Source organism: Spirillospora sp. CA-128828, assembly GCF_050945415.1.
Lineage (GTDB): Bacteria > Actinomycetota > Actinomycetes > Streptosporangiales > Streptosporangiaceae > Spirillospora.
This window is the reverse complement of sequence record NZ_CP191986.1, coordinates 4,860,644-4,915,141: the sequence shown is the minus strand read 5'-3', so window position 1 is coordinate 4,915,141 and position 54,498 is coordinate 4,860,644. Positions and strand designations below refer to the sequence as shown.

The following is a 54,498-nucleotide window of genomic DNA, read 5'->3' as shown; positions in this document are numbered from 1 at the left end:
TCGCCGGTGGGGGAGGAGTGCAGGCCCATCTTGCGCAGGGGCCTGCTCTGCTCCAGGCCCTCCATGCCGCGGTCGAGGACGAAGGTGAGGATCTCCCGGTCGCGGGGATCACGGCCCGCCGGGCCGCGGTCGTCGTCGAGCTTGCAGTAGAAGACGATGGTGTCGGCGTAGGGGCCGTTGGTGATGAAGGTCTTGCTTCCGTTGAGGACGTACTCGTCGCCGGACCTCCTGGCGGTCGCCTGCATGCCGCCGAAGGCGTCCGATCCGGAGTTCGGTTCGGTGATCGCCCAGGCGCCGACCTTCTCCATGGTGAGCAGCGAGAGGGCCCAGCGCTCCTTCTGCTCCGGGGTGCCGCGCTTCATGATCGTCCCGGCGGCGAGGCCGAGGCTGACGCCCATCGCCGAGACCAGGCCGGGGGCGACCTTGCACAGCTCGATGATCGGCAGCATGGTCATCGCCACGTTGCCGCCGCCGGACCGCCCCTCGTCGAGGGAACCACCCCCGCGCTCCTTGGCGATCCGGGCCTGGAAGGACGAGCGGGCCATCTCGTCCAGCCCGAACGTCTTGTACAGGCCGCGGAGCAGGTCGTACGGCGGGAGGTCGCCCGACTCCAGCGCGTCCAGGCTGGGCCTGACCTCCGCGTCGATCCAGCCGCGCACCGCGTCCCGGATCATCAGGTCTTCCTCGGACCACTCGATCATGCGCTGCCCCGCCCTTCGACTCCCGCCGTTGCAGGACCCATCCAAGCAGAGCATGCAAGCGAACGCTTATTCAGGTCCCCTCGCCGAGGTCGATCACGTCGGCGAGGACGCCGCCGTCCGCCGTGAGCCGCCCGGGGGAGGGGCTGTCGTAGACCACCAGCACGCGGGTGCCGCGGGCACCCGGCTCGTCCAGGACGGCGATGCCCTCGGCGTGGTCGTCCCCGTCGCCGTGGGGGAGGTCGCCCAGGACCTCCAGCTCGCCGGCGGTGACGATCTCGGGCGCGTCGGCCTTGGCCGCGTCCCGCCACCGCACGACCCGCACCGGGCCGTCCAGGTCCATGCTCGGCCCGGTGAGGATCAGCAGGTCGTCGCCGTGCGGGCACAGGTCGCGGACGCCGAGGCCGCGCAGGTCCAGGAAGTGGGTGCGGTAGAGGTCCTTGCCGTCGCCCAGCGGCAGCGCCCGCAGCCGCCGCGGGTCGCCCGGATGCGTGCCCGGGCGGATCTCCACCAGCACCGCCCAGCCGCGCAGCACCGGTCCGCGCAGGCCGATGTAGAGGCGGTCGCCGTGGGCGGCCACACCCTCGATGTCGATGCCGTTGTCCTTGCTCGGGATGGACAGGAACGGCGCGAGGTGCGGGTCGTCCTCCAGGAGGTCGGTGATGGAGTCCTTGTCCAGCCCGAGGACGGCCGCGGTGCGGTCCCCGTCCTCGCGGACGACGCGGGGCAGCCCGTCCTCCCCGGTGACCAGGGGCAGCCGGGCGAGGATGTACCGGTTGTCCTCGCGGACGACGGTGGCCAGCCGCTTGCGCGCCTTCGCGGCGCTCTGCCCGGCCTTGATCTTCTTGCGTTTGAGGCTGTGCGAGCCGATCGCCCACAGCCAGCCGTTGGCGCGGGCGAGGCCCTCGATGTCGGCCTCCTCGCCGGGGCCGCCCGGGAGCGGGACGAGGTCGGCGAGCGCGGCCGTGACCTGGTCGGCGTAGCCGGTGACGCGCCCGTCCTCGTCCACGGTGGCGGTGAGCCGCTCGATGGTGGCCGTCTCGTCGCCCGCGACCCACAGGCAGCGGCCGTCCTGGCGCACGGCGGACAGGTTGGTGTGCGTTCCGGCCTCCCGGCTTTCCAGCCCGAAGCGCAGCTCGACCCGGCGTTCCTCGATCATTGGTGCATGGTCCCACAGCGGCGGGGCCCGAGGGGCCGCCCGGAGCGTGCCGGACCGGCCGTCAGGCGTCCCAGCGGACGTGCAGCTCCGGGGGCCTGCGGAACACCAGGCCGCGCGGGCGGGCGGGACGGGACGGGTCGAGCCGCAGCCCGGGCAGCCGCTCCAGCAGCGCGGCGAGCGCGGTGCGGGCCTCCAGCCGGGCCAGGTGGGCGCCGAAGCAGAAGTGCGGTCCGTGCGCGAACGCCAGGTGCTCGGCCACGTTGGCGCGCCGCGGGTCGAACCGGTCCGGGTCGGGGAAGACCGCCGGGTCGCGGTTGGCGCCGGCGATCGACACGCGCACGAGGTCGCCGGCCGGGACGGGCGTCCCGCCGAGGTCGGTGTCGCCGGTGGCGTACCGGTCGACGACCGACGCGGAGGGCTCCAGCCGCAGCGACTCCTCGATCGCGGCGGGCAGCAGGTCGCGGTCGTCCAGCACGAGCCGGAGCTCGCCGGGGTGCCCGAGCAGGTGGTGCACCGCGTTGGCGATCATGCCCTCGGTGGTGTCGATGCCGCCGAACATGAGGATCGCCGCGTTCGCGACGACCTCGGCGGTGGTCAGGCCGCCGCGCGCCGCCTCGGCGAGCGGCGACCCGGGCCGGGACGCGTCGATCGCCTCCTCGACCGCCGCGCGCAGCAGCCGGTACGCCTCGCCGGCGCGCTCCGGAGCCTCGCCGCCAGCGGTGATGGCCGACACCGCCTCGACGAACGCGCCGTACCAGGACCGGACGGTCGCGGCGTCCACGCCGTACAGCCCGAGGGTCTCGGCGACGACCGCGACGGCGAGCGGCCCGGCCAGCTCGCCGCGCAGCTCGGCGCGCCCCGCCGGCGCGAGCCCGCCGACGAGCCGGTCGACCTCGGCCTCGACGAACGCGGTGAACCGCTCCCGGGTCGGCGCCGGGCGGAACGGCCGGGCGAACGCGTCGCGGTGCCGCGTGTGGACGGGGCCGTCCAGCGACAGCATGCTCGGCCCGACGACCCGGGCGGTGGAGAAGCGCGGATCGTCCACGGTGAACGCCGCCGGGTCGCGCATGACCCGCAGGGCCAGGTCGCGGGAGGTCACCAGCCAGCCGCCCAGCGCGGGCAGCCACGAGACGGGCTCGCGCTCCCGGAGCCGCGCCAGGTGCGGATGCGGGTCGTCCTCGAGGTCGGCGGCGGTCACCGAGGCGCCGACCGGAAACCGGGCGATCAGGTCGGAGGTCACCCCTCCGAGCATATTCCGCCGTGCTCCTGATCTACGCCATGTTTCTGATCTACAATGTAAAGGCGCCGGGTGGGACGGCTCAGGCGGCCCTCGACCGCTCCCGCCACCACTCCCGGCCCTCCTCCGGCAGCGTGTAGATCGGGTCGTGGTACTCGTACCGCCTGGTCAGCGCGTCCGGGTCGGACAGTTCCAGGCCGGTGCGGTAGTTCTTCGTCCAGTAGGAGATGCCGCGCTCGCGGTCGTAGCCGGCGAGCTGGTGCACCCACCGCTTGCCGACGTAGGGGACGTCGCAGACGATCCGCGGCGTGGCGAAGCCGGGCAGGTAGCCCATGATGGCGTGCTGCAGCTCCTGCGCCTCCCAGACGGCGAGCCGCCAGTGCTCGCTGTTGGGGATCATGTCGCACATGTACAGGTAGTACGGCATGATCCCGGCCTCGTCGAGCAGCGCGAACGACAGGTCGAGCAGCGCCTCCGGCGTGTCGTTGACGCCGCGCAGCAGGACGCCCTGGTTGCGCACGTCGCGGATGCCCGTGTCGAGCATCGCGCGGGCGGCCTTGGCGACCAGCGGCGTCAACGACTGGGCGGCGTTGACGTGGGTGTGGATCGCGATCTGCGCGCCGCGCTCCTGCGCCTTCGTGGCGAGGCGCTCCATGCCGGCGCGGACGTCGTCCTGCAGCCAGTGCTGCGGCATCCCCATGAGCGCCTTGGTGGCGAGGCGGATGTCGCGGATGTTGTCGATGTCCAGCAGCGAGTCGACGAACGACTCCAGCCGCGGCCACGGCATGTTGGCGACGTCGCCGCCGGAGACGACCACGTCGCGGACGCCCGGGGTGCGGCGCAGGTAGTCGAGCATGGCGCCGAGCCGGTCCGGCGGCTTGATGGTGAACTTGTGCTTGTCGACGTTCGGCGTGGAGTTGCCGACCAGGTCCATGCGGGTGCAGTGCCCGCAGTACTGCGGGCAGGTCGGCAGGAGCTCGGCCAGCACCTTGGTGGGGTAGCGGTGGGTGAGGCCCTCGACGGCCCACATCTCGGCCTCGTGCAGCGAGTCCCGGGAGGCGTGCGGGTGGGACGGCCAGTCGGTGCGCCGGTCGCTGAGCACCGGGAGCATGTAGCGGCGCACCGGGTCGGCGTAGAAGGCCGCGGTGGACGAGGCGTCCATCGTGTTGAGCATCTGCGGCGGCAGGAGCATCGACATCGTGGCGCGCTCGGCCTGGTCGCGCTCGAGGTCGGCGTAGAACGACTCGTCGAGCAGGTCGCCCATGACCTTGCGGAGCTGCCGCAGGTTCTTCACGCAGTGGGCGCGCTGCCACTGCGCCGACTCCCATTCGGCCTGCGTGACGTCCCGCCACCCGGGCAGCCGCCGCCAGTCGGGCTCCTCCAGGGGCCGGCGCCGGTAGACGTACGGCTGGCGTGCGGTCTCGTCGGACGGTACGGCGTCCGGGTGCAGGGCAGTGGTCATTCTCGACCGCCTCCTCGCCTCACATTGATCGCATAAAAGTCTTGTGTACCGCCGACATTACGGGAAGACTTTCGATGAAACCAGTGGTGTTCTGGATATCTTGCGCCACGTCAGGGGAAAACGGGAGAGAGGCGGGACGGCGATGACCGAAGGCGGGACCGGGACGGCGGTGGGGCTGCACCGGGTGCTGGAACCCGCGGGAGTGCTGCCGCAGGCCGCGCACCGGCTGGACCCCGACCCGCGGATCCGGCCCGACGAAGTGCGGATCTCCGTCGAGCGCCTCAACCTGGACGCCGCCTCCTACCGGCAGCTGCACACCGCGCACGGCGGCGACCCGGACGCGATCCGCGCCGAGGTGCTGCGGATCATCGGCGAGCGCGGCAAGATGCACAACCCGGTCACCGGCTCGGGCGGCATGCTCGTCGGCGTCGTGGACGAGGCCGGCCCGGAGTCGCCGGTCGGCCTGGCGCCCGGCGACCGCGTCGCCACCCTGGTGTCCCTCACCCTCACCCCGCTGGCGATCACCGACGGCCTGGCCGGATGGGACGGTCGGTCGGAGCAGGTGCCCGCGAGGGGGCACGCGATCCTGTTCGCGCGCTCCATCGCCGCCGTGCTGCCCGGCGACCTGCCGGTGCCGCTGGCCCTCGCGGTCATGGACGTTTGCGGCGCGCCCGCCCTGACGCACCGCGTCGTCGCGGCGCAGAAGGGAGCGCCGGCGGTCCTGGTGCTGGGCGCCGCCGGCAAGAGCGGATGCCTGGCGCTCGCCGCCGCCCGCCGCGCGGGCGCCGCACGCGTCATCGGGCTGGTGCCCACCGCCGCGGAGGAGGAGCGGCTGGCCGCCACCGGTCTCGCCGACGTCGTCGTCCGCGCCGACGCCCGCGACCCCGTGGCCGTGGCCGCGGCCGTCGGGGAGCCCGCCGACGTCACCGTGGTGTGCGTGGACGTGCCGGGCTGCGAGCACGGCGCGATCCTGGCCACCGCGCCGGGCGGCACCGTCGTGTTCTTCTCGATGGCGACCTCGTTCCCGGCGGCCGCGCTCGGTGCCGAGGGGCTGGCCGCCGACGTCACGATGCTCATCGGGAACGGCTACGTCCCTGGGCACGCCGAGACGGCGCTGGAACTGGTCCGGTCGGAACCCGCCGTGCGCGCGCTGTTCACCTCCCGGACGGGTGCGGATTCGGCAGAATGACCGGGAACGCCCCACGGTCGCGGCGGGCGGGCGGCGGCGGGGTCACCCGATCATCGAGGGAGAGAGCATGGCGAGCATCACCGAGGAGCTGCGCGGGCGGGACCCGAAGGAGCGCCGGGCGCAGATCGTCGACGTCCTGGTCGACGCGTTCTCGGACCTGGTGGAGCGCAGCCCCGCCGAGTTCCGCCGCCGCTTCCGCAAGATGGCCTCCGACCCGTTCGCGTTCTACCGGGGCAGCGCCTGCCTGTTCTACGCCGACATCGTGCACGACGACGACCCGTGGGCCGACGAGCGCACGTCCCGCGTATGGATCCAGGGGGACCTGCACGCGCAGAACTTCGGCACCTACATGAACGACGACGGCGTGTTCGTCTTCGACGTCAACGATTACGACGAGGCGTACGTCGGCCACTTCACCTGGGACGTCAAGCGGCTCGTCGCGAGCCTGGCGCTGCTGGCCTGGCAGAAGGCGATCTCCGACGCCGACATCCGCCGGCTCATCGAGACCTACGTGCGCGGCTACGTCGACCAGGTCCGGCACTTCGCCGCGCACGAGGGCGACGAGAAGTTCGCGCTGACGCTCGCCACCACCGACGGCTACGTCCGGGACGTGCTGGTGGCCGCGATGGGCGGCACCCGGATCGCGCTACTGCAGGGCATGACGGTCGTGGACGGGCCGGACCGCCGGTTCCGGGACCGGCCCGGCGTCCGCCGCCTGGACGAGGCCGAGCGCGCCAAGGTCGAGGCCGCCTACCAGGAGTACCTGACGACCATCCCGTCGGAGAAGCGGTTCGGCAGCCTCACCTACGAGGTCAAGGACATCGTCGGCGCGTCCGGGTTCGGGATCGGGTCGGCCGGGCTGTCGGCCTACAACATCCTGGTGGAGGGCAACACGCAGGCGCTGGAGAACGACGTCATCCTGTCGATGAAGCAGGGCAACGTCGCCGCGGCCAGCCGTGTCGTCGACGATCCGCGCATCCGCGAGTACTTCCAGCACCACGGGCACCGCACCGCGGTGTCGCGGCGGGCGCTGCAGGCCAACAGCGACCCGTGGCTCGGGCACACCCAGATCGACGGCGTCGGCTACGTCGTCCAGGAGTTGTCGCCCTACGAGGAGGACCTGGACTGGGGCGGCCTCACCGAGCCCGAGGACATGCTGTCGGTGCTGGACGACCTGGGCCGCGCCACCGCCAAGGTGCACTGCGTGTCCGACACCGACTCCGACCACACCCTGGTCGGGTTCCAGGTCGAGGACGCCATCAATGCGGCGATCGGCCCGGACGAGTCCGCGTTCGTCGAGGCGATGGTCGCGTTCGGCACCGAGTACGCCGAGATCGTCCGGGACGACCACGAATACTTCGTGGACGCGTTCCGCAACCACGAGATCCCGGGCCTGTAGCGGCCCCGCCGCCGGTCACGGGCCGGACGGGCGGACCAGGAGCAGGGCTATGTCGTCGTGGCCCTGCTGGTCGGCGAGGAGGGTGAGGACGCCGTCGGCCGTGTCCTCCAGCGTGCCGTCCTGCGAGGCGACCAGGGCCGACGCGAGGCGGGCGATGCCCTCGTCCAGGTTGCGCATGCGGCTCTCCACGAGGCCGTCGGTGTAGAGGGCGAGGGTGGCGCCCGCCGGGATCGCCGCCGGCACCTGGGCGTACTCGGCGGGGTGGGCGGCGTCGGACACCCCGAGCGGCAGCCCCTCGGGGACGGCGAAGTGCCGCGCCGCCCCGCCGGGAAGGGCGAGCAGCGGCGGGGGGTGTCCGGCGCTCGCCACCTCGCAGCGCAGCGTCCGCGGGTCGCAGACCAGGCACAGGCAGGTGGCGAACTGGGCGGCGTCCAGGTCCTGCGCGATGGCGTCGAGCCGCCGCAGCACCTCGCCCGGCGGGAACTCGCAGCTGACCAGGGTGTGCGCGGCGACCCGGAGCTGCCCCATCGCGGCGGCGGCGGTGACGCCGTGCCCGACCGAGTCGCCGATCACCACGGCGATCTTGTCGCCGGGGAGCGGGACCACGTCGTACCAGTCGCCGCCGACGCCGCTGCGGGCCGGCAGGTAGCGGTGCGCGATCTCCAGTCCCGGCGGCGCGGCGACAGCGGCGGGCAGCAGCCCGGCCTTCAGCGCCGTCGCGGTGCGGTGCTCGCGCCGGTACTGGAAGGCGTTGTCGACGCATGTCGCGGCGCGGCCGGCCAGCTCGGAGGCCAGCGCGGCGTCGGCGGCGCCGAACGGCAGCCGGCCGCGCTTGCGGCTGAACACCGCGAACCCGAGCGCCCGGCCGCGCGCGATCAGCGGCACCGCCAGCAGCGAGACGTGCTCCAGGAGGCCGTCGATGAGGCGGCCGGTGCGGTGCGCGAGAGTGTCCTGGACGGCGTCGCCGCCGAACTCGATCATGCGGCCGGTGCCGAGGCAGCGGGCGTAGGGGGTGGACGGCGGGTAGACGATGACCTCGTTGACGGGGAACTCGCGGGCCCAGCGCTTCGGGTCGTCCTCGGCGAACGCGACCGCGAGGCGCCGCACGACCGCCGAGCCGTCGGCCTCGACGGCGGGCTGGTCGTCGTCGGCCAGCAGCCGTTCCAGCACGTAGATCGCGCCCGCGTCGGCGAACCGGGGCACCGTGACGGCGACGATCTCCCGTGCGGTCAGATGCAGGTCGAGGGTGGAACCGATGCGGCGGCCGGCCTCGTTCAGCAGCTGCAGCCCGCCCGTCCAGGGCGGGGAGACGGTCAGCAGCACCTGGACGCGGCCGTCCGGGCCCGTCATCGGCTCGCAGGTGACCGACAGGCCGTCCCCCGACAGCGGCAGTACCCCGCACCAGGCGCGGCCGGACCCGGCCAGCTTCAGCGCCACCAGCAGCGGCTCGGCCGCGGCGGGGCGGCCGAGCAGGTCGGGCAGCACGGCTCCGGCCGCCGCGGCGGCGTCGCGGCCGAACAGCCGCGCCGCGCCCTCGCTCCACCCGGTGATCAGGCCGTCCGGGGTGAGCAGGACGGTCACCGGTCCCGGCCCTGCGGGGGGTTCGGACATCGGTCCTCACTGTCCCGTATGCGCGGGCCGCCCGCGGTGGCGCGCGTTACGCTGAGGTCCGCGCGGACGGCACCCTTCGGTTGAAAAAGGGAGACGATGCATGGACTCCGAGTGGATCCCACCCGAAGTCGACAGTCAGAGGCCTAGCGTCGCACGGGTGTATGACTTTCTGCTCGGCGGAGCCCACAATTTCGCGTCCGACCGCGATCTGGCGACGGGGCTGCTGCGGGTCGAGCCGCAGGCGCGGGAACTGGCGCAGGCGAACCGGGCGTTCCTGCGCCGGGCGGTCCGCACGCTCGCGGAGGCCGGCATCGCCCAGTTCGTCGACATCGGGTCGGGCATCCCGACGCAGGGCAACGTGCACGAGGTCGCGCAGAGCGTGAATCCGGCCGCGCGCGTGGTGTACGTCGACAACGACGACGTCGCGGTCGCGCACAGCCGCAGCATCCTGGCGGGCAACGACCGCGCCACGGTGATCCAGGCCGACATGCGCGACCCCGGGGGCATCCTCGCCGACCCCGGCCTGAAGGGGCTGATCGACCCCGCCGAGCCGGTCGCGTTCCTGCTCGTCGCGGCACTGCACCTGATCAAGGACGAGGAGGACCCGGCCGGCATCGTCGCGGCGCTGCGCGACGCGGCCGCGCCCGGCAGCGCCCTGGTGGTCTCCCATCTCACCCATGAGGCGCAGCCGGGCAAGACCGCGGCGATCGGCAAGCTGTACGACCGCGCCACGTCCCCTGCGGTGTCCCGGTCGCACACCGAGATCCTGCGGTTCTTCGACGGCTGGGACATGCTCGACCCCGGCCTGGTGTACGTGCCGCTGTGGCGTCCGGACGAGGGGGAGACCGTCGACGATCCCGAGCGGTTCCTGGTGTTCGGCGGAGTCGGCCGGCTGCCCTGACGTGCCGCTCAGCGCGCGAAGGCGATGGCGGTGCCCGCGCTGACGACGACCGCGACGACCACCAGCACCAGCGGGGTGCTCAGCGGGTCGCGGCGCCGGGACGGCGCCTTCACCGCGCGCGGCGCCTCGTGCGCCGGCGCGGGGGAGGACTCGGCCGGGGGCGGGCGCTCGGCGGGAGGTGCGGGCTCGGGCCGCGTCCGCGGCGGCGGGCTGGGCGCCCGCCGCGCGATCGCCGCGGGCCGCGGGCTCGGTGCGGCCGGGTCTTCCGCCTCGGGCCGTGGTGGCTCGGCCGGCTTCTCCGGGAGGTCGGGTGTCTCCGGCGGGGGCTCCTCCGTATGCGGCGGCGGCACGGGCGATGGCGGCGGCGGGGTGTCCGGCGGTGGTTCGCAGCCGGGCGGGGCGTCGACGCCGATGTGGATGTCGATGCACACCTGGATCAGGGGTGTCGGGTCCGGGCCGGCGAGAGCGCAGGCCGGGAACGCCAGGGCGGCCGCGGCCGCCGCGGGCAGCACCGCGACGCGGGGGAGGAGGCGGCGCCGTCTCACGTTCCGGGGGCGCATCAGCCGCCTCCCGCGATGCGCCGGAGGTCGGCGTGCAGGCCGGTGAACGCGTCCGGGCCGACGGCGAGGGCGCCGGCGAACACGTGCGAGATGTCGATGCTCAGGTAGATCCCGGCCGCGAGCAGCGCCGCCATCAGCGTCAGCGGCACCAGCGTCGCCCCGCGCGGGCGGGCGCCGGTCAGGAACGGCAGCAGCACGACCACGATCCCGGTGAGGGCGGTGGTGGCGATCAGGCCGGGCGGAGGCGTCACCCGGGCGTCCATGGCGCGCTGCCGCCGCGCCGCGGAGATCTCTCCGATGTGGTCGAGGACGGCGTTGCGGGCGTCCTTGAGTTCGTCGGTGCCGGCCTTGATCGCGATGACGTCGCGGCGCAGCCGGTCCAGGTCGGCCCAGCCGCGGGCGGTGAGCCGCCCGTGCCGCATGGCCCGCCACTCGGGGCCGCGGACGAGGTCGACGTAGGAGATCAGGCCCTGCTGGACGCGCCGGGCGTCGGGGGCGTCCAGGCGCTGGGCGGCCCAGTACGCCTCGGCGACCGCCTGGCTCTCGGCGTAGGTGTTGGAGCGGGCGGCGTCCGCCGACGTCCACGGCACGACGATGGCGATGGCGAACGCCAGCAGGAACAGCGCCGAGAGCATCGCCCCGGTGTGGGCCGCGGTGGGCCCGTCCGGATCGGGGTCCTCCACCCCGGCGCGCGCCTTCCGCACCAGCCGGCTCGCCACCAGCACCACTCCGGCCGCGCAGGCCGCGGCCACGATGTAAACGATCATGCCCCTCCCGGTCAAGAGATCCGTGATGACTTCGGGTGAGCGTATCTTTACGGAACGTGGCTACCGGCAAGTTCGCCGACGGCCGTCACCTGAAGGTGAGATGTCCGCCACGGAAGGGAGGATGGGGGTGCCGCCGGCGGGAAGGTCGCGAAGATCTGGCGGTAGTTCTTGTGAAATACCGTGTTGATACCGGAAGATCTCCCGTAGAGAACTCGGTACGAAGGATGATTGTTCGACCCGGCCTGAGAGGGGCGGCTGCGTGAGGGGAGACGCCGATGGCGCCGCAGGGAAAGCTGGACCTCGATCCGGAGGTGGTGCGCACCGCCCGGCGGCTCGCCGCCCGCGCCGCCGAACCCATCATCGCGATGGCGCGCTCCCACACGACCGTCTCGGTCGAGCGGGCGCTGCTGCGGCTCGCGGGCCTCACCGGCGCCGACGATGAGGGGCGCCCCTGGGCCAACCATCTCGCCGACACCGTCCGCGACCAGGTCGGCCTGGAGCACGGGCTCGCCCTCCCGGTCTGGGACGCTCTGCTGACCGGGCCGCACGGCTCCCTCGGCGACCTCGCCCAGGCCGCCGCCCGGGGCCGGGTGTCGTTCCGGCTGCCGTCCGGGACCGACGCCGAGCACGCCCGCAAGGCCGCCGGCGAGGCCGCCCGCGGCGGGATGGCGCGCGTCGACCGGCGCCGCGCCGAACGGGACCGGCTGCTGGCCGAGCTGCCCACCCCCGACATGGCGGACCAGCCGCGGCCGCTGGTGTACCTGATCGTCGCGACCGGCGACATCTACGAGGACATCCCGCAGGCGCAGGCCGCCGCGCGCGAGGGCGCCGACATCGTCGCGGTGATCCGCTCCACCGGGCAGTCGCTGCTGGACTTCGTCCCCGAGGGCGCCACCCGCGAGGGCTACGCCGGCACCTACGCCACCCGGGAGAACTTCCGGCTGATGCGCTCCGCGCTCGACGACGTATCCCGCGAGCTCGGCCGGTACGTGCGGCTGACGAACTACGCGTCCGGGCTGTGCATGCCGGAGATCGCCACGCTCGCCGGGCTGGAGCGCCTGGACATGATGCTGAACGACTGCATGTACGGGATCATCTTCCGCGACATCAACCCCCGCCGCACGTTCATCGACCAGCGGTTCTCCCGGCAGATCCACGCCCGCGCCGGCATCGTCATCAACACCGGCGAGGACAACTACCTCACCACCGCCGACGCGGTCGACGCCGCGCACACGGTGATCGTCAGCCAGCTGCTGAACGAGCGGTTCGGGCACGAGGCCGGCCTCACCGACGCCCAGCTCGGCCTCGGCCACGCCTTCGAGATCAACCCGGCGATCCCCGAGTCGTTCCGGCTGGAGCTCGCGCACGCCCAGCTCGTCCGGGAGCTGTTCCCCGGCGCGCCGCTGAAGTACATGCCGCCGACCAAGCACATGACCGGCAACATCTTCGCCGGGTACCTGCTGGACGCGTTCTTCAACCTCGCCGGCGTCATGACCGGGCAGTCGATCATCCTGATCGGGATGATGACCGAGGGCATCCACACCCCGTGGCTGTCGGACCGCGACCTCGCGCTGGAGAACGTCCGCTACGTCCGCGACGCCTGCGGGAACCTCGCCGAGGACTTCATGCCGCGCCCGGACGGGATGCTCGTCCAGCGCGCCAAGCAGGTCCTGTCGGAGTCGGTCGACCTGCTCGGACGCGTCGCCGACGACGGGCTCCTCGCCGCCATCGCCGAAGGCACGTTCGGCATCACCCGCCGCCCGCCCGACGCCGGCAAGGGCCTGGACGGGGTCGTCCCCCGCGCCGACGGGTACTTCAACCCCGCGATCGAGATCCTCGACGACGAGGACCCGCACGCGGCCGCCCGCAACGCCGCCGACCAGGAGGTGCCCGCATGACGGTCGAGACCCCCGGGACAGGGACCGGAACCCAGTCCCCGGCCGAGCCCGCCGACACCCGGCAGGTGATCCGGCCCTACGGCGACACCACCGGCGACGGCATGGTGCAGATGTCGTTCACCCTGCCCGTCCCCGCGGGCAAACGGGCCGACGCCGCCGCTCTGCAGCTCGCCGGCAAGATGGGGCTGGACCCCGCCAGCGTCGTCCACGCCAAGCCGATGGGCCCCGACTTCACCTTCTTCATCGTGTACGGCAAGGTCCGGCACCTCATCGACTACGCGTCCATCCCCGTCCCGGAGGAGCGCGCCTACCCGCTGCTGACCTCGCAGGAGGTGAACCAGGCGATCCGCGGCTCCCTGAACCGGCGGCTCGTCGTCGTCGGCGCCTGCATCGGCACCGACGCCCACACCGTCGGCATCGACGCGATCCTCAACGTCAAGGGGTTCGCGGGAGAGAAGGGCCTGGAGTACTACCGCGAGATCCAGGTCGTGAACATGGGCGCCCAGGTCACGGTGGAGGAGCTGGTGGAGCGCGCCAAGGCCGAGAACGCCGACGCGGTCCTGGTCTCGCAGGTCGTCACCCAGCGCAACGCGCACCTGCACAACACCAAGCAGATGGCCGGCGCGTTCCACGCCGAGTACCCGACCGCCGTCGCCGGGGGCATGGGACGGCCCCTGCTGGTCGTCGGCGGCCCCCGGTTCGACACCGTCACCGAGGCCGACCTCGGCGTCGACCGCATCTTCGGCAAGGGCACCACCCCCGCGGAGGTCGCCAGCTACCTCGTCCACGCCCTGCTGCCCGCCCAGAACGACGGAGCGACCGACGGAGCGACCGATGATGAGTGATCCGCGCGAGGGGCTGACCGTCACCCACCGCCGCTACATCCCCTACTCGCACGCCCACTACGCCGGCGACCTGGTCGACGGCGCGTACGTGCTCGGGCTGTTCGGGGACGTGGCGACGGAGCTGTGCATCCGCACCGACGGCGACGAGGGCCTGTTCGCCTCCTACTCCGACGTGCAGTTCCGCGCGCCCGTCCGGGCCGGGGACGTCCTTGAGACCACGGCCGTCCTCACCCGCGCCGGCACCCGCAGCCGCGTGATGGAGTTCGAGGCCCGCGTGGTGTGCCGGGGCCGCCCCGACAAGGGCGAGTCGGCCGCCGAGGTACTGCCCGAGCCGGTCGTGGCGGTCACCGCGTCCGGGACCGTCGTGGTCTCCGCGCCCGGCGGCTGAGCCCCCCGAAACCATGATCGGCGGCGTCCGGCGGGCAATTCGCCGGACGCCCTGATCATGGTGCTGAACTGGGGGAACGTGGAGTCGCCGCAGAACATGCGGCGGTTGACAAGGGGGCGGAAGGCGGTAGTTTTGCTGCAGTCCAGCACGGGACTCACCGATCGGCCGCCCGAGGCGCCGCCGGGCACCGCGCCGCGACGGGGACGGGGATCACGCGAGTGATCGGCATCGTGCCCGCCCGAGCCAGCGCGGTGGGCCGGGGCCGTGCCCGGGCGGAGCCGCCCGATCGCGCGGGGGGTTGGACCACGGAAGGGCCCGGACATCCAGTAGAAAACGGAGCCTCGTTCTCACCGCCTGTGGGACGACTCCGGCCCGACGGATGTCGCGGGCCCTCTTCCGTGTCCGGAGGCCGCCGCGGACCCCCGCCATGGACCCTCCCCCTCCATCCGCGCGGGCCCGCGGTCGCCGTGGTCGTCCCTTCCCGGTAGCGTTCCGGCAAGGGACCGAGTGAACGAGGTGGGACGTGGCCCAGGAGATCCTCCCGGACCGGTCGCCGGCCAAGGGCGACGCCGAAGCGCCGGCCGTCACCGCGGCGCCGCGGGGACGGTGGAGCCGGCTGCGCGGCGGCGGCCGCGCCGGCTGGCCCCGGACGCTGCTGGCCGTCGCCGCCGGCCTGCTCATGTGGCCGGCGTTCCCGCCCATCGGCCTCACCCCGCTCGCCCCGGCCGGCGTCGCGCTGCTCACCCTCGCGCTGCGCGGCCAGGCCGCCCGCACCGCCGCCTGGCTCGCCTTCGCCGCCGGCGCCGCGTTCTTCATCCCCGTCCTGGAGGGCATCTCCAGGATCGGCCCGGACGGATGGATCATCCTCAGCCTCGTCCAGGCCGCCTACTTCCTCCCGCTCGGCGCCGGGATCGCGCTGGTCTCCCGGCTGCCGGGCTGGCCGGTCTGGACTGCCGCGCTGTGGGTCGGTGAGGAACTGCTCCGCGGCCGCGTCCCGTTCGGCGGGTTCCCCTGGGCGCGGCTGGCGTTCAGCCAGACCGCCACGCCCCTGACCCCGTACGCGTCCTACGGCGGCGCGCCCCTGGTCACGTTCCTGACGGCGCTGATCGGCGGGCTGCTCGCCTGCGCCGCCCTTGCCGCCCACCGCGCCTACCGCGCCCGCCAGGCACGCGCCTCCGGCCCGGAGACCGGTGAGGGGGCGGCGCCGCGGACGTGGCGCACGCTCGTGCCCGCCGCGGTCTGCCTCGCCGCCGTCGCCGCCGTGGTGGGCGGCGGGACGCTGATCCCCACCCCCGCGTCCGGCCGCCCGGTCACCGTCGCGGTCATCCAGGGCAACGTGCCGCGCCTCGGCCTGGACTTCCTCGGCCAGCGCAAGGCCGTCCTGAACAACCATGTGAAGGCCACCCACGAGCTCGCCGCGCAGGTCCGCGCCGGCAAGGTCGCCAAGCCCCAGCTGGTGGTGTGGCCGGAGAACGCCAGCGACCTGGACCCCTACGCAGAGCCCGACGCCTACAACGCCATCGACGGCGCCGTGAAGGACGTCGGCGTCCCCGTCCTCGTCGGCGCCCTCACCGACACCCCCGACGGCGAGAAGGTCGAGAACCGCGGAATCGTCTGGGACCCGGAGACCGGCCCCGGCGACTACTACGTCAAGCGGCACCCGGTCCCGTTCGGGGAGTACCTGCCGTTCCGCGACGTCCTCACCAAGCTGATCACCCGGTTCCAGCGGATCCCGCGCGACTTCGCCAAGGGCACCCGCTCCGGCGTGATGCGGCTCGGGCCGGTGAACATCGGCGACGTGATCTGCTTCGAGGTCGCCTACGACAAGGAGGTCCGCGACGTCGCGCGCGGGAACATCCTGGTCGTGCAGACCAACAACGCCACCTACGGCAAGACCAGCCTGCCGCCCCAGCAGATCGCCATGTCGCGGCTGCGCGCGGTCGAACATGGCCGTACGATCTTGGTTGCCGCGACGAGCGGGATCAGCGCGATCGTCGCGCCCGACGGCCGGATGATCGACCGGTCCCGGGAGTTCGTCCCCGACATCCAGGTCGCGAGCGTCCCGGCGCGCACGTCGCGGACGCTTTCGGACCGGCTGGGGGAGGCGCCCGAGTGGACGCTCGCGCTGCTCGGGCTCGGCGCGCTCTGCGCGGCGGCATGGACGGCCCGGAAGACGGCACCGGAGAACGAGGGGAATTGACACCGATGGAGATCCCAGCCGACCTCGGCCGGGTGCTCGTGATCATCCCGACGTACAACGAGCGGGACAACATCGAGCGCGTCGCCGGCCGGGTGCGCGAGGCCGCCCCGTCGGTGGACGTCCTGGTCGTGGACGACGCGAGCCCCGACGGCACCGGCGAGGTCGCCGATGCGATGGCCGCGGAGGACGAGCAGATCAAGGTCCTGCACCGGCAGGGCAAGGACGGCCTCGGCCCCGCCTACATCGCCGGGTTCCGCTGGGCCGCCGAGCACGGCTACGACGTCATGGTCGAGATGGACGCCGACGGCTCCCACCAGCCCGAGGAGCTGCCGCGGCTGCTCTCGGCGCTGGAGGACGCCGACCTGGTCATCGGCGCCCGCTGGGTCCCTGGCGGCGAGGTCCGGAACTGGCCGAAGCGGCGGGAGGCGCTGTCGCGCGGCGCCAACACCTACGCCCGGCTGATGCTCGGCATCCCCCTGCACGACGCCACCGCCGGTTACCGCGCGTTCCGCGCGGCGACCCTGGACAAGATCGGCCTGGACGAGGTCGACTCGCGCGGCTACTGCTTCCAGATCGACCTGGCGCTGCGCGCCCTGCGGCAGGGGCTCCGCGTGGTGGAGGTGCCGATCACGTTCGTCGAACGCGAGCACGGCACCAGCAAGATGAGCCGGGACGTGATGGCCGAGGCGGCGCTGCGCATCACCCAGTGGGGCATGTCCGACCGCGTCGGCAAGCGCCGCCCTCCCCGCTGAGCGCTCCCCGGGGAAACGTTCGGGGCCGTCCCGGCGTTGTACGGGGTGAGTCTTTTCGACGACCCCGAAGATGGAGCCATGCTGCCGCTGCTGATCGTCCTGGCGTTCCTGCTGGTGCCGGTCCTGGAGATATTCGTGCTGATCCAGGTCGGCGAGGTGATCGGCGCCTGGCCCACGGTCGGGCTGCTGATCGCCGAGACCGTCCTCGGCGGGTGGCTCGTCCGCCGGGAGGGCCGCCGCGCCTGGCGGGCCCTGCAGGACACCGTCCAGCGCGGGGTGCTGCCCGACCGGGAGCTCGCGGACGCGGCTCTGGTCATGGCCGGCGGCGTGCTCCTGCTGTTCCCCGGGTTCGTCACCGATGCGCTCGGGCTGCTGGTCGTGCTGCCGTTCACCCGCCCGCTCGTCCGGCGGGCCCTGTCGGCGTTCGCGGCGCGGCGGATCCGGGCGGCCGAGGAGCGCGCCGCGACGGTGTTCCCGCCGGGCCTCGGCGGCACCGGGTTCGACCCGTTCGGCCGCGGGCCGGGCCCCGAACGCGTCGAGACCCCGCCGGGACCGGTGGTCCGCGGCGAGGTCGTCCACGAGGACGACGACACGTCGTCCCGCACCTGAGCGCTCAGGCGTCGCGGCGGGTGAACACGGCACCGCCCGCCAGCAGTGCCGCGCCCGCGTAGCAGGCCAGCACGCCGAGGCCCTGCCACGGGCCGATCGGCAGCCGGTCCAGGTCCCGGGTCGCCTGGACCGCCAGCCCCGCCGGCATCGGCGCGGCCCTCTCCAGCCGCTCCTCCCACTTCGCGTCCGCGGCCAGCCGGGCGATGACCGGGACGATCCACAGCAGTGCCAGCACCACGGTGATCGCGACCGCCTGCTCCCGCACCACCGTCCCGACGCCGAGCGCCAGCAGCGCGACCAGCACCAGGTACAGGACGGTCCCGGCCGCGGCACGGGCCGTCGGCCCGTCCGTGAGCGTCAGCGGGGGATAGCCTTTGGCGGAGGTGTACCCGTTGCCGGGCAGGATGCCGCGCGCCGCCGCCAGCGCCGCCAGCACCCCGGCCGTCCCGGCGGCGGCCACGACGCCCGCGACCACGGCGGCCTTGGCGGCCAGCACCGTGACCCGGCCCGGGACGGCCGCCAGCGTCGCCGCGATCGTTCCGGTGGCGTACTCGCCGCCGACCGCGAGGACCCCGAGGACGATCGCGGCGACCTGTCCCAGCTGGACGCCCGACAGCGCGAGCTTCGGCGTGTCCTCCATGCACCCGGCGGGCGTGGGGCAGTGCGAGGTGTCCACCGACCCGGTCACCGCGGCGCCGACCGCCGCGACCAGCGCGGCCAGCGCCGGCACGAGCCAGGCGGTGCTCGGCACCGTCCGCAGCTTCGTCCACTCGGCGCGCAGCGCCCGCAGCCCCGTCCGCGCCCCCCGGTTCGCTCCGCTCATGCGTCGCGCCGCCTGACCAGCCACATGGCCGAGGCCAGCGCGGCGGCCGCATAGGCGCACAGCACCCCGAAGCCCGCCCACGGGCCGATGGCCTGGTCGAACCGCGTGACGGTCTGCTGGATCGCGAACCCGGCCGCCGGGGTGAGGCGCTCCAGCCACCGCGCCGCCGACAGCGGCAGCCCGGTCGCCACGATCTGCGGGACGAGCAGGAGCAGCAGCACGATCGAGATCGCCGGTGCGCTGCGCCGCACGATCACCGCGACCGCCATCGAGAACACCGCGATCACGGCGAGCAGCGCCGCCGTGCCGATGACGGCGCGCAGCACGGCGCCGTCCGACAGCGACGGCACGTTCATTCCGTGCGAGCGCTGCAACGGCCCGGCCAGCAGCATCGCCCCGAACGCCGCGACCAGCCCCGCCGCCAGCGACGCCAGCCCCACCACGACCGCCTTGGCGGCCAGCACCCGGCCGCGCCGGGGGGAGGCCGCGAACGTCGTGCGCAGCATGCCGCGCCGGTACTCGGCCGTCACGAACAGCACCGCGAGCGTCACGATCGCCGCCTGCCCGATCAGCATGCCGGTGAGGGTCAGCTCGGTGATGTCCTCGGCGAACTCGTTGGGGCCGATGTCCTCCATCCCCTTGAGCGTGAAGGTGCCGCCGGACTCGGTGCGGCCGTCCAGGTCGGAGCCCGGCCCGGCCGGCCCGCCCGGACCGCCGCGGTCGCGCCACGACGCGCCCGGCTGCGCGGGGGACACCGATACGTTGTCGAACGAGGCGGTGGTGCCGATCGGGTGCCCGGAGACGCTCTCGCCGCCGAACTGCCGCCGCACCTGGATCTCGGCGGGGACGGCCACGACCATGCCCGCGAGCGCCGCGTGCGGCAGGCCCTTCAGCCGGACCGATCCGACGCGGGTCCAGCCGCGGCCGTCGGGCGACTGGTAGCCCGTGACGGTCGTGCCGGAGCGGGTCAGCTTGAGCCAGCGCGGTACGGTGCCCGTCCCGCCGCCGGCGCCGCCTGTCTCGTAGCCGGTCTGGAGGCGCACGCCGTGTCCCGGTGTCACCACCAGAGCCGCGTAGGGGGCTCCGTGCTTGGTACTGCTCCGGATCATGAGCCCGGCCTTGGCCCACGCGTCGGGGCGGTCCTGGGCGGTGACACGGGCGACGATCGTTCCGTTCCCTGCCAAGGGCTGGTAGGTGAAGTGGCCCGCGTCGGTGATCTCCAGCAGGGCCGGGTCGGACGGCCGGTCCCCGCCGCCGCCGGTGGACTGGCTTCCCGCCGCGACCAGCAGCGCCACCAGCACCGTCAGGACGACCGACGCGAGCAGGGCCAGCATCCAGCGCGGGACGGTCCGGAGCTTGGTCCACTCGGCCATCAGCAGCGGGCCGAACCCGTCGCTGGCCTCCGCCTCGACGCTGCTGCGGTAGGAGGTCGTGGTGCTCACCGGGCCTCCCGCCCGGTCACGGCCTGGAACTCCACCGCGTCCCTCGTCAGCTCCATGTACGCCTCCTCCAGCGACGCCCGATGCTCGGAGACGCCCGTGAACGTGACCGCCGCGCCGTTGAGCAGGGCGATGATCCGCTCGGACGCCAGTCCCGCCACGGTCACCGCGTCCGGCCCGTTCGCCGTCACCGTGGCCCCCGCCCGCGCCAGGACGGTCATGGCCTCCTGCCTCCGCGCGGTGCGCAGTTCGACCCTGCCGCCGGACGCGGCGTGCAGCAGATCCGCGACGCTGGTGTCGGCGATCAGCCGGCCCCGCCCGATCACGACCAGGTGGTCGGCGCCGCCCTCCAGCTCGCTCATCAGATGGCTGGACACCAGCACGGCCCGCCCCTCGGCGGCCAGCGACCGCAGCAGCGCCCGGATCCAGGCGATGCCCTCGGGGTCCAGCCCGTTGACCGGCTCGTCGAACATCAGCACCGGCGGGTCGCCGAGGAGCGCGGCGGCGATCCCGAGCCGCTGCCGCATGCCGAGCGAGAACCCGCCGGCCCGCCGCCGGGCCGCGCTCGCCAGCCCGGTCAGCTCGATCACCTCGTCCACCCGCCGCGCCGGCAGGCCGCCGGCGTGCGCGAGCCACAGCAGATGATCGCGGGCCCGCCGCGCCGGATGCACCGCCGCCGCGTCCAGCATCGCCCCGAGCCGGCACAGCGGTGTCCGCAGCGACCGGTAGGGCCGGCCGCCGACCAGCGCGGCCCCGCCGTCGGGCCGGTCCAGACCCATGATCATCCGCATGGTGGTGGACTTGCCGGCGCCGTTCGGGCCGACGAACCCGGTGACCTGCCCGGGCCCGACCGTGAACGACAGGTCGTCCACGGCGACGGTCGGCCCGTACCGCTTGCGCAGGCCCCGCACTTCGATGGTTGCCTCCATGCCCAGGGAGGCTACGGACCGCGGCCGTGTCCGGTCATCACGCCGGGGAGGCGTCTTGGCGGGCTTGGGCCGGGGGAGCGGGCGTCCCTCGCGGGAGGGACGCCGCCGGGGCTCCGGCCACGTCACAATGGCGTGCGTGGGGGAGAGCGACGAGAGCGCCCGGCGCCTGTGGCCGGTGGTGGGAGGCTGCCTGGCGGTCGCCGCCGTCGCCGAGGCCGTCTACCGCACGCACGACTCCGAGGTGATCCTCCCCCTGGCGATCGTCGTGGACGTGTGCGCGACGCTTCCGCTCGCCCTCGTCCGCGAACGGGGCACCACCGCGGCCGTGACGATCACCGTCGCGGCCGCCGCGGCGTGCGCCCTGCACCGCGGCGTCGCCGTCGCCGGTGTGGCCGCGTTCCTGACCGCCTGGGCCGTGCTCGTACGGCGGCGGATCCTGCGCAGGCGCGCCGAGGCCGCCGCGCGGGACGCGTCGAGACGCGCCTTCGAGGACACGCTGCTGGAGCACACCGCGCGCGGCGAGCGGGCCCGCATCGCCCGCGAACTCCACGACGTCGTCGCCCACCACATCTCCATGATCTCCGTCCAGGCCGAGACCGCCCGCCTCGCCGTCCCCGGCATGCCGGAGGACGGCGCCAAGAGGCTGCTGGCCATCGGCGACACCGCCCGCACCGCGCTCACCGAGATGCGGCGGCTGCTCGGCGTGCTGCGCGAGGACGCCGGCGCCGAGCCGACCCGCCGCCCCCAGCCGGGCCTGCAGCAGCTCCTCGACCTGACCGACGAGACCCGCGCGTCGGGCGCCGCGGGCGTCCGGCTGATCGTCCGCGGGGACGTCGCCGCCCTCGACCCGGGGCTGGAACTGGCCGCGTACCGGATCGTCCAGGAGGCCCTGACCAACGCGCGCAGGCACGCGCCGGGCGCCGCCGTCGACGTGGAGATCGACTACGCGCCGGGCGCGCTGCGGGTCAGCGTCCGCGACAACGGCCCCGGCCCCGGCGGCGGGCCCGCCGGGCACGGGCTGCTCGGCATGCGCGAGCGCGCCACCGCCGCCGGCGGCGACCTGCGCACCGGTCCCGGGCCCGCCGGCGGGTTCCTGGTGGAGGCGACGCTGCCGCTGGAGGAGGACTCGTGAACGTCCGCGTCGTGGTGGCCGACGACCAGGAGGTCGTCCGCGCCGGGTTCGGCGCCCTGCTCGGCACCCAGCCCGACCTCGCCGTCGTCGCCACGGCCGGCGACGGCGCCGGCGCGGTCCGCGTCTGCCAGGAGACCCGGCCCGACGTCGTGCTGATGGACGTGCGCATGCCCGTCATGGACGGCATCGAGGCCACCCGCCGCATCACCGCCGACCCCGACCCGCCGCGCGTCCTCATGCTGACGACCTTCGACCTTGACGAGCACGTCTACGACGCCCTGGTCGCGGGCGCCAGCGGGTTCCTGCTCAAGGACGTCACCGCCGAGCGGCTGTTCGACGCCGTCCGGATCGTCGCCGCGGGGGAGGCGCTGCTGGCCCCGGCCGTCACCCGCCGCCTCATCCGGGAGTTCGCCCGGCTGCGGCCCCGCCCGCCCGCGCCGCACGTCCTGGACGCGCTGACCCCGCGCGAGACCGACGTGCTGCGGCTGGTCGCGGCCGGCCTGTCCAACGCCGAGATCGCCGGGCACCTGGTCGTCGGTGAGGAGACGGTCAAGACCCACGTCAGCCGGATCCTGCGCAAGCTCGGGCTGCGCGACCGCGTCCAGGCCGTCGTCGCCGCCTACGAGAGCGGGCTGGTCCTGCCCCGGTCGGGCCGCTGACCCGGACACGAACGACCCCGGACACGAGGACGGGCCCGTACCGCCACACCGGTACGGGCCCGTCCCGCGAATCCTGTCAGCCGCTCACGCGGACCTTCTGCGCCCCGCCCGGAGGATCTCCAGGCGTTCGGCCAGAACCTCCTCAAGGTCTTCAACGGTCCTGCGCTCCATGAGCATGTCCCAGTGGGTGCGCGGCGGCTTTCCCTTCTTGGCTTGCGGCAGTTCCCCGTCGACCCGCAGGGCCGCGGCGCCGCAGTTGCGGCAATCCCAGGTCATCGGCACCTCGGCCTCGGCTGCGAGCGTCACGGTGAACCGGTGGCCCTTCGTGCAGGTGTAGTCCACCTCTTGCCGAGGAGCCAGATCGGTGTTGCGATCGTTCTCGTAGCTCGTCGCTCCGAGTCGTGTGCCGCGAAGTGCGCGCTCGGCCATCTTTACGTGCCTCCCGGACGGCTTGCGGTCTTGCCCTGACCAACGCTGAACACCGTGACAAGATTCCCGCGCCCGGCGTGATCCAACCCTGCCGTTTCCGGCCGCCTCGGGGCCGCCGCCGGGAAGCGTCCGGCTGGGGCGCTAGTGACGGGATGTGAGCACCGCGTCGATCAGCCCGTAGTCCTTGGCCTCGTCGGCGGTGAAGTAGCGCTCGCGGTCCAGGTCGCGGCGGACGGTCTCGGGGTCCCGGCCGGTCGCCTCCGCAAGGATCGCCTCGGTCTGCGCGCGCAGCCGCAGCACCTCCGCCGCCTGGATGGCCAGGTCGGTGGTGTGGCCGCGGGACACCTCGATCGCCGGCTCGTGCAGCAGGATCCGCGCGCCGCGCAGCGCCTGCCGCCGTCCCGGCGAGCCCGCCGCCAGCAGGATCGCCGCCGCCGACCCGGCCTGCCCGACGCAGGTCGTCTCGACCTCGGGCCGGACGTAGCGCATCGTGTCGCAGATCGCCAGCATCGACGTCAGCGACCCGCCCGGCGAGTTGATGTAGAGGGCGATGGGCCGGTCGGGGTCCATCCCCTCCAGCGCCAGCATCTGCGCGGTGACGTCGTTGGCGCTGATGTCGTCCACCGGCGCCCCGAGGAAGACGATCCGTTCCTCGAACAGCTTGCTGTAGGGGTCGGTGTCCTTGCGCCCGTAACTCGTCCGCTCCTCGAACTCGGGGACGAGGGAGCGCCTCTCCGCTCGTGTCATGTGCCCACCCGGTCGGTGCTGTCGATGACATGGTCGACGAAACCGTAGTCGCGGGCCTCCTCGGCGGTGAACCAGGCGTCCCGGTCGCCGTCGGCCTCGATCTGCTCCAGCGGCTGCCCGGTGTGGAACGCCGTCCGCTCCGCCAGGGTCCGCTTGAGGTAGAGCGACTGCTCCGCCTGGATCTTGATGTCGGACGCGGTGCCGCCGATCCCGCCGTGCGGCTGGTGCATCATCACCCGCGCGTGCCGCAGCGCGTACCGCTTGCCGCGGGTGCCCGCGCACAGCAGCGTCTGTCCCATGGACGCCGCCATGCCCATCGCGACCGTGGATATGTCGTTCGGGACGAACTGCATCATGTCGTAGATCGCCATCCCGGCGTCCACGACCCCGCCGGGGGAGTTGATGTAGATGGTGATGTCGCGCTGCGCGTCGTGCGCCGCGAGCAGCAGCAGTTGCGCGTTGACCCGGTTGGCCACCTGGTCGTCGATCTCGGTGCCGAGGAACACGATCCGCTGCGCGAGCAGCCGCTCGAACAGCTGCGCGTCGGCCAGGAGCGGCACCTCGGTCACCGAGGCCCGCGACCTGCCCGCATAGGTCTCCGCCCGCCGCCCGCCATCCTGCCGCCTGGGTTCGCCGCTCACGTGCCCTCCTCGATCATCTGTACATTTCGTACACTACGTACGCATGGAGGCTAATGCGCGAGGGCTTGGACGGCCAGGGGAGAGTCCGGCGTTTCGCTATACGATGAATCACGTGGATGTTCCGGTTACCGAAGCACGGGCCCAGTTCGCGGATCTGGTGAACCGGGTCGCCTACACCGGCGAGCCGGTCAAGCTCACGCGCCGGGGCAGGGTGATGGCCGCTCTGGTCTCTCCGGAGGATCTGGAGCTCCTGGAGATGGTCCGCTCCCAGCGCGCCGACCTGCAGGTCGGCGGCGCGGTCCCGCCTGGGCAGCCCGCCCTGCCGGCCGAGCGGCCGCAGCCCTCCCAGCCGATCCGCGTCGCGGCTGAGTACCGCCCGCCCGGCTTCAGGCGCTGACGCCCGACTCGCGGCCGGCCGCCGGGCGGGCGCGGACGCCGGGCCGCGGGCGCACGAGGCCCGCCGCCGACGCGGCCGCGGCGCACAGCGCCACGGGCAGGAAGAACGTGAGACCGAGCGGCATGACCTGGGTCAGTGGGCCGATCACGGCCGGACCGGCGAGCATCCCGAGGTAGCCGAGCCCGGCCACGCGGGAGACGTTGGCGCCCGCGGCGTCCCGGTCGTGGTGGCCCGCGGCGCTGAAGAGCTGCGGGACGCAGCCCGACAGCCCGGCTCCGAAGACGGCCCAGCCGATCAGGGCCGGCGTGGCCCACGGGGACAGCGCCGCACCCGCCAGCCCGAGCGCGGCCAGGGCGGCGCCGTTGCGGAGCACGGCCACCGGGCCGGTGCGCGCGGCGACCCGGTCGGCCAGCAGCCGTCCGGCCGTCATAGCGGCGGAGAAAGCCCCGTAGGCGAGGGCCGCGGTGCCCGGGGACGCGTCCAGCTCGCGCAGATGCAGCACGCTCCAGTCGTTGGCCACCCCCTCGCACAGCATGACCATGAGGGCGAGGACGGCGAGGCCCCAGATGCGCCGGGGCGTCCGGCGGCGCGCCGGGGACGCGGCGCCCGGTGCGCGGCCGGACCGCAGCAGCGCCGGGGCGGCCGCCGCGGCCACGGCCGCGCCGAGGACCGTCGCCGCGCCGAGGGCCGCCGCGGGGCTCCAGCCCCAGCTGAGCGTCCGCGCGCCGGTCAGCGCGGCCAGGACGCCGCCGATGGAGAAGGTGGCGTGGAAGGCGGACATGACGGGCCGCCCGTAGCCGCGTTCGACCTGGACGGCGTGCGCGTTCATGGCGACGTCCAGGGCCCCGTTGCCGAGGCCGAGCACCAGCAGGGCCGCGCCGAGCGTCCACGCGTCGGTGGCCAGGCCCGGCAGGACCAGCGCCGCGGCGCACAGCACCGCGCTGAGCGGCACGATGACGCGTCCGCCGGCGCGGTCGGTGAGAGGGCCGGCGATCCGCATGCCGGCGACGGCGCCCGCGCCGAGGACCAGCAGGAGCCGGCCGAGCGTCGCGTGGTCGATGCCCGCCCGGTGCTCGATGGCGGGGATGTGGACGATCCACATGCCCAGCAGGAAGCCGTTCAGGGCGAAGAAGGCGAAGGTGGCGAGCCGGGCCGCCCGCAGTGATCCGGTCATCGCGTGCACCGCGCCCGTCACACGAGGCGGACGTCGACGCCCGCGTCGCGCAGCCGGGACACGGCCGCCCCGGGCGCGGTCCGGTCGGTGATGACCATGTCGAGGTCGGTGGCCGGGCAGACGAGGCCGAGGCCGCTGCGGCCGAACTTGGCGCCGTCGCACACCGCGACGACCCGGCGGGCCGACGCGACCGCCGCGCGCTTGACCGGGACCTCGTCCAGGTCGTGCGCGGTCAGCCCGTGCTCGGCCGACAGACCGCACACGCCGAGGACGGCGGTGTCGACGCGCAGTGAGGCGAGCGACGCCTCGGTGAGCGGGCCGGTGAACGCCAGCGCCCCGGGCGTGGTCCGCCCGCCCGGGACCAGCAGCCGGATCCGGGCGGCGCCGCTCAAGGCGTTCGCGGCGTGCAGGTCGAGCGGGACGACCGTGAGCCGCCGGCCGGCGATCGTGCGGGCGACGGTCAGCGCGGTGGTCCCGGCGTCCAGGACGACGGCCTCCCCGTCGGTGAGGAGCGCGTCGACCTCGGCGGCGATCCGCTCCTTTGTCTCGGGGGCCTCGTGCTCGCGGACGGCGAACGGCAGCGCCTCCCCGCGCAGCAGCAGGCTCACCGCGCCGCCCCGCACCCGGCGCAGCACGCCCCGCTCGGCGAGCAGGTCGAGGTCGCGCCGGATGGTCATCTCCGAGGCGCCGGTCTCGTCGGCCAGATCGGCCACGCTCACGCGTTCGGTGGTTCGCAACCGCTCGATGAGCGCGTCCACACGTTTCGAACTCTCCATGTGTTGAATCAAACAGAATCTGTGTTAGAAAGTCAATCCGAGACCTTCGGGAGGCATGTCATGACATGGATCGTGTTCGACTACGCGGGTGTGATCAGCGCGTCCCCGCCCCGGGGCGCCGGGGCGCTGCTGCCGGAGACGGTGGCGGTGGCCCCCGGCCGGTTCTGGCCCGTGTACTGGGCGCACCGGCCCGCCTACGACCTGGCCGCCGTGACCGCCGCAGGGTTCTGGCGGGAGGTGTGCGCGCAACTTGACGTGCCGCTGGACGACGACCTGATCGAAGTGCTGGTGACCCTGGACGTCCGCACCTGGGGGCACATCAACGCGGACACCGTCGCGCTGCTGACGGAGCTGGCCGGGCGCGGCACGCCGCTCGCCCTGCTGTCGAACGCGCCCGTCGAGCTCGCCCGCATGGTGGACGGGCGGCCGTGGGCGTCGCTGTTCCGGCACCGTCTCTACAGCGCCGACCTGCGGCTGGCCAAGCCCGCGCCGGAGATCTTCCACGAGCTGACCGGCCGGCTCGGCGCCGCCCCGGGCGACGTGGTGTTCGTGGACGACCGCGAGGAGAACGTGCAGGCGGCCAGGACACTGGGGATCCGGTCCGTGCTGTTCACCGGCGTTCCGGGGCTGCGCGCCGAGCTGGCCCGCCTCGCCCGCTGAGCGCCGCGGTCAGGACACGGCGCCGTCAGGACACGCCGCCGTCAGGACACGGTGGCCGGTTCGCCGTGCGGCCACAGGCCGCGGGCCGACATGACCCGGCGGAGGGCGACCAGCTCGTCGGTCATGATGCCGTCGATGCCGAGGTCGAGGAGGCGTGCCATGGCGGCGGGATCGTTGACCGTCCAGGCGTGGACCTTCAGCCCGAGCCGGTGGGCGTGCTCGATGAACGCCTCGGTGACGAAGGGGACGGGCCCGAGCCCGTAGGGGACCTGGGCGCAGGCGACGCCGGTGGCGGCGAGGCGGACGAGCTTGGCGGCGGGCCCGCCGTAGGACCTGGCGCGCAGCGCCATCAGCCCGCGCGGCCCGAGCGCCATGCACACCTCGCGGTCGGTGAACAGGGGGAGGCGGGCGCGCATCTGCGTCAGCCGGCGCGTGGAGAAGGACGTGATGCACACCCGGTGCCAGGCGTCGGTGCGGTGCAGCGTCTCGGCGAGCGGGCCGATGACGGGCGCGTCCTTCAGGTCGATGTTGACGCGCGCGTCGGGGAAGGAGCCGAGCACGTCCTCCAGCCGGGGGATGGGCTCGGTGCCGGCGATGCGGGCCTTGGCGACCTCGGCGTAGGGGAGCCGGGAGATGGTTCCGGTGCGGTCGGTGACGCGGTCCAGGGTGCGGTCGTGGAAGGCGACGACGACACCGTCGGCGGTGGCATGCGCGTCGGTCTCCAGGTAGCGGTAGCCGAGATCGGCGGCGCGCTGGAAGGCGGCCATGGAGTTCTCCGGGCGGCCGGCCGCGCCACCGCGATGGGCGAAGGGGATGGGGCCGGGATGGTCGAGGAATTCGAACGAGCGCCGCACCCGTCCGATTATGGCGGACCGCGCCGCCAGTACTGACCTTACTGCGTAAAGGGGTGGGGCGGGGACGCCGGTGCTACCGTCAGCGCCGCAACCCGATTGGCGAGGGAGTGTCACGCATGGCGGACGTGAATGAATACAAGGCGACGTTCGAACTCGTGGACGTGGACGGCGACGGCTACATCTCGACGGCCGAGCTGAAGAACCTGATGGTCAAGCTCGGGCAGGACGTCGCCGACACCCGCGTCGTGGAGGTGGTCGTGGCCGCCGACGCCAACCGGGACGGCAAGATCTCCCTGGAGGAGTTCGCCGCGCTGATGGAGCAGACCGCTTCCCGGTGACGCCGGCGGCCCCTCGGGTCAGCCCGCCCGGCGGCGGAGCTTGAGGGCGTTGTCGGTGCGGGTCATGGTGCGTCCGTCCGGTGCGGTCTGGACGCGTTCGTGCTCGTCGCTGCGCAGCACCTCCCACTCGCCGTCGGGGAGGTCGAGGGATTCCAGCACCTCCGCGGGCGTGGGCAGGTGCACGCCCGGGTGGGCGTCGGGGTCCCACGGCGGGGGCCCGGCGTGCCCGACGATGAGCAGGGTCCCGCCGGGCGCGACGGCCGCGGCGGCGGCCCGCAGCACCTCCGCGCGCGGCATGTCGGCGGGGGAGTGCAGGAACTGGGCCGAGACCAGGTCGTAGACGCCGCCGGGGAAGGACTCGGCGATGTCGCATCGCCGCCAGTCGATCCGGTCGGCGACGCCCGCCTCGCCGGCGTGCCGGGCGGCGCGTTCGAGGGCGACGCCGGAGATGTCGGCGGCCGTGACGCGCCAGCCCCGGCGGGCGAGCCAGATGGCGTCGGCGCCCTCGCCGCATCCGAGGTCCAGGGCGGTGCCGGGCTCCAGCTCGGTGACCTCCTGGACAAGGACGGCGTTGGGTTCGCCGCTCCACATGTGGTGGCGCTCGGCATACCGTCCGTCCCAGTACTCCTGGGGAGTGGTTGTCTCGTCCATGCCCCGATGGTGCGCCGTGACCACCGGTTTCGGCGAACCGCCTTGCCGTTTCGGCAAAACGAGCAGGATCACCGGGACCAGCGCGGCGGGCGCGCCGGCGAGGGCGTAGCAGGCGGGCAGCGGGAGCGCGTCCAGGAGCACGCCGGTGGCGGCCGTCCCTGCGGACGCGCCGAGGTTCAGCATGGTGTTCACCCAGGCCACGGCGCGGGTCCGGGCACCGGGCGGCGCGCCGGTGTCGGCGAGCAGGTAGGCGGTGGTCAGGGTCGGGCCGACGAACAGCCCTGCCGCGCACACCGCCGCGGCCAGGACGGCCACGGACGGGGCGAGGCCTGCGGCGGCCAGGGCGAGGCCGAGGGAGCAGGCGAGGGCGGCGAGCCGGCCGTGTCCGGGGGAGGAGCGGCTCATGGCGCCGTAGGCGAGACCGCCGAGGGTGCTGCCCACCCCGAGCGCGGCCTCCACCCACGCGACCGCGGCGGGCTGGTGGTGATGCTGGGTGAACGCGACCGCCAGCAGGCCCGTCGAGCCGAGGACAACGCCGGTGGCGGCGGCCGCGACGGACGGGACGAGCGGGAACGTCGGTCCGCGTGAGGTGCGGCGCCGCTCGGCGGGGCCGGGGCGGGCCGCCGGGGACGTTGTCATGCCGGCGGTCCCGGCGGCCACCAGGACGGCGCTGAGCGCGATTCCGACGGCCGGTGAGGCGACCGCGGCCAGCAGCCCCGCCAGGAGGGGGCCGGTGACGAACACGAGTTCCTCGGAGACGGTGTCGAGGCTGTAGGCGCGGCGCAGCAGGGGGCCGTCCGGGACGAGGCCTCGCCAGAGCGTCCGCATGACCACGCCGAGCGGGGGAGCGGTGACGCCGGCGGCCACGGTCAGGGCCGCGAGCACCGGGAACGGCGCGCCCGGCCGCCAGGTGAGGGCGGCCAGCGCGGCCAGGAGGAGGGCGTAGGCGGTGGTCATCGGAGGGAGGGCGCGGCGCGGGCCGTGCCGGTCGATGAGCGCGGCGCGCAGCGGCGACAGGACCGACACGGTGAGGCCGAGCATGGCCATGAGCCCGCCGGCCTGGGCGTAGGAGCCGGTGGACGCGGTGAACGCCAGGGTCAGGGACAGGTAGACGGTCCCGTAGGACAGGCGTCCGAGAAGGGCCAGGGAGAAGGTGCGGAGAGCGTGCGGCGCACGCAGGACGGCCGCGTATGACGATGTCACGGAACGGTTCCTCAGAAGGGGCCCGAGGCGGGCGGTTCACGGGGACGCTGAAGGGCGCCGTCGCGTTCGCGGCGGCGTGGGCGTCCTACGCAAAGATGAGGAACTGCACGGGGAGATCGTAGCGTGCGGTCAGGCGCTCCACTCGCGGCGGCGGGCCTCGGCGAGGGCGATGGCGGTGGCGACGGCGACGTTGAGGGAGCCGACGCGGCCGATCTGCGGGATGTAGGTGACGGCGTCGGCGGCGGCGAGCAGGGCGGGGGAGCAGCCGTGGTCCTCGCCGCCGACGGCGAGGCAGACGTCGCCGTCCAGGGGCGCCTCGTGGAGGGGGACGGCGTCGGTGGTGAGCTCGACGGCGACCAGGCGCAGGCCCTCCTTGCGGACGGCGGCGGCGGCCTCGGCGGGAGTGCCGGCGTGTTCCCACGGGAGGAGCCGTTCGGTGCCGAGGGCGGTCTTGGCGACGTTGCGGTGCGTCGGGGGTGTGGCGTTGCCGGCGAGCCAGAGGTGCTCGACGCCGAACACGGCGGCGCTGCGGATGATCGAGCCCATGTTGAACGGCTGGGTGACCGACTCGACGAGCAGGCCGAGGCGGGCGCCGGTGCGGCGGCGCCAGTCGCGGTTGAGGCGCTTGACGTCGGTGGGCCGCAGCTGGCGGCGTCCCTGCGCGGGGTCGGGGGTGCTCATCGGGTGTGGCCTTCCGTGCGGGGTGCGGCGCGCAGGACGCGGTAGGCGGACCGGGAGGCGATCCGCTCGGTGGGGAAGCCCTGGTCGTTCAGCCAGCGCTGCAGGGAGTCGGAGCCGAGGTGCTTCTGGACGACGAGGTGGGCGAGGCCGCCGGGGGTGAGGCGGGGGAGCCAGGTGAGGAGGAGGTCGTGCAGAGCGGCCTTGCCGATGCGGATCGGGGGGTTGGACCAGATCGCGGCGAATCGCAGGGCGGGGTCCACGTCGTCCGCCAAGCTGAACCTTACATTGTCAAGGCCCGCGGCTTTGGCGTTGCTCTCCGCGAGCATGACCGCTCGCTGATTCACATCTACTCCCAAAACCCTCGCCTGAGAGGAACGTTTGGCCATGGTGAGGGCGATGGGGCCGTATCCGCAGCCGAGATCGAGGAGGTCACCGGCCGCAGGTGGCTCGGGGACGGTCTCCAGCAGCACGCGGGTGCCGGGATCGACGCGGTCGGGCGAGAACATGCCGCTGTCGGTGTCGAGCCGCAGGTGCAGGTCGGGCAGGACGAGTTCGACGGTGCGTCGGCGGCTCGCGGCGTCCGGCCGCTCGGCGAAGTAGTGTTCCCCCACGTCCGCCGACCGTATCAGCGTTCGCGCGCCGCGCGCGCCGCCGCGGGCCTCAGGGCAGGCGGGAGAACCAGGCGAGGGAGACGCCGCCGGCGGCGAAGGCGAACAGCAGGGCGATGCCGATGTAGCGGGCGGCGACGTCGCGGTGCTCGGTCTTGAAGCCGAGGGAGGTGCCGATGTTGGCGTAGACCTGGCGGAGCTGGTCGGCGTCGGCGGCTTCGTAGGCCTTGCCATCGGTGCTTTCGGCGAGGGTCTTCAGCGTCTCCTTGTTGACCGAGACGCTGGTGGTCTCGCCCTCGATGTCGACGGTGCCGTACGGGGTGCCGAAGGCGATGGTCGACACGGGGATGTGCGCGACGCGGCTGGCGTCGATGGCCTCCTGCACGGAGCGCCCGGTGGTGTTGTCCCCGTCGGACAGCAGGACGATGTGGGCGGGCGGCGGGTCCTGCCGGGCGTCGGCGTCGAAGGACCGGACGGCCTGCAGCGAGGTGAACACGGCCTCGCCGATGGCGGTGCGCTTGGCGAGGACGAGCTGGTCGAGGGAGGCGATGGCGGCGTCGCGGTCGGCGGAGGGCGCGGCGACGAGGTTGGCGCTGCCGGCGAAGGCGACGACGCCGACGTTGAAGCGTCCGGGGAGTTCGCCGATGAACTTCTTAGCGGCGGCCTTGGCGGCGTCGAGGCGGCTGGGGGTGACGTCCCTGGCCATCATGGACAGCGACACGTCCACGGCGACCATGATGGTGGCGCGGTCGCGGGGGACCTTGACGGCGGTGGCGGGCCGCGCGAACCCGAACATCATCAGGGCGATCATGATGAGGAACAGGACGGCGGCGACGTGCCGGCGCCAGCCCGGCCGTTTGGGCGCGACCTGGGACAGCAGTGCGAGGTTGGTGAAGCGGACGGCGTACTGGCGGCGGCGCATCTGCAGGAGCAGGTAGGCGGCGGCCAGCAGCGGCAGGAGGCCGAGGAGCCAGAGGCGTTCGGGTGACAGGAAGGTCATGGGCGCACTCCCGCGGTGGTGACGGGCCGGCCTGCGGCACGGCGCTGGCGGAGGGCGAAGCGGGCGACGTCGGCGATCCAGTCGCGGTCGGTGCGCAGGACGAGGTGGTGGGCGCCGCTGCGGCGCAGCGCGGCGCGGGTGCGTTCGCGCTGGTCGGCGGCCGCGGCGGCGTACTTCTCGCGGACGCGGCGGCTGAGCACGATCTCGTGGACGGTGCCGGTCTCGGGGTCGGCCATCTCGACGAGGCCGACGTCGGGGAGGTCGAGTTCGCGGGGGTCGATGATCTCGATGGCGAGGACCTGGTGGCGGGCGGTGAGGCGGCGGAGCGGGCGTTCCCAGGGGAGCTGGCCGTGCGGTCCGCCGGGGGTGGGGCCGGTGCCGTCGGGGGCGAGGAAGTCGGAGATGATCACGCGGAGTCCGCGGCGGGTCTGGCCGCGGTCGAGGGATTCGACGCCGGCGGCGAGGTCGCGGGGCGGGGTGGCGGTGGTGCCGGTGGAGGCGCCGTCTTCGGCGGACTGGGCGTCGAGGGCGGCCTGGAGGAGGGCGTACATGGCGGCTTTGCCGGTGCGGGCGGGCCAGCGGCGCATGCCGTCGGTGTGCATGAGGTAGGCGCCGACGCGGTCGCCGAGGCGGACGGTGAGGAATCCGACGGCGGCGAGGGCGGCGACGGCGAGGTCGCGTTTGATCATGGTGCCGGTGCCGAAGTCCATGCTGGGGGTGAGGTCGACCAGGGCCCAGGCTTCGAGTTCGTGGTCGGCGATGAGGTCGCGGACGTGGGGGGTGGTGGTGCGGGCGGTGACGGCCCAGTCCATGTGCCGGACGTCGTCCTCGCCGGGCTGGTAGAGGCGGGCTTCGGCGAGTTCGGTGCCGGGTCCGGGGAGCAGGCCGAGGTGTTCGCCGTTGAGGAGGCCGTCGAGGCGGCGAGTGACCTGGAGTTCGAGGCGGCGCAGGGTGCGTTCGGGGGCGAGGTGGGCGAGTTTGCCGCTGCGTCGCTTCCGCGGCGTCATGCGGTGGTCACCGCCGCTGCTCCGTGGTTCCACACGACGCGGGGCGGCGGGACGGCGGCGAGGATCTGGCCGATGACGTCGGAGGTGTCGACGCCGTCGGCGAGGGCGTCGAAGGTGAGGACGAGGCGGTGGGACATGACGTCGCGGGCGACGGCGCGGACGTCGTCGGGCAGGACGTAGTCGCGTCCGGACAGCAGGGCGAGGGCGCGGGCGGCGGAGACGAGGCCGAGGGTGGCGCGGGGGCTTGCGCCGATGTCGATGACGCCGCGCAGGTCGGGCAGGCGGTACTGCTCGGGTTCGCGGGTGGCCATGACGAGCCGGACGATGTAGTCGGCGATGAGTTCGTGGACGGCGACCTCTTCGGCGGCGCGCTGGAGGCCGGCGAGGCGGTCGGTGTCGAGGAGTTCGGTGGCCTCGGGGGGGTCGATGCTCATCCGCTGGAGGATCTGGAGTTCCTCGTGGGCGGCGGGGTGGTGGACGTCGATCTTCATGAGGAAGCGGTCGCGCTGGGCTTCGGGGAGGGGGTAGACGCCTTCGGATTCGATGGGGTTCTGGGTGGCGAGGACGATGAAGGGCCGGGGGAGGGGGAAGGTGTTGCCGCCGAGGGAGACCTGGCGTTCGGCCATGACCTCCAGGAGGGCGGACTGGACTTTGGCGGGGGCGCGGTTGATCTCGTCGGCGAGGACGAAGTTGACGAAGACGGGGCCGAGTTCGACGTCGAACTGTTCGGTGGAGGGGTGGTAGATGCGGGTGCCGACGATGTCGGAGGGGACGAGGTCGGGGGTGAACTGGAGGCGGGCGAAGGTGCCGCCGACGACTTGGGCGAGGGTGCCGACGGCGAGGGTCTTGGCGACGCCGGGGACGCCTTCGATGAGGCAGTGGCCGCGGGCGAGGAGGGCGACGATCATGCGTTCGACCATGTGGTCCTGGCCGACGATGACCTTCTTGACCTCGGCGAGGGTGGCCTGCAGGAGGATCGCGGCCTCGTCGGCGTCGGTGGCGGCGATGGTCATGTGGGTGTCCCTCGCTGTGTCCGTCGTGTGCCCGGTCATCGTGTGCGGGTGGGCGCCTTACGACCCTACGCGATCACTTGTACCCGTTCGCCGGTGATACGCGCGTGTGGTGGGTGATCGGTTGAGGGTCGGGTGTGCCGGGTGGATCTTTGGCCCGATCGTAGGGTGTGGTTGTTAGTGTTGCGGCCATGTCGAGGCCGTTGCCGCCGGGGGACCCTGCTCAGCTGGGGCCGTTTCGTCTGTCGGCGCGTTTGTCGGAGTCCGCCGCCGGGATCGTGTTCCTGGGGGTGGACGGTGCGGGGCGGCGCGCGAGTGTGGCGGTTCTGAACCGGGGTGCGGCGGGGGATGCGGCGGCGCGGGACCGGTTCCGTGCGGCGATCAATGCGGCGGTGCCGGCGCCGGGGCGTCCGGTGGGGGATGCGCAGGCGGGTGGTGCGGCGCCGGTGGTGGCGGCGCAGCCGGATGGTCCGGCGCCGTGGGTGGCGACGCTGTACGAGGCGGATCGGGCGGGGGCGGAGCGTTTTCTGGAGCCGGTGCTGTTCCAGGGGGCGGAGCGTGCTTGGTGGGGTGGGCGGCGGCGTGGGCCGCAGTTCCAGCCGTACTGGCTCGGGTCGGGGGAGCCGGCGTTGGAGCAGCCGCGGCCGCCTGGGGTGCCGGGTCCGGTCGGGGAGGGTCCGCCGGAGCGGAATCTTGTGGCGGCGGTGGTGGGGCTGGCGGTGGCGTTGTTGCTGGTGGCGTTGCTGATGGGGGTGTTGTTCGCGTGTGAGCCGGTGGCCAAGGAGCCGCCGCCTCCGCCGCCGGAGCCGACGCCGTCGTCGCGGGTGCCGTCGCAGCCGCCGGTTCCGACGACGCCGTCGCCTTCTCCGTCGCAGCCGCCGTCGTCGTCGCCGGGGTCGCCGTCGCCTTCTCCGTCGGGTTCGGGTGGGGACGACGGGGCGCCGCTGTGATGGGCGCGTGTGATGGGCTGGGTGTGCGGCCGGCGGCGGAGGTCCGCCGGTTTGGCACATTTTCATGATCGCTTTTGCGGGTGCGGGTCGTAGCCTGGGGCGGTGACCGCTCTGGATGATCTCGCCGGCCGGTATGTGGACGAGTTCGCCGCGCTGGATCCGTGCGCGGCGGCGATGATGGGGATCGCCGGGCAGGATCGGCTGCTGACCGACTACGGCCCGGAGGGGTTCGCGGCGCGGGCGGATCTGGCGCGGCGGACGTTGGCGGAGCTGGGCCGTGCCGGGGTGGAGGACGAGGCGGGGCGGATCGCGGCGGCGGTGTTGCGGGAGCGTCTCGAGGTGGACGTGGCGCTGGACGAGGCTGGGGTGCGGGAGGGGTTCCTGGACACCACCGACGGGCCGGTCCAGCGGCTGCGGATGGCGTTGGAGCTGCTGGATCAGGGGGCGGGCACCGATTGGGAGGCCGTCCACGCGCGGATGCGGGCGTTGCCGCGGGCGCTGGCGGGGTTGCGGGTGTCGTTGCGGCGGGCGTGCGGTGCGGGCCGGGTGGCGGCGCGGCGGCAGGTGCTGCGCAGTGCCCGCGAGTGCGCGGACGTTCCGGGGTATCTGGCGGATCTGGTGGCGCGGTACGGGGACGGGCCGTTGCGCGGGGGGCTGGCGGAGGCGGCGCGGTCGGCGTCGGCGGCGCTGGCGGAGTTCGGGTCGTACCTGTCGGTGGATCTGGCGGCGCGGGCGCCGGAGCGGGACGCGCTGGGCGCGGACCGGTACCGGCTGGGGGTGCGGGACTTTCTGGGGACGGATCTGGATCTGGCGGAGACGTACGCGTGGGGCTGGGAGGAGCTGGCGCGGGTCGAGTCGGAGATGGCGGTGGCGGCGGAGGAGATCCTGCCGGGTGAGCCGCTGCCGGCGGTGATGGCGGCGCTGGACGCCGATCCGGCGCACCGGATCGGGGGTGCGGAGGCGTTCCGGGCGTGGATCCAGGAGCTGGCGGACCGGGCGATCGAGGATCTGGACGGGGTGCATTTCGACATTCCGGGGCCGTTGCGGCGGATCGAGTGCCGGGTTCCGCCGGTGGAGGCCGGGGTCTACTATCTGGCGCCGGCGGAGGACCTGTCGCGTCCGGGGACGGTGTGGTGGACGGTGGGGGATCCGTTCGCGGACGTGGTGACCTGGACGGTTCCGACGACGATGTTCCATGAGGGGGTGCCGGGTCATCATCTGCAGTTGGGGGTGACGACGCTGAATCCGCGGCTGAACCGGTTCCAGCGGCTGTCGAGTGAGCTGCATCCGGGTCATTGCGAGGGGTGGGGGCTGTACGCGGAGCGGCTGATGGACGAGCTGGGTCATTACCGGGAGCCGGCGCATCGGCTGGGGATGCTGGCGGGTGGGCAGCGGTTCCGGGCGGCGCGGGTGGTCCTGGACATCGGGCTGCATCTGGAGTTGCCGATTCCGGCGGGTGCGGGGTTCCACGAGGGGGAGCGGTGGACGCCGGAGCTGGGGTTCGAGTTCCTGCGGGCGCGCAAGGGGCCGGATCCGGATTCGGCGGTGGCGTTCGAGATCGACCGGTATCTGGGGAGGCCGGGGCAGGCGATCGCCTACAAGCTGGGGGAGAGGGTCTGGCTGGAGGCGAGGGATGCGGCGCGGCGCCGTGCGGGCGCGGGGTTCGATCTGAAGGAGTTCCACCGGCGGGCGCTGGATCTGGGGCCGATGGGCCTGGACCGGTTGCGGGCCGAGCTCGCTCGCGCCTGACGGGCGGTCCCGGGGCCGGGCGGGGTGGGTGGGTCAGACGGGTTCGGGGGGGTTGAGGCGGGTTCGGCCGGGGCCGTTGACGGTGTCGACGCCGGTTTCGCGGAGCCAGCGCCGGGCCGAGTGCAGGCGCATCCGGTCGTCGCGGGTGGCGCCGGGCAGGTCGTCCGGGTCGTCGGGGGAGCTGCCGACGTGGCAGGCCTTCTCGTCGCCGGGGTCGACGACCTGCTTGTGGTAGTCCGGCGGCCAGCGCAGCAGCATGCGGCGGCCGCAGGTGGGGCAGGCCCACTCCTCGAGCCCGGACTCCTGGGTCCGGACTCTGTGCATCTCGTGGGTCCGGTACAAGTCGGGCCTCCTCGACCGTAGGCGGGGTTTCGGCACGTGTTCGTGCACTAGTGATTGCCCACGTCAAGGAGGTTAAACAGCATGGGCAAGCGTCTTTAAGGACGAGGTCACGCGGTTTGTGGTCTGACCGGAACCGGTGCGGGCGTGCCGGAAACCCGTTTGGGCCGGGCGGGGCGGTGTCCTACGATCGCGCCCATGAGCGGTTTCACCGAGAACGCGGCACGGGTGATCGTCTCCGTCGCCGCGTACGTCCGGCTGCGTGAGCGTCGCCCCGCCCTGGACCACCGGGTGCACGCCGCCGCCTGATCTTTCCCGCGGGCCCCTGGGGCCCGTTCTCTTCGCAGCGCGTGAACCGCGCCGGCGGCCTTCCCCGCCGCGCGGCGTCTTGGCGCACCGGTGACCGTCCTGGGCCTATGCGATGTCCCTGACCATCGTGGACGGGCCCTGTTCGTGTCGTTCGCGTGTTGTGCGGCCCGTCCCGCCGGCCCACCGCGGCCGGAAGCCCAGGACGGCGACCGTGAACCACCGAAACCGGACCACCCCGCGCGGCCGTGCCCGCCGCGAACTGTCCCAGAACTTCCTCGCCGACACCGGCGTCATCGCCCGGTACGCCCGCGACGCCGCCGGCGGTCCCGGCGGCCTGGTCGTGGAGGCCGGCGCCGGCGACGGCCGCATCACCGCCGCCCTCGCCGCGCACGCCCGGGAGGTGATCGCCTACGAGATCGACCCGGTGATGGCCGCGCGGCTGCGGGACCGCTGCCGCGGCCTGCCCGGTGTGACGTGCGTGACCGGCGACCTCCTGGCCGCCCGGCCGCCGCGCGGCCCGTTCCGGCTGGCCGGCGGCATCCCGTACGCGGCCACGTCCCGGATCGTCGCGTGGGCCCTGGCGGCCCCGGCCATGGAGGCGGCGACGCTGATCACCCAGCGGGAGTACGCCCGCAAGCGCACCGGCGACTACGGGCGGTGGAGCCGCCTGACCGTCCGGACCTGGCCGGAGTTCTCCTGGCGGCTCGGCGACCGCGTCCCCCGCGACCGGTTCCGTCCGGTCCCGCGCGTGGACTCGGCCGTCCTGCGCCTGGACCGCCGGGCCGAGCCGCTGCTGCCGCCCGAGGCGCTGCCCGGCTACCTGCACTGCGTGGACCTGGGCTTCACCGGGAAGGGCGGCACCCTGCACGCCTCCCTGCGCACGGCCTACCCGCGGCGCCGCGTGGACGCCGCGTTCCGCGCCGCCGCCCTGTCCCGCGACATTATCGTCGCGCACGTCCACCCCGCCCAGTGGATCACCCTGGCCCGCACCCTGCACCCCCACCGGTGACCGGCCCCCGGGGGCGGGGCCGGTCACGCCGGGTCAGAAGGGGTAGGTGGCGATCTCGCCGCGGATCGTGACCCACTGCGACTCGGTGAACGCCTCGATGTTGGCGTGCGGGCCTCCGAACCGGGACCCGTTCCCGGACGCGGCGACGCCGCCGAACGGGACGACCGGCTCGTCGTTGACCGTCTGGTCGTTGATGTGGACCAGGCCGGTCGGGACCGCGTCGGCGATCCGCATCGCCTGCCCGACGTCCCCGAGGATGCCGAGGGACAGGCCGTACTCGGTCGCCGACGCCAGCTCGATCGCCTCCTCCGGGGTGCCGAACGGCACGACCGGCGCGACCGGCCCGAACACCTCCTGCGCGTAGGCGGGCATGCCGGGGGTGACCTCGTCCAGGACGGTCGGGCGGTAGAACAGGCCCTCGTGGGTGCCGCCGGCCGCGAGGCGCGCGCCCGCCGCGACCGTCGAGGTGACCAGCTCGTCGATGTGGGCGAGCTGCCCGGCGTCGATGACGGGGCCGAGCGCGACCGGGCCGGCGGCCGGGTCGCCGACCGGGAGCTTGTCGGCCTTGTCGGCCAGCGCCGCCACGTACTCGGCGTGCAGGCTCTCGTGCACCAGGTGCCGCCCGGAGGTCATGCAGATCTGCCCCTGGTGCAGGAACGAGCCCCACGCGCCCGCCGACACCGCGTCGGCGACCCGCGCGCCCGGCAGGACGATCAGCGCGTTGTTGCCGCCGAGTTCCAGGTGGGCGCGTTTGAGGAGTCGCCCGCACACCTCGCCGATCGCGCGTCCGGCGGCGGTGGAGCCGGTGAACGACACCACCCGCACCTCCGGCGCCGCCACCACCGCCGCGCCGGTCTCGCGGCCGCCGGGCAGCAGGTGCAGCAGGCCCTCGGGCAGGCCCGCCTCCTGGAAGATCCGCGCGACCGCCACCCCGCCGCACACCGCGGTCCGCGGGTCGGGTTTGAGCAGGACGGCGTTGCCGAGCGCCAGCGCCGGCGCCACCGACCGCATCGACAGGATCAGCGGGAAGTTGAACGGCGCGATCACGGTGACGACACCGGCGGGGCGGCGCCGCGCCAGGCTCCACCGGGGCTGCGCCGACGGCAGCACCAGGCCCTGCGGGTGGGACGCCAGCGCCGCCGCCTCGTGGCACAGGCTCACCGCGAAATGCGTCTCCAGGTCCGCCTTCGGCGGGATCGACCCGGCCTCCCGCACGATCCAGTCGCCGATCTCGGCGGCGTGCTCCTCGAACAGGCGGCCCGCCGCCCGCAGCACCGCGGCCCGTTCCTCGTAGGTGCGGGCCGCCCAGTCGCGCTGCGCCGCCGCCGCGGCCCGCGCCGCGGCAGCCACGTCGGCGGCGCCCGCCGCGCCGAGCGTGCCGAGCGTCCCGCCGGTCGCGGGCTCGGTGACGTCGTAGACGCCGCCGTCCCCGGCCGGCCGCCAGCCGCCGTCGAAGATCTTCCCGGTCCACACGCCGGGATCGAGCAACGCCATCGTTCCTCCTCGGAGGGTGCGCGGGCCGCGGATCCGCGGCCCGCGGGCGCGTCCGGGCGCACCGGGCGCACATCCCCGCTCCCACCCTCACCGCGGCGGACCCCACCACGAAGATCATCGTTTCGTTCAGTGGAAACCGGCGCGGCGGAAAATCCGTTGCGGGGCGCGGCGCGGCACGGCACTCTGATCAGGAAGGCGCCCGGCACAAGGGCCCGGACACGGTGAGAGGGGACGGACATGAGCTGTCGGCACGACGATCGCCCCCGGTCCCGCCCCGCCCGGCGGCCCGCCCCCTGACGCGCACGCAACACACATAGCGCACGCGGCGGCCGCCTCCGGATCCATCCGGGAGAGCGGCCCCATTCGTTTCAGGACTGTGGTCTTCCCGACCTCGTAGCTCAGCGGTCAGAGCACCGGCCCGTCACGCCGGACGCCGTGGGTTCGAATCCCATCGGGGTCGCACGGCCCGCGCCCGCGGGCCCGTGACGCCGTGGCCGAGCGGTTCAGGCGGCGGTCTGCAACACCGTCTCACGCGGGTTCGAATCCCGCCGGCGTCTCCGGTCCCGTCCCCGCCGTCACCCTGGGGACGGGACCCCCTCCCCGTGGCTCAGCGGACAGAGCACCGGCCTCCGAAGCCGGAGAACGCAGGTTCGAATCCTGCCGGGGAGACCCCGCGCGGCCCGCACGGGCTCGGCGCGGCCGGGCTCAGGCGCCGCGGCCTCCCGGTATGACGGCCACCGCCTCGACCTCCACCAGCTGACCGTCATACCCCAGCACCGTCACCCCGAGCAGCGTGCTCGGCACGTCCCGGGACCCCATGTGCTCCCGGTAGACCTCCCACGCCTCCACCAGGTCCGCCCGCCGCGACGACGCCACGTACACGGTCGTCTTCACCACGTCCGCCAGCGACGCGCCCGCACCCCGCAGCGCCGCCTCCAGGTTCCGCATCACCTGCCGCGCCTGCCCGGCGTAGTCGCCGGGCGCGACCGTCGCGCCGTCCCCGTCCAGCGGGCACGCCCCGGCCACCCACACGGCCCGCAGCGGTGTGTCGGCCACCGCCGCGTAGGCGTACTCCACGGCGTCGGTCAGCCCCACGTCCCGCACCAGCCGCACACCCGTCCCGCTCACCGCGCCCCTTCCCGGAAACATGATCTTCCAGGCCAACGCGGCGACCCTTGCGAACGTTCCGCCCAGGCCGCCGCCCCCGCCGAGCCCCCGCCGCGGCCCGGTCGCGGCCCGGTCGCGGACCCCGCCGGGCCGGAATCAGGCCTGAACAACGGGCATTTCGGGCCTATCGGCACGCCCGCGCCATAATCTTGACTCATTCAAGAAAATGAGCCAGTCTGTGTCCTGTGGCGACGCCCTTGGAGTTCCAGGAGATGCTGCGCGAGGCCGATCTTCGCGTGACCCGTCCGCGGGTGGCGGTGCTGAGCGCGGTGTACGCGCATCCGCACGCCGACACGCACTCGATCATCCGCGCCGTTCGCCTGCGGGAGCCCGAGGTGTCCCACCAGGCGGTGTACGACTCGCTGCACGCGCTGACGGCCGCGGGGCTGGTGCGCCGCATCCAGCCGTCCGGCTCCGTGGCCCGCTACGAGTCGCGCGTCGGCGACAACCACCACCACGTCGTGTGCCGGTCGTGCGGCGCCGTCGCCGACGTCGACTGCGCCGTCGGCGACGCGCCCTGCATGACCGCCTCCGACGGCCGCGGCTACGCGATCGACGAGGCCGAGGTCATCTACTGGGGCCTGTGCTCCGGCTGCTCCACCGACAACAGTTCCTGATTCACCCACGGTCGCCCTGGAAGGAATCACATGTCCGAGAACAACGAAGCCGTCACACCGGCCCAGGCGGAAAGCGCAGGCGGCTGCCCCGTCGCGCACGGGCGCGCCTCCCACCCCACCCAAGGGGGCGGCAACCGCGGCTGGTGGCCCGAGCGGCTCAACCTGAAGCTCCTCGCCAAGAACCCGCCGGTGACCAACCCACTGGGCGAGGACTTCGACTACGCCGAGGCGTTCAACAGCCTCGACCTCGCCGCCGTGAAGCAGGACATCGCGGAGGTGCTCACCGACTCCCAGGACTGGTGGCCGGCCGACTTCGGGAACTACGGGCCACTGATCATCCGCATGGCGTGGCACAGCGCCGGCACCTACCGCGTCAGCGACGGCCGCGGCGGCGCCGGAGCCGGCCAGCAGCGGTTCGCGCCGCTCAACAGCTGGCCGGACAACGCCAGCCTCGACAAGGCCCGCCGCGTGCTGTGGCCGGTCAAGAAGAAGTACGGCCGCAAGATCTCCTGGGCCGACCTGATGATCCTGGCCGGCAACGTCGCCCTCGAGTCGATGGGCTTCACGACCTTCGGCTTCGCCGGCGGCCGCGAGGACGCCTGGGAGGCCGAGGAGGACGTCTTCTGGGGCCCCGAGACCGCGTGGCTGGACGACGAGCGCTACAGCGGCGAACGGGAACTGGAGAAGCCCCTCGCCGCGGTGCAGATGGGCCTCATCTACGTCAATCCCGAGGGCCCCAACGGCAACCCCGACCCGATCGCCGCCGCGCGCGACATCCGCGAGACGTTCGGCCGCATGGCCATGAACGACGAGGAGACCGTCGCCCTGATCGCCGGCGGCCACACCTTCGGCAAGACGCACGGCGCCGCCCCGGCCGACGCCATCGGCCCCGAGCCCGAAGGCGCCCCGCTGGAGGACCAGGGCCTGGGCTGGAAGAACTCCTACGGCACCGGCAAGGGCCGCGACTCCCACACCAGCGGCCTCGAGGTCACCTGGACGCCCACCCCCACCACCTGGGACAACAGCTTCTTCGAGGTCCTGTTCGGCTACGAGTGGGAGCTGACCGAGAGCCCCTCGGGCGCCAACCAGTGGCGGCCGAAGGACGGCGCCGGGGCCGGCACCGTCCCCGACCCCGAGGACGGCACGCTCAACCGGCAGCCGATGATGCTGACCACCGACCTCTCGCTGCGCTTCGACCCGATCTACGAGCCGATCTCGCGGCGCTTCAAGGACAACCCCGAGGAGTTCGCCGACGCGTTCGCCCGCGCCTGGTTCAAGCTGACCCACCGCGACATGGGCCCGATCGCCCGGTACCTCGGGCCCGAGGTACCGGCCGAGACGCTGGTCTGGCAGGACCCCGTCCCGGCGGTGGACCACGCCCTCGTCGACGCCGACGACATCGCCGCCCTCAAGCGCCGCGTGCTGGACTCCGGCCTGTCGGTCTCCCAGCTGGCCACCACCGCGTGGGCGTCGGCCGCGTCGTTCCGCGGCACCGACAAGCGCGGCGGCGCCAACGGCGCCCGCATCCGGCTCGCACCGCAGAAGGACTGGGAGGTCAACAACCCCGACCAGCTGCGGACCGTCCTGCGCACCCTGGAGCAGGTCCAGGAGGCGTTCAACACCGAGCAGACCGGCGGCAAGCGCATCTCCATCGCCGACCTGATCGTCCTCGGCGGGTGCGCCGCGGTCGAGCAGGCCGCCAAGGCCGCCGGGCACGACGTCGAGGTGCCCTTCACCCCGGGCCGCACCGACGCCTCGCAGGAGCAGACCGACGTCGAGTCGTTCGAGGTGATGGAGCCCACGCACGACGGGTTCCGCAACTTCCTGCAGAAGGGCAACCTGCTGCCCGGCGAGTTCCTCCTCATCGACCGCGCGAACCTGCTCACCCTGAGCGCGCCCGAGATGACGGTCCTCGTCGGCGGCCTGCGCGCCCTCGGCGCCAACCACGACGGGTCTTCGCTCGGCGTCCTCACCGACAACCCCGGGACGCTGACCAACGACTTCTTCGTGAACCTGCTCGACATGGGCACGGTGTGGAAGCCGACCACCGAGGAGTCCGCGACCTTCGAGGGCCGCGACGCCTCGGGCGAGGTCAAGTGGACCGGAAGCCGCGCCGACCTCGTCTTCGGCTCCAACTCCGAGCTCCGCGCCGTCGCCGAGGTCTACGCCAGCGACGACGCCCGCGACAAGTTCGTCCAGGACTTCGTCGCCGCGTGGGACAAGGTCATGAACCTCGATCGGTACGACCTCGCCTGATCCGCAATACCCGGGACGCCCGGGCCGGCCGCCGCGGCGGCCGGCCCGGGCGTTTCGTCGGCCGACTCAATCGGACGACGCGGCCCGGCACCGCGGGCACAGGCCCCAGAAGGTGACCTCCGCCTCGTCGACCAGGTAACCGGCGTCGTCCACCGGATCCAGGCACGGCGCATGCCCCACCACGCAGTCGACGTCCTCGATCGCCCCGCAGCCCCGGCACACCAGGTGATGGTGGTTGTCACCCACCCGCCCCTCGAACCGCGCCGGGCTCCCCGCAGGCTCGATCCGGCGCACCAGCCCCGCCGCCGCCAGCGCGTGCAGCGCCTCGTACACCGCCTGCAGCGAGACGTGCCCCACCCGGTCGCGCACCCCCGCGGCGAGCGCCTCCACCCCCAGGTGGTCACCGGCCCGAACGGTCTCCAGCAGCGCGACGCGGGCGGCCGTCACCCGCAGGCCGGCGCCGCGCAGCTCCTCGGCGGTCGTCGGGGGCCCGGATGCGGTCATGACGCCGAACCTACCTTCAAGCGCGAACAAAATCGGACGGCGAATGACACAAGCGTAATCAGGCGCCGGTATGTTCCCGCCCGACCAGCCCGTCCACCACCGCACGGGCCTTGGCCACGGCCGTGGCGTCCCCGGCCCGCAGGGCGGTGTTGGCGGACATGAGCACCGCGTCGATCTGGAACGCGGCCAGATCGGCGTCCAGCTCCGCGACCTCCCCGGCCGCCACGGCGTGCCGCACCTCGCCCGCCAGGGCCTCCAGCCACTCCCGGTGCTGCCTGAACAGCGCGTCGCGGACCGGACCGGGCCGGCTGTCGAACTCGGGCAGGTTCGCCGCCCAGAAACACCCCCCGGCGAACAGCGGCGTCTCGGCGTAGACGATCCAGCGCTCCACCAGCGCCCGCAGCCGTGCCACGCCCGCCGGCGCGGCCAGCGCCGGAACCGCGACCGCCTCGGCGAACCGCTCCCGCGCCGACTCCGCGGCCGCCAGCTGCAGGTTCTCCTTCGTCCGGAACAGCGTCTGGACGCCGCTCTTGGACAGCCCCAGATCACTGGCCAGCCGCCCGAGACTCAGCCCGTTGAGGCCCTCCAGCGACGCCACGTCCACCGCATGGCGGGCGATGGTCCGCCTGGCCCGCGCACCGCGCAGCAGGCGCCCGTCGGTCACGGCCGGTTCGTGCACCGCAGATTCGTTCACCGGCGCCATCCTGCCACACCCCAAACTAGACGTACGACCGATCGTATGTTTAGCTCGGACGGGACGGAAGCCCTCCACCGCACGCCCGGGAGAACCGATGGACACCGAAACGACGGACACCGATCAAATGGACACCGAAACGACGGACACCGATCAAATGGACACCGAACGGATGCTGGCGCTGGCCCAGGCGCTGGCCGAGGCCAAGAGCCGCCAGGACCTGCCCGCGGCCATGCGCCTGCTGCACCGCGACATGGTCCTCCAGGCGCCCGCCTTCGGGACGACCGCGACGGGCCTGGCCGAGAACGAGCAGACCCTGGCGGCGTTCTTCACCGCCTTCCCCGACTACGACGTCACCCTGGAGGGACACGCCGCCGGCGACGGCACCCTCGTCTGCTGGGGGACCGCGCGGATGACCATGACCGGCGGGGGGTTCGGCGTCACACCCGACGGGAACCGCGCCGAACTGCCGGTGTTCATCCAGTTCACCTTCGCCGACGGCCTCATCGCCGGCGAGCGGTTCTTCTTCGACCTGTCGGCGCTGTGCGCCCAGTCGGGCGTGTCGACCGACGCCGTCCGCGCCGTCCTGTTCGGCGACGCCCTCTCCGTCGCGGCGGGTGGCCGGTGACGACCCCGGACCCGCGGATCAGGCCCGTCGGCGAGATCACGACACGGCACCTCTTCGACATGGTCGTCGACCTGGACGAGCCCCTCGACATCGGCGGCCCCGCCGGGCGGCGGGTCCTGTTCGGCAGCGCCGGCGGCACCTTCCACGGCCCGGACCTGCGCGGCGAGGTGCTGCCGGGCGGCGGCGACTGGGCGGTGTTCCGCCCCGACGGGACGATGGCGCTGGACGTGCGGCTCACCCTGCGCACCGACGACGGCGCCCTGCTGCACATGACCTACGGCGGCCGCTGGACCACCCCGCCGGAACTGCACGCCGACATCGCCGACCCCGCCAGGCGCCACCACGTCGACCCCGCCCGCTACCACTTCCGCACCAACCCGCTCTTCGAGACCGGCGCCGAACGGTACGCGTGGCTGAACACCATCACCTGCGCCGGATCGGGCTACCTCGTCGAGGGCGGCGTCGCCTACAAGGTCGCCCACGTCCTCTGACGGCCAGCCCCTGAGACGGCCGGGCCCTGAGACGGCCGGGCCCTGAGACGGCCGGGCCCTGAGACGGCCGGGCCCCGAGGCGCCGGGCCCCGAGGCGCCGGGCCCCGAGGCGCTCAGGGGAGGGCGCCGGCGATGCAGTCCAGGACGCGTTCCAGGCCGTAGCGGAACTGCTCCTCGGTGGACATGTGCGGCAGCCGCGCGTCCTTGACGATCCGCTCGAACATCGGGTACCTGCCGGTGTCGAGCAGCTCCCGCACGTAGGGGGCGCTCTGCATCATCCAGCGTTCCGGGGTCATCCCCGTCTGCCGGATCTCCCGCTTCCACTCGATCTCACCGCGCACGGTGCGCTCGACGTAGCCGTTGAGCATGTCCAGCAGGGTCAGCATGTCGTCGATGGAGACGCCCACGTCCAGCGCCCCGAACGCGAACTCCAGCAGCCGCAGCCGGTTCGGGCCGAACGAGCCGCGCGGCCGCACCAGCCCGGACAGCCAGGGGTGGCGCAGCCACACCGCCCGGGTGTTCTCGGCGATCAGCGTCAGGTCGGCGCGCCAGTCGCCGGTCGGGCGCTCGGGGATGTCCATCTCCAGCAGCGCGTGGTCGACCATCAGCTCGACCAGGTCGTCGCGGGACGGCACGTAGCGGTACAGCGACATCGCGCCGGTGCCGAGGTCGGCGGCGATCCGGCGCATGGACGCCGCCTCCAGCCCCTCGGCGTCGGCGATGCGGATCGCCGCCTCGGTGATCTGCGCGCGGCTGTAGGCGGGGCGCGGCCCCCGGCCCTGCCGCTCGGGGAGCGACCAGATGCTGACGTGCTGCTCGCCGGCTGTCACCGAACCTCCTCGTGGCCCTTTCGGAGCATCCTAGTTGCGTACGACGTACCCAGTTGTCTACCGTAGTTGCGTACACCGTACCCAGAGGAGGGATCGTGTCGGACCAACCGATCGTCGTCGCCGAGGCGCTGCGCAAGCGCTTCGGGGACACCCAGGCCCTGGACGGCCTCGACCTCGCCGTCCCCGCCGGGACCGTCTGCGGGGTCCTCGGCCCCAACGGCGCCGGCAAGACCACCGCCGTGCGGATCCTGGCCACCCTGGCCGACGCCGACTCCGGGCACGCCCGCATCGCCGGGTACGACGTCGCCCGCCGGCCCGACCAGGTCCGCACCCGCATCGGGCTCGCCGGGCAGTACGCCGCCGTCGACGAGAAGCTCACGGGGCGGGGCAACCTGCGCATGTTCGGCCGCCTCTACCATCTGCCGCGCCGCGAGGCCCGCCGCCGCGCCGACGAGCTGCTGGAGCGGTTCGGGCTGATGGACGCCGCCGACCGGCAGGTGGCCGGCTACTCCGGCGGGATGCGCCGCCGCCTCGACCTGATCACCAGCCTGATCCTGCGGCCCCAGGTGCTGTTCCTGGACGAGCCCACCACCGGCCTGGACCCGCGCAGCCGCGGCGAGATCTGGGACGCCGTCCGCGGGCTCGTCGCCGACGGGACCACCGTCCTGCTCACCACCCAGTACCTCGACGAGGCCGACCGGCTCGCCGACGACATCGCCGTGATCGACCACGGCCGCGTCATCGCCACCGGCACCCCCGACGAGCTGAAGGCCTCCATCGGCGACCGACTCGACGTCGTCCTGGACGACCCCGCCATGGCCGGCGGCGCCGCCGACGTCCTGCACACCCTCGCCGGCGCCTACCCGGCCCTGGACGGCGACCGCCTCTCGGTCCCGCTGGCCGCCGGGTCGCTGCGGCTCGCCGACGTCGTCCGCGAACTCGACCGCGCCGGAGTCACCGTCGGAGACGTCGCACTGCGCCGCCCCACCCTCGACGAGGTGTTCCTGCGCCTCACCGGCGACCCCGCATCCGGCCCCGGCGAAACCGGAGACACCGGGAACGGCCAGGACGCCGCGACCCGCGAACGCGACAAGGAGCCCGCCCGATGACCGCCGTCTCCACCGTCACCGCCGGCCCAGTGGCCGCGACCCGCGCCGGGCGGCTGCGCTGGGCGCTCGCCGACGGCCTCACCCTCATCGGCCGCGAGCTCGGCCGCATCCGCCAGGAACCCGGCGAGCTGATCGCCGCGCTGATCTTCCCCGCGATCATGGTGGTGCTGTTCGGGTACGTGTTCGGCAGCGCCATCTCCGTCCCCGGCGGCGGGAACTACCGCGAGTACCTGATGCCCGGCCTGTTCGCCATGGTCACCTTCACCGCCACCATGGCCGTCACCATGCGGGTCGCCACCGACGCCTCCCGCGGCGTGATGGACCGGTTCCGGTCCATGCCGATGGCCCGCTCCGCCGTCCCGTTCGGGCAGACCGGCGCCGAGATCCTCAACGGCGTCCTCGGCATGGTCATCATGGCCTGCGCCGGCCTCGTCGTCGGCTGGCGCGCCCACAACGGCGTCTGGCCCACCGCCGAGGCGTTCCTGCTGCTGGCCCTCATGCGGTACGCGCTGAGCTGGGCCGGCTGCTACCTCGGCCTGGTGGTGAAGAACGAGCAGACCGCCGACCAGCTGATCCCGCTGGTGTTCCCCGTCACCATGCTGTCCAACTCGTTCGTCCCCACCGGCGGCATGCCCAAGGTGCTGCAGGTCATCGCCGACTGGAACCCCGTCAGCGCCCTCACCGCCGCCTGCCGCACGCTGTTCGGCAACCCGGGCGCCCCGGCCGCGGACGTGGCCTGGCCGGTCGCGCACCCCGTCGCCGCCACCCTCGGCTGGTCGGTGCTGCTGCTGGCGGTCTTCGTCCCGCTGTCGGTGCGGACCTACCGGCGGCGCGGCCGCTGACGACCGGTGGCCGCCGACAGATCGTGGCCGCTGACGCCCGTGGCCTGCGGCGGGACCGCCGCAGGCCACGGGCACCGGCGCCAGACGCCGAACGGCGCCAGTGTCAGACGCCGAACGGCGCCGGGTAGCGCACCGTCCCGGACGGGACCGGGCCCGGCCCCTCCAGCACCAGCGCCATCAGCGCCTCGTCCGGCACCTCGAACGCGACGCCGACGCCGAGCGCCGACGCCCGCGTGAACCCGAACCTCGGGTAGTACTCCGGATGGCCGAGCACCACCACCAGCCGCTCGCCCCCGGCCGCCGCGCGGCGGGCCGCGGCCGCCAGCACCGCCCGCACCGCCGCGCCGCCCGCGCCCCGCTGCTGGAACCGCGGCGACACCGCCACCGGCGCCAGTGCGAGCGCGTCCGCGCCGCCGGCGGTGCACCGCGTCAGCAGCGCATACCCGGCGACCCGCCCGTCCGGGGCCACCGCCACCGCCGACAGGCCCGGAATCCAGGCCGCGTCGCCGCGCAGCGCGTTCACCAAGCCCGCCTCCGCGGCGGTCGGGAACGCCGCCTCGACCACCGCGCGGACCGCCGCCGCGTCACCGGCCGTCTCCGGCCGCGTCGTCCAGCTCATCGGTCCCCCCGCTCCCGGTAGAGCCGCCGCTGCCACCTGGTGATCTCCTTGCGCCGGTTCTCCCGCTCGGCGCGCAGCCGGTCGTCGGTGCGCGCGGCCGCCCACGCGTTCTCGCGCAGCAGCTTGCGGTAGCTGCCGAGGCGGCGGCGCGGCAGCGTCCCGTCCTCGATCGCGGCCAGGACGGCGCAGCCCGGTTCGGTGTCGTGCGCGCAGTCACCGAACCGGCAGGCGGCGGCCAGCTCCTCGATGTCGGCGAACGTCCGCTCCAGGCCCTGCGACGCCTCGAACAGGCCGACGCCGCGCAGCCCCGGCGTGTCGATCAGGACACCGCCGCCCGGCAGCGGCAGCAGCTCCCGCCGCACGGTCGTGTGCCGGCCCTTGCCGTCGGCCTCGCGCACGGCACCGGTCGCCAGGACGTCCTCGCCCAGCAGCGCGTTGCCGAGGGTGGACTTGCCCGCGCCGGACGGCCCGAGCAGCACCACCGTCCCGGCGAGGGCGGCGCGGACGGTGTCGACGCCGTCCCCGGTCGCGGCGCTGCACGCCACCACGTCCACACCGGGCGCGGCGGCGGCGACCTCCGACCGCGCGGTGTCGGCGGTGCCCGCCGCCCGGTCGGCCTTGGTGAGCACGACCACCGGCCGCGCCCCGCTCTCCCAGGCCAGCGCCAGCAGCCGCTCGACCCGCCCGAGGTCCGGGCGGGCGGCCAGCGACACCGCGATCGCGACGGTGTCGACGTTGGCGGCCAGCACCTGGCCGCGCGAGTCCCGCGCCGCCGACGACCGCACGATCGCGGTCCGGCGCGGCAGCAGCGCCGCCACCGCCGGCCGCCCGCCCGGGCCGCCGGCGCGCAGCGCCGCCCAGTCGCCCGTGCACGGCGCCGCGACCGGGCCGCCCGACAAGGCAGAAGAGGCGGACGAGGGCGACGAGGCCGGGGCGGAGGCCCGGGTGGGGCCGTCCTCGGCGACCACGTCGCACAGGCCGCGGTCGACCGCGGCCACACGCGCGGGCGTCAGGCCCGCGGCGCGATGAGAGGTGAACTCGTTCTCCAGGGTCTCGTCCCAGCCGTAGGCGGCCAGAGGGGACGACCCCGCGAAAGTGAAGGACAACGGATCGGAACCCTTGCGTGAAGGGGCCCCGGCGTGAACGTGCCGCGCAAACCGTGCGGTGGGAAGGTCAGCCGGAGGCCCGGGGAAGGAGGACGGGCTGAGTGCTGCGGGCAGCAGCCACCGCGGCGACGGCCATACGTCCTCACCTCCCTTTCGGTTCCGTGCGCGACTCTACCGGCCGGGGCCGTCCCGGTCGACCGGATATCCCCCTCCCCCGCGCGGGGGAGGGGGATCGGCCGCCGCGGGGAGGCACCGGCGCCGCCGGCCGCCGCAGGATCAAGGCCATGGCCACCACGATCACCGGACCCACCGCCGCCCGCACGCCCGGCCGCCGCCTGCCGGCGGCCGGGCTCGCCTGGGTCACCGCCTACGGGGCCCTGCGCGCGTACTGGGCGTCCGGGCACCTCCCGGGCGACCTGTCGCCCGTCAGGACCGACCTCGTCGTCTTCACCGGATGGGGGAGCGTCGCGCTGTGCGGGGCCGCCGCGATCGTCCTGGCCGCGCTCGCGCTCGCCCGCGCGGACCGCGTCGGCCGCGGGCTCCGGCTCGCGCTGACGGCGGCGGGCTGGACGGCGGCGGTGTGCCTGGTCGCCTCCGGCGCGATGCTGCTGCTGGACGTGGTCGGCGGGATCCTGCCCGGCCTCGGCATCGGCTTCTACCCGCTCGGCGCGCTGTCGCGGGCCGCGGTCGTCGCCGCCGGGATCACGACGGGGCTGTCGGTGCGCGCCTACACCGTCCGCCACGCCGTCCGCGACCGCGCCGGATGCGCCGCCTGCGGGCGGCCCGCGACCGCGCCCGGCCCCCTCGGCCGCACGCCCGCGTGGGCGTTCTGGGCCGCCTACCTCGCCGTCGCCGGGTGCGTCACCCGCATCGTCGCCCAGGCCGTGGTCGGGTTCGGGGAGTCGCCGATGTCCGCCGGCCCCTCGGCGGTGCTGTTCGAGGCCGGGTTCGTGCTCGGCGGGAGCCTGCTGCCGCTCGCCCTCGTCCACCCCTTCGGGCGGACGTGGCCCCGCTGGGTCCCCGGCCTGGCCGGCCGCCGCGTCCCGCGCCGGCTGGTGCTGTGGCCCGGCACCGCGATCTCCGGCGGGCTCGTCGTGTACTTCGGGCTGATGCTGCTGCAGATGTGCTGGGAGCGGCTGCACGGCCGCAACCCCTTCCCGCCCGAAGGCGGCCTCGACCTGCCCGAGGCGTTCTTCTGGGTCGCCGTCCCCGCCTACTTCGCCTGGGGCGCCGGGATGGCCGCCGCCGCCCGCGGCTACGCCCGCCTCACCCGCACCCCCTGCGCCTCCTGCGGCCACTGACCCGGACACCGGCCGGCGCCGGACGGAACCCCGGGCGATGTTCGGAAGTTATGGTGATTTGGGGGCGGATCGCGAGGAGAGGCGAGACCGTGGACGACGAGATGGGCGACGAGACGGACCGGCGGGACACCCGGCCGGAGAACAGGCCGGAGAACGGGACCGGGCTCGCCGGGCGGGCCGGCCGGGCCGACCGCGCCGCAGCCGAACGGCTGGAGGAGATCTGGGACGGGCTGGCCCCGGCCGCCGCGTCCGCCGCCCGCATGGCCGCAACCGCGGGCGAGCCGCTCCGCGACGCCGCCCGGGACACCGCCGCGCTCGCCGCCGCCCGCATCCTGGAGCAGATGTCCGGGACGCCCGCCATGAAGGCCATCGAGCAGGCCGCCCGGGACGCCGCCGTCAAGGCCGCCCGCGCCGCCGCCGAACGCGCCGTCACCGAGGCCCGCGCCGCCGCGGCGGCCAACCCCGCCACCGCGAGCGCGTTCGAGGCCGCCGCCGCCGCGATGACCCTCGCCGAGCAGGCCGCCCGCCACCCCATGGCCGCCGCCGCGCGCCGCCTCGCCGCCGGCAGCCCCCTCGCCCGCGCCGCCACCGCCACCGCCCTGGACGTCGCCGGGCGCACCGTCGCCGCGACCGCGTCCAAGCCCGTCGTGCAGGCCGCCACCAGGACCGTCGTGGACGCCGCCATCGACACCGTCGCCGACGCCGCCGTCGACGCCGCCATGACCACCGGCCGCGACATCGTGACCCGCGTCGTCCGCGAGACCGCCGAGCAGGCCGCCCGCGACGTGGCCGCCGCCCTGCGTGACACCGTGCGCGACACGGCCCGCGAGACCGGCAGGCAGACCGGTGTGGCCGCCGAGCTGGCGCCGCTCGCCGACGCCGCCGCCGGCCTGGCCGCCCGCGCCCGCCGCGACCCGGCCGTCCGCGAGACCGTCGAGCAGGCCGCCCGCACCGCCGGGGACCTGCTGTCGGCCGCCGCCGGCAGCGCCTTCGCCCGCACCGCCCGCGACCTGGCCGCGCGCGCCGCCACCGCCGCCGTCGAGGCCGTCCTGCGCGAACTGATCCGCGACGCCCTCAGGCTCGCCATGCGCGACACCCTGCGCGGCCTCATCGTGGAGGTGTCCCGCGACGTCGTCGTCGACGTCGCCAAGACCACCTGGACCACCGCCACCCGCCCCGACCCGGCCCGGGCCGCCGTCGTCATCCAGGCGACCGTGGACACCGGCCCTGACACCGGCACGGGCGATGCCGAGAACGACGACACCGCGGGCGGGGCGTGGGCGGACGCCACCGCCGAACCCGAAGATCGCGCCTCCTGAACCGGCCCTCAGAAGATTCTGAGAGAACCATGAGAAACACCGCCTGGTGGCCTGGGCGCTCACCGGCGCTGTTTACGGTGTGTACATGGAACCTGGCATGCAGGGGGCGCGGGCTGCGCGGATACTGGTGGTGGACGACGAGCCGGCCGTCCGCGAGTCGCTGTCCAGCAGCCTGGAGTTCGAGGGCTACCGCGTCGACGCCGCCGCCGACGGCGTCATGGCCCTCGACCAGGTCGAGAAGGAGACCCCCGACCTGGTCGTCCTGGACGTCCTCATGCCGCGGATGGACGGCCTGACCACCTGCCGGCGGCTGCGCGCCCTCGGCGCCACCA

General features: G+C 74.0%; 56 protein-coding genes and 3 tRNA genes (2 of these 59 only partly in view). 29 read left to right on the top strand and 30 right to left on the bottom strand.

The features are described 5' to 3' along the window. The 4 genes from ACQPXG_RS24185 to ACQPXG_RS24170 form a co-directional block, all read right to left on the bottom strand. Positions 1-701: the 5' portion of an acyl-CoA dehydrogenase family protein gene (locus ACQPXG_RS24185; protein WP_433461388.1), read on the bottom strand. It extends 517 nt beyond the left edge of the window; only the first 701 of its 1,218 coding nucleotides appear in the window; the start codon lies at positions 699-701; the stop codon falls past the left edge of the window. 70 nt (positions 702-771) lie between these two features. Beyond that, positions 772-1,857 (bottom strand): DUF3616 domain-containing protein, encoded by a 1,086-nt coding sequence (locus ACQPXG_RS24180; RefSeq protein ID WP_433461387.1) that lies wholly within the window; start codon positions 1,855-1,857, stop codon positions 772-774. A gap of 61 nt (positions 1,858-1,918) precedes the next feature. After that, a complete protein-coding gene (locus tag ACQPXG_RS24175; protein ID WP_433461386.1) occupies positions 1,919-3,097 on the bottom strand; it encodes a cytochrome P450 in 1,179 nt (392 codons plus the stop codon). A 79-nt stretch (positions 3,098-3,176) separates the two neighbouring features. After that, a complete protein-coding gene (locus ACQPXG_RS24170; protein ID WP_433461385.1) occupies positions 3,177-4,556 on the bottom strand; it encodes a KamA family radical SAM protein in 1,380 nt (459 codons plus the stop codon). A 142-nt stretch (positions 4,557-4,698) separates the two neighbouring features. Between ACQPXG_RS24170 and ACQPXG_RS24165 the strand changes: the two genes are divergently transcribed. Together ACQPXG_RS24165 and ACQPXG_RS24160 are read left to right on the top strand one after the other, a co-directional pair. After that, entirely contained in the window at positions 4,699-5,745 is a 1,047-nt protein-coding gene (locus ACQPXG_RS24165; RefSeq protein WP_433461384.1) for a zinc-binding dehydrogenase, read from the top strand. A 67-nt stretch (positions 5,746-5,812) separates the two neighbouring features. Next, complete coding sequence (locus ACQPXG_RS24160; RefSeq protein ID WP_433461383.1) at positions 5,813-7,144, top strand: DUF2252 domain-containing protein; 1,332 nt, start codon at positions 5,813-5,815, stop codon at positions 7,142-7,144. Between the two features lie 15 nt (positions 7,145-7,159). Here the strand turns inward: ACQPXG_RS24160 and ACQPXG_RS24155 are convergent, their stop codons facing one another. After that, entirely contained in the window at positions 7,160-8,755 is a 1,596-nt protein-coding gene (locus tag ACQPXG_RS24155; protein WP_433461382.1) for a PP2C family protein-serine/threonine phosphatase, read from the bottom strand. Positions 8,756-8,855: 100 nt separating this feature from the next. On the opposite strand from ACQPXG_RS24155, the gene ACQPXG_RS24150 reads away from it, so the two are divergent. Continuing rightward, complete coding sequence (locus tag ACQPXG_RS24150) at positions 8,856-9,656, top strand: SAM-dependent methyltransferase (protein WP_433461381.1); 801 nt, start codon at positions 8,856-8,858, stop codon at positions 9,654-9,656. 8 nt (positions 9,657-9,664) lie between these two features. Here the strand turns inward: ACQPXG_RS24150 and ACQPXG_RS24145 are convergent, their stop codons facing one another. Both ACQPXG_RS24145 and ACQPXG_RS24140 read right to left on the bottom strand, forming a co-directional pair. After that, complete coding sequence (locus ACQPXG_RS24145; RefSeq protein ID WP_433461380.1) at positions 9,665-10,216, bottom strand: hypothetical protein; 552 nt, start codon at positions 10,214-10,216, stop codon at positions 9,665-9,667. Next, positions 10,216-10,983 (bottom strand): hypothetical protein, encoded by a 768-nt coding sequence (locus tag ACQPXG_RS24140; RefSeq protein WP_433461379.1) that lies wholly within the window; start codon positions 10,981-10,983, stop codon positions 10,216-10,218. Before ACQPXG_RS24140 ends, ACQPXG_RS24145 begins: the two co-directional genes overlap by 1 nt. A gap of 275 nt (positions 10,984-11,258) precedes the next feature. Between ACQPXG_RS24140 and ACQPXG_RS24135 the strand changes: the two genes are divergently transcribed. The 6 genes from ACQPXG_RS24135 to ACQPXG_RS24110 all read left to right on the top strand — a co-directional run bounded on the left by ACQPXG_RS24135 (position 11,259) and on the right by ACQPXG_RS24110 (position 17,675). Continuing rightward, positions 11,259-12,881: a lysine 5,6-aminomutase subunit alpha gene (locus ACQPXG_RS24135; RefSeq protein ID WP_433461378.1), complete on the top strand. Its 1,623-nt coding sequence runs from the start codon at positions 11,259-11,261 to the stop codon at positions 12,879-12,881. Further along, on the top strand, positions 12,878-13,726 hold the full coding sequence (locus ACQPXG_RS24130; RefSeq protein WP_433461377.1) for an OAM dimerization domain-containing protein: 849 nt from the start codon (positions 12,878-12,880) through the stop codon (positions 13,724-13,726). Before ACQPXG_RS24135 ends, ACQPXG_RS24130 begins: the two co-directional genes overlap by 4 nt. Then, positions 13,716-14,114 (top strand): hotdog domain-containing protein, encoded by a 399-nt coding sequence (locus ACQPXG_RS24125; protein ID WP_433461376.1) that lies wholly within the window; start codon positions 13,716-13,718, stop codon positions 14,112-14,114. The genes ACQPXG_RS24130 and ACQPXG_RS24125 overlap by 11 nt, the downstream gene beginning before the upstream one ends. Before the next feature lie 523 nt (positions 14,115-14,637). Beyond that, the gene (gene lnt, locus ACQPXG_RS24120; RefSeq protein WP_433461375.1) at positions 14,638-16,314 is read left to right on the top strand and encodes an apolipoprotein N-acyltransferase; all 1,677 of its coding nucleotides are present in this window, start codon (positions 14,638-14,640) and stop codon (positions 16,312-16,314) included. A 5-nt stretch (positions 16,315-16,319) separates the two neighbouring features. Beyond that, positions 16,320-17,066 carry a polyprenol monophosphomannose synthase gene (locus tag ACQPXG_RS24115; RefSeq protein ID WP_433461374.1) on the top strand — a complete coding sequence of 249 codons (747 nt, stop codon included), beginning with the start codon at positions 16,320-16,322 and terminating at the stop codon, positions 17,064-17,066. Positions 17,067-17,144: 78 nt separating this feature from the next. Next, positions 17,145-17,675, top strand: coding sequence for an FxsA family protein (locus tag ACQPXG_RS24110; protein ID WP_433461373.1), 531 nt, complete (start codon positions 17,145-17,147; stop codon positions 17,673-17,675). A 4-nt stretch (positions 17,676-17,679) separates the two neighbouring features. On the opposite strand, the gene ACQPXG_RS24105 is transcribed toward ACQPXG_RS24110, so the two are convergent. The 3 genes from ACQPXG_RS24105 to ACQPXG_RS24095 are packed head-to-tail and all read right to left on the bottom strand — an operon-like array spanning position 17,680 to position 20,866. Further along, positions 17,680-18,498 (bottom strand): ABC transporter permease subunit, encoded by an 819-nt coding sequence (locus ACQPXG_RS24105; RefSeq protein ID WP_433461372.1) that lies wholly within the window; start codon positions 18,496-18,498, stop codon positions 17,680-17,682. After that, a complete protein-coding gene (locus tag ACQPXG_RS24100; RefSeq protein ID WP_433461371.1) occupies positions 18,495-19,940 on the bottom strand; it encodes an ABC transporter permease subunit in 1,446 nt (481 codons plus the stop codon). The genes ACQPXG_RS24105 and ACQPXG_RS24100 overlap by 4 nt, the downstream gene beginning before the upstream one ends. Next, entirely contained in the window at positions 19,937-20,866 is a 930-nt protein-coding gene (locus ACQPXG_RS24095; RefSeq protein ID WP_433461370.1) for an ABC transporter ATP-binding protein, read from the bottom strand. Before ACQPXG_RS24095 ends, ACQPXG_RS24100 begins: the two co-directional genes overlap by 4 nt. A gap of 136 nt (positions 20,867-21,002) precedes the next feature. On the opposite strand from ACQPXG_RS24095, the gene ACQPXG_RS24090 reads away from it, so the two are divergent. Both ACQPXG_RS24090 and ACQPXG_RS24085 read left to right on the top strand, forming a co-directional pair. Further along, a complete protein-coding gene (locus ACQPXG_RS24090; protein ID WP_433461369.1) occupies positions 21,003-21,998 on the top strand; it encodes a sensor histidine kinase in 996 nt (331 codons plus the stop codon). Continuing rightward, positions 21,995-22,657 (top strand): response regulator, encoded by a 663-nt coding sequence (locus ACQPXG_RS24085; protein WP_433461368.1) that lies wholly within the window; start codon positions 21,995-21,997, stop codon positions 22,655-22,657. Before ACQPXG_RS24090 ends, ACQPXG_RS24085 begins: the two co-directional genes overlap by 4 nt. 84 nt (positions 22,658-22,741) lie before the next feature. Here ACQPXG_RS24085 and ACQPXG_RS24080 read toward each other — a convergent pair whose 3' ends face one another. The 3 genes from ACQPXG_RS24080 to ACQPXG_RS24070 all read right to left on the bottom strand — a co-directional run bounded on the left by ACQPXG_RS24080 (position 22,742) and on the right by ACQPXG_RS24070 (position 24,402). Then, entirely contained in the window at positions 22,742-23,086 is a 345-nt protein-coding gene (locus tag ACQPXG_RS24080; RefSeq protein WP_433461367.1) for an RNA polymerase-binding protein RbpA, read from the bottom strand. Positions 23,087-23,227: 141 nt separating this feature from the next. Then, positions 23,228-23,833, bottom strand: a complete 606-nt coding sequence (locus ACQPXG_RS24075) for an ATP-dependent Clp protease proteolytic subunit (RefSeq protein ID WP_433461366.1) — start codon at positions 23,831-23,833, stop codon at positions 23,228-23,230. Further along, the gene (locus tag ACQPXG_RS24070; RefSeq protein WP_433470038.1) at positions 23,830-24,402 is read right to left on the bottom strand and encodes a ClpP family protease; all 573 of its coding nucleotides are present in this window, start codon (positions 24,400-24,402) and stop codon (positions 23,830-23,832) included. Before ACQPXG_RS24070 ends, ACQPXG_RS24075 begins: the two co-directional genes overlap by 4 nt. Positions 24,403-24,586: 184 nt before the next feature. Between ACQPXG_RS24070 and ACQPXG_RS24065 the strand changes: the two genes are divergently transcribed. Then, positions 24,587-24,871: a type II toxin-antitoxin system prevent-host-death family antitoxin gene (locus tag ACQPXG_RS24065; RefSeq protein ID WP_433461365.1), complete on the top strand. Its 285-nt coding sequence runs from the start codon at positions 24,587-24,589 to the stop codon at positions 24,869-24,871. Here the strand turns inward: ACQPXG_RS24065 and ACQPXG_RS24060 are convergent. Both ACQPXG_RS24060 and ACQPXG_RS24055 read right to left on the bottom strand, forming a co-directional pair. After that, the gene (locus tag ACQPXG_RS24060) at positions 24,861-26,045 is read right to left on the bottom strand and encodes an MFS transporter (protein WP_433461364.1); all 1,185 of its coding nucleotides are present in this window, start codon (positions 26,043-26,045) and stop codon (positions 24,861-24,863) included. The two genes, ACQPXG_RS24065 and ACQPXG_RS24060, sit on opposite strands and share 11 nt — an antisense overlap. A 17-nt stretch (positions 26,046-26,062) precedes the next feature. Further along, on the bottom strand, positions 26,063-26,821 hold the full coding sequence (locus ACQPXG_RS24055; RefSeq protein ID WP_433461363.1) for a DeoR/GlpR family DNA-binding transcription regulator: 759 nt from the start codon (positions 26,819-26,821) through the stop codon (positions 26,063-26,065). Positions 26,822-26,881: 60 nt separating this feature from the next. Here ACQPXG_RS24055 and ACQPXG_RS24050 point away from each other — a divergent pair, with 60 nt between their 5' ends. After that, positions 26,882-27,481, top strand: coding sequence for an HAD family hydrolase (locus ACQPXG_RS24050; RefSeq protein WP_433461362.1), 600 nt, complete (start codon positions 26,882-26,884; stop codon positions 27,479-27,481). 41 nt (positions 27,482-27,522) lie between these two features. Here the strand turns inward: ACQPXG_RS24050 and ACQPXG_RS24045 are convergent, their stop codons facing one another. Continuing rightward, complete coding sequence (locus ACQPXG_RS24045) at positions 27,523-28,335, bottom strand: glycerophosphodiester phosphodiesterase (RefSeq protein ID WP_433461361.1); 813 nt, start codon at positions 28,333-28,335, stop codon at positions 27,523-27,525. A 116-nt stretch (positions 28,336-28,451) separates the two neighbouring features. Here ACQPXG_RS24045 and ACQPXG_RS24040 point away from each other — a divergent pair, with 116 nt between their 5' ends. Continuing rightward, positions 28,452-28,673 (top strand): EF-hand domain-containing protein, encoded by a 222-nt coding sequence (locus ACQPXG_RS24040; protein ID WP_433461360.1) that lies wholly within the window; start codon positions 28,452-28,454, stop codon positions 28,671-28,673. An 18-nt stretch (positions 28,674-28,691) separates the two neighbouring features. Here the strand turns inward: ACQPXG_RS24040 and ACQPXG_RS24035 are convergent, their stop codons facing one another. The 6 genes from ACQPXG_RS24035 to ACQPXG_RS24010 all read right to left on the bottom strand — a co-directional run bounded on the left by ACQPXG_RS24035 (position 28,692) and on the right by ACQPXG_RS24010 (position 34,836). Then, complete coding sequence (locus ACQPXG_RS24035; RefSeq protein ID WP_433461359.1) at positions 28,692-30,527, bottom strand: MFS transporter; 1,836 nt, start codon at positions 30,525-30,527, stop codon at positions 28,692-28,694. A 129-nt stretch (positions 30,528-30,656) separates the two neighbouring features. Then, positions 30,657-31,208 carry a TrmH family RNA methyltransferase gene (locus ACQPXG_RS24030; RefSeq protein ID WP_433461358.1) on the bottom strand — a complete coding sequence of 184 codons (552 nt, stop codon included), beginning with the start codon at positions 31,206-31,208 and terminating at the stop codon, positions 30,657-30,659. Next, on the bottom strand, positions 31,205-31,819 hold the full coding sequence (locus tag ACQPXG_RS24025; protein WP_433461357.1) for a class I SAM-dependent methyltransferase: 615 nt from the start codon (positions 31,817-31,819) through the stop codon (positions 31,205-31,207). The genes ACQPXG_RS24030 and ACQPXG_RS24025 overlap by 4 nt, the downstream gene beginning before the upstream one ends. Positions 31,820-31,868: 49 nt before the next feature. Further along, positions 31,869-32,816 (bottom strand): VWA domain-containing protein, encoded by a 948-nt coding sequence (locus ACQPXG_RS24020; protein WP_433461356.1) that lies wholly within the window; start codon positions 32,814-32,816, stop codon positions 31,869-31,871. Beyond that, on the bottom strand, positions 32,813-33,823 hold the full coding sequence (locus ACQPXG_RS24015) for a DUF58 domain-containing protein (RefSeq protein WP_433461355.1): 1,011 nt from the start codon (positions 33,821-33,823) through the stop codon (positions 32,813-32,815). The genes ACQPXG_RS24020 and ACQPXG_RS24015 overlap by 4 nt, the downstream gene beginning before the upstream one ends. Beyond that, positions 33,820-34,836 carry an AAA family ATPase gene (locus ACQPXG_RS24010; protein WP_433461354.1) on the bottom strand — a complete coding sequence of 339 codons (1,017 nt, stop codon included), beginning with the start codon at positions 34,834-34,836 and terminating at the stop codon, positions 33,820-33,822. The genes ACQPXG_RS24015 and ACQPXG_RS24010 overlap by 4 nt, the downstream gene beginning before the upstream one ends. 188 nt (positions 34,837-35,024) lie before the next feature. Between ACQPXG_RS24010 and ACQPXG_RS24005 the strand changes: the two genes are divergently transcribed. Both ACQPXG_RS24005 and ACQPXG_RS24000 read left to right on the top strand, forming a co-directional pair. Beyond that, entirely contained in the window at positions 35,025-35,783 is a 759-nt protein-coding gene (locus ACQPXG_RS24005; protein ID WP_433461353.1) for a hypothetical protein, read from the top strand. A gap of 102 nt (positions 35,784-35,885) precedes the next feature. Next, complete coding sequence (locus tag ACQPXG_RS24000) at positions 35,886-37,532, top strand: DUF885 domain-containing protein (RefSeq protein WP_433461352.1); 1,647 nt, start codon at positions 35,886-35,888, stop codon at positions 37,530-37,532. 33 nt (positions 37,533-37,565) lie between these two features. Here ACQPXG_RS24000 and ACQPXG_RS23995 read toward each other — a convergent pair whose 3' ends face one another. Continuing rightward, positions 37,566-37,874, bottom strand: a complete 309-nt coding sequence (locus tag ACQPXG_RS23995; RefSeq protein WP_433461351.1) for a hypothetical protein — start codon at positions 37,872-37,874, stop codon at positions 37,566-37,568. A 517-nt stretch (positions 37,875-38,391) separates the two neighbouring features. Here ACQPXG_RS23995 and erm point away from each other — a divergent pair. Next, positions 38,392-39,189, top strand: coding sequence for an ErmE/ErmH/ErmO/ErmR family 23S rRNA (adenine(2058)-N(6))-methyltransferase (erm, locus tag ACQPXG_RS23990; RefSeq protein ID WP_433461350.1), 798 nt, complete (start codon positions 38,392-38,394; stop codon positions 39,187-39,189). A gap of 33 nt (positions 39,190-39,222) precedes the next feature. Here the strand turns inward: erm and ACQPXG_RS23985 are convergent, their stop codons facing one another. After that, entirely contained in the window at positions 39,223-40,683 is a 1,461-nt protein-coding gene (locus ACQPXG_RS23985; protein ID WP_433461349.1) for a benzaldehyde dehydrogenase, read from the bottom strand. Between the two features lie 387 nt (positions 40,684-41,070). On the opposite strand from ACQPXG_RS23985, the gene ACQPXG_RS23980 reads away from it, so the two are divergent. The 3 genes from ACQPXG_RS23980 (at position 41,071) to ACQPXG_RS23970 (ending at position 41,352) form a co-directional block, all read left to right on the top strand. Then, positions 41,071-41,143 (top strand) — tRNA-Asp (locus ACQPXG_RS23980). A 24-nt stretch (positions 41,144-41,167) separates the two neighbouring features. Beyond that, positions 41,168-41,240 (top strand) — tRNA-Cys (locus tag ACQPXG_RS23975). A 39-nt stretch (positions 41,241-41,279) separates the two neighbouring features. Further along, positions 41,280-41,352, top strand: a tRNA-Arg gene (locus tag ACQPXG_RS23970). Between the two features lie 36 nt (positions 41,353-41,388). Here the strand turns inward: ACQPXG_RS23970 and ACQPXG_RS23965 are convergent. Next, a complete protein-coding gene (locus ACQPXG_RS23965) occupies positions 41,389-41,811 on the bottom strand; it encodes a RidA family protein (protein WP_433461348.1) in 423 nt (140 codons plus the stop codon). A 251-nt stretch (positions 41,812-42,062) separates the two neighbouring features. Between ACQPXG_RS23965 and ACQPXG_RS23960 the strand changes: the two genes are divergently transcribed. Next, positions 42,063-42,467 carry a Fur family transcriptional regulator gene (locus ACQPXG_RS23960; protein ID WP_433470037.1) on the top strand — a complete coding sequence of 135 codons (405 nt, stop codon included), beginning with the start codon at positions 42,063-42,065 and terminating at the stop codon, positions 42,465-42,467. Between the two features lie 30 nt (positions 42,468-42,497). Next, on the top strand, positions 42,498-44,723 hold the full coding sequence (gene katG / locus ACQPXG_RS23955) for a catalase/peroxidase HPI (RefSeq protein ID WP_433461347.1): 2,226 nt from the start codon (positions 42,498-42,500) through the stop codon (positions 44,721-44,723). 66 nt (positions 44,724-44,789) lie between these two features. Here the strand turns inward: katG and ACQPXG_RS23950 are convergent, their stop codons facing one another. Together ACQPXG_RS23950 and ACQPXG_RS23945 are read right to left on the bottom strand one after the other, a co-directional pair. Continuing rightward, positions 44,790-45,227, bottom strand: a complete 438-nt coding sequence (locus tag ACQPXG_RS23950; protein ID WP_433461346.1) for a Fur family transcriptional regulator — start codon at positions 45,225-45,227, stop codon at positions 44,790-44,792. A 58-nt stretch (positions 45,228-45,285) separates the two neighbouring features. Beyond that, the gene (locus ACQPXG_RS23945; protein WP_433461345.1) at positions 45,286-45,921 is read right to left on the bottom strand and encodes a TetR/AcrR family transcriptional regulator; all 636 of its coding nucleotides are present in this window, start codon (positions 45,919-45,921) and stop codon (positions 45,286-45,288) included. 97 nt (positions 45,922-46,018) lie between these two features. Between ACQPXG_RS23945 and ACQPXG_RS23940 the strand changes: the two genes are divergently transcribed. Then, on the top strand, positions 46,019-46,549 hold the full coding sequence (locus ACQPXG_RS23940; RefSeq protein ID WP_433461344.1) for an ester cyclase: 531 nt from the start codon (positions 46,019-46,021) through the stop codon (positions 46,547-46,549). Further along, positions 46,546-47,040 carry a DUF3237 domain-containing protein gene (locus ACQPXG_RS23935; protein WP_433461343.1) on the top strand — a complete coding sequence of 165 codons (495 nt, stop codon included), beginning with the start codon at positions 46,546-46,548 and terminating at the stop codon, positions 47,038-47,040. Before ACQPXG_RS23940 ends, ACQPXG_RS23935 begins: the two co-directional genes overlap by 4 nt. Before the next feature lie 113 nt (positions 47,041-47,153). Here the strand turns inward: ACQPXG_RS23935 and ACQPXG_RS23930 are convergent, their stop codons facing one another. Beyond that, positions 47,154-47,870: a TetR/AcrR family transcriptional regulator gene (locus ACQPXG_RS23930; RefSeq protein ID WP_433461342.1), complete on the bottom strand. Its 717-nt coding sequence runs from the start codon at positions 47,868-47,870 to the stop codon at positions 47,154-47,156. Positions 47,871-47,965: 95 nt separating this feature from the next. Between ACQPXG_RS23930 and ACQPXG_RS23925 the strand changes: the two genes are divergently transcribed. Both ACQPXG_RS23925 and ACQPXG_RS23920 read left to right on the top strand, forming a co-directional pair. Beyond that, positions 47,966-48,979: an ATP-binding cassette domain-containing protein gene (locus ACQPXG_RS23925; protein WP_433461341.1), complete on the top strand. Its 1,014-nt coding sequence runs from the start codon at positions 47,966-47,968 to the stop codon at positions 48,977-48,979. Continuing rightward, complete coding sequence (locus ACQPXG_RS23920) at positions 48,976-49,821, top strand: ABC transporter permease (protein ID WP_433461340.1); 846 nt, start codon at positions 48,976-48,978, stop codon at positions 49,819-49,821. Before ACQPXG_RS23925 ends, ACQPXG_RS23920 begins: the two co-directional genes overlap by 4 nt. 103 nt (positions 49,822-49,924) lie before the next feature. Here ACQPXG_RS23920 and ACQPXG_RS23915 read toward each other — a convergent pair whose 3' ends face one another. Further along, positions 49,925-50,440, bottom strand: a complete 516-nt coding sequence (locus tag ACQPXG_RS23915; RefSeq protein ID WP_433461339.1) for a GNAT family N-acetyltransferase — start codon at positions 50,438-50,440, stop codon at positions 49,925-49,927. Next, entirely contained in the window at positions 50,437-51,546 is a 1,110-nt protein-coding gene (rsgA, locus tag ACQPXG_RS23910; RefSeq protein ID WP_433461338.1) for a ribosome small subunit-dependent GTPase A, read from the bottom strand. The genes ACQPXG_RS23915 and rsgA overlap by 4 nt, the downstream gene beginning before the upstream one ends. 284 nt (positions 51,547-51,830) lie before the next feature. On the opposite strand from rsgA, the gene ACQPXG_RS23905 reads away from it, so the two are divergent. From ACQPXG_RS23905 to ACQPXG_RS23895, 3 genes are all read left to right on the top strand, one after another. Further along, positions 51,831-52,847 carry a hypothetical protein gene (locus ACQPXG_RS23905; protein WP_433461337.1) on the top strand — a complete coding sequence of 339 codons (1,017 nt, stop codon included), beginning with the start codon at positions 51,831-51,833 and terminating at the stop codon, positions 52,845-52,847. A gap of 89 nt (positions 52,848-52,936) precedes the next feature. Then, positions 52,937-54,166: a hypothetical protein gene (locus ACQPXG_RS23900; protein WP_433461336.1), complete on the top strand. Its 1,230-nt coding sequence runs from the start codon at positions 52,937-52,939 to the stop codon at positions 54,164-54,166. 85 nt (positions 54,167-54,251) lie between these two features. After that, positions 54,252-54,498 carry the 5' portion of a response regulator transcription factor gene (locus tag ACQPXG_RS23895; RefSeq protein WP_433461335.1) on the top strand. Its footprint extends 494 nt past the window's final position, so 247 of the gene's 741 nt are visible here — the first part of the coding sequence; its start codon is at positions 54,252-54,254; its stop codon lies off the right edge, out of view.

Excerpts from the sequence above, each read along its gene's own strand:
- ACQPXG_RS24180 (WP_433461387.1), bottom strand. The coding sequence starts at position 1,857 with ATGATCGAGGAACGCCGGGTCGAGCTGCGCTTCGGGCTGGAAAGCCGG.
- ACQPXG_RS24170 (WP_433461385.1), bottom strand. The coding sequence starts at position 4,556 with ATGACCACTGCCCTGCACCCGGACGCCGTACCGTCCGACGAGACCGCA.
- ACQPXG_RS24165 (WP_433461384.1), top strand. The coding sequence starts at position 4,699 with ATGACCGAAGGCGGGACCGGGACGGCGGTGGGGCTGCACCGGGTGCTG.
- ACQPXG_RS24160 (WP_433461383.1), top strand. The coding sequence starts at position 5,813 with ATGGCGAGCATCACCGAGGAGCTGCGCGGGCGGGACCCGAAGGAGCGC.
- ACQPXG_RS24155 (WP_433461382.1), bottom strand. The coding sequence starts at position 8,755 with ATGTCCGAACCCCCCGCAGGGCCGGGACCGGTGACCGTCCTGCTCACC.
- ACQPXG_RS24150 (WP_433461381.1), top strand. The coding sequence starts at position 8,856 with ATGGACTCCGAGTGGATCCCACCCGAAGTCGACAGTCAGAGGCCTAGC.
- ACQPXG_RS24145 (WP_433461380.1), bottom strand. The coding sequence starts at position 10,216 with ATGCGCCCCCGGAACGTGAGACGGCGCCGCCTCCTCCCCCGCGTCGCG.
- ACQPXG_RS24140 (WP_433461379.1), bottom strand. The coding sequence starts at position 10,983 with ATGATCGTTTACATCGTGGCCGCGGCCTGCGCGGCCGGAGTGGTGCTG.
- ACQPXG_RS24135 (WP_433461378.1), top strand. The coding sequence starts at position 11,259 with ATGGCGCCGCAGGGAAAGCTGGACCTCGATCCGGAGGTGGTGCGCACC.
- ACQPXG_RS24130 (WP_433461377.1), top strand. The coding sequence starts at position 12,878 with ATGACGGTCGAGACCCCCGGGACAGGGACCGGAACCCAGTCCCCGGCC.
- ACQPXG_RS24125 (WP_433461376.1), top strand. The coding sequence starts at position 13,716 with ATGATGAGTGATCCGCGCGAGGGGCTGACCGTCACCCACCGCCGCTAC.
- ACQPXG_RS24115 (WP_433461374.1), top strand. The coding sequence starts at position 16,320 with ATGGAGATCCCAGCCGACCTCGGCCGGGTGCTCGTGATCATCCCGACG.
- ACQPXG_RS24110 (WP_433461373.1), top strand. The coding sequence starts at position 17,145 with ATGCTGCCGCTGCTGATCGTCCTGGCGTTCCTGCTGGTGCCGGTCCTG.
- ACQPXG_RS24105 (WP_433461372.1), bottom strand. The coding sequence starts at position 18,498 with ATGAGCGGAGCGAACCGGGGGGCGCGGACGGGGCTGCGGGCGCTGCGC.
- ACQPXG_RS24095 (WP_433461370.1), bottom strand. The coding sequence starts at position 20,866 with ATGGAGGCAACCATCGAAGTGCGGGGCCTGCGCAAGCGGTACGGGCCG.
- ACQPXG_RS24080 (WP_433461367.1), bottom strand. The coding sequence starts at position 23,086 with ATGGCCGAGCGCGCACTTCGCGGCACACGACTCGGAGCGACGAGCTAC.
- ACQPXG_RS24075 (WP_433461366.1), bottom strand. The coding sequence starts at position 23,833 with ATGACACGAGCGGAGAGGCGCTCCCTCGTCCCCGAGTTCGAGGAGCGG.
- ACQPXG_RS24060 (WP_433461364.1), bottom strand. The coding sequence starts at position 26,045 with ATGACCGGATCACTGCGGGCGGCCCGGCTCGCCACCTTCGCCTTCTTC.
- ACQPXG_RS24055 (WP_433461363.1), bottom strand. The coding sequence starts at position 26,821 with ATGGAGAGTTCGAAACGTGTGGACGCGCTCATCGAGCGGTTGCGAACC.
- ACQPXG_RS24050 (WP_433461362.1), top strand. The coding sequence starts at position 26,882 with ATGACATGGATCGTGTTCGACTACGCGGGTGTGATCAGCGCGTCCCCG.
- ACQPXG_RS24040 (WP_433461360.1), top strand. The coding sequence starts at position 28,452 with ATGGCGGACGTGAATGAATACAAGGCGACGTTCGAACTCGTGGACGTG.
- ACQPXG_RS24030 (WP_433461358.1), bottom strand. The coding sequence starts at position 31,208 with ATGAGCACCCCCGACCCCGCGCAGGGACGCCGCCAGCTGCGGCCCACC.
- ACQPXG_RS24020 (WP_433461356.1), bottom strand. The coding sequence starts at position 32,816 with ATGACCTTCCTGTCACCCGAACGCCTCTGGCTCCTCGGCCTCCTGCCG.
- ACQPXG_RS24015 (WP_433461355.1), bottom strand. The coding sequence starts at position 33,823 with ATGACGCCGCGGAAGCGACGCAGCGGCAAACTCGCCCACCTCGCCCCC.
- ACQPXG_RS24010 (WP_433461354.1), bottom strand. The coding sequence starts at position 34,836 with ATGACCATCGCCGCCACCGACGCCGACGAGGCCGCGATCCTCCTGCAG.
- ACQPXG_RS24005 (WP_433461353.1), top strand. The coding sequence starts at position 35,025 with ATGTCGAGGCCGTTGCCGCCGGGGGACCCTGCTCAGCTGGGGCCGTTT.
- ACQPXG_RS23985 (WP_433461349.1), bottom strand. The coding sequence starts at position 40,683 with ATGGCGTTGCTCGATCCCGGCGTGTGGACCGGGAAGATCTTCGACGGC.
- ACQPXG_RS23960 (WP_433470037.1), top strand. The coding sequence starts at position 42,063 with ATGCTGCGCGAGGCCGATCTTCGCGTGACCCGTCCGCGGGTGGCGGTG.
- katG (WP_433461347.1), top strand. The coding sequence starts at position 42,498 with ATGTCCGAGAACAACGAAGCCGTCACACCGGCCCAGGCGGAAAGCGCA.
- ACQPXG_RS23950 (WP_433461346.1), bottom strand. The coding sequence starts at position 45,227 with ATGACCGCATCCGGGCCCCCGACGACCGCCGAGGAGCTGCGCGGCGCC.
- ACQPXG_RS23940 (WP_433461344.1), top strand. The coding sequence starts at position 46,019 with ATGGACACCGAAACGACGGACACCGATCAAATGGACACCGAAACGACG.
- ACQPXG_RS23920 (WP_433461340.1), top strand. The coding sequence starts at position 48,976 with ATGACCGCCGTCTCCACCGTCACCGCCGGCCCAGTGGCCGCGACCCGC.
- ACQPXG_RS23915 (WP_433461339.1), bottom strand. The coding sequence starts at position 50,440 with ATGAGCTGGACGACGCGGCCGGAGACGGCCGGTGACGCGGCGGCGGTC.
- ACQPXG_RS23905 (WP_433461337.1), top strand. The coding sequence starts at position 51,831 with ATGGCCACCACGATCACCGGACCCACCGCCGCCCGCACGCCCGGCCGC.